50 protein-coding genes are annotated in these 55932 nt (G+C 56.0%); 21 read left to right on the top strand and 29 right to left on the bottom strand.

What is annotated here, in order from left to right; all coding sequences use genetic code 11:
- Window positions 1–1009, top strand: a 1009-nt coding sequence (locus CMO10_RS18560) for a U32 family peptidase (protein WP_297024821.1), incomplete at its 5' end; no start/stop codon positions are given.
- A gap of 81 nt (window positions 1010–1090) precedes the next feature.
- On the opposite strand, the gene CMO10_RS18555 is transcribed toward CMO10_RS18560, so the two are convergent.
- Window positions 1091–1684 carry a DedA family protein gene (locus CMO10_RS18555; protein ID WP_297024820.1) on the bottom strand — a complete coding sequence of 198 codons (594 nt, stop codon included), beginning with the start codon at window positions 1682–1684 and terminating at the stop codon, window positions 1091–1093.
- Between the two features lie 92 nt (window positions 1685–1776).
- Window positions 1777–2190 carry a DUF3830 family protein gene (locus tag CMO10_RS18550; protein WP_044829557.1) on the bottom strand — a complete coding sequence of 138 codons (414 nt, stop codon included), beginning with the start codon at window positions 2188–2190 and terminating at the stop codon, window positions 1777–1779.
- 632 nt (window positions 2191–2822) lie between these two features.
- On the opposite strand from CMO10_RS18550, the gene CMO10_RS18545 reads away from it, so the two are divergent.
- The 5 genes from CMO10_RS18545 to CMO10_RS18525 all read left to right on the top strand — a co-directional run bounded on the left by CMO10_RS18545 (window position 2823) and on the right by CMO10_RS18525 (window position 9016).
- Window positions 2823–3956 (top strand): type III PLP-dependent enzyme, encoded by a 1134-nt coding sequence (locus CMO10_RS18545; RefSeq protein WP_297024819.1) that lies wholly within the window; start codon window positions 2823–2825, stop codon window positions 3954–3956.
- Between the two features lie 23 nt (window positions 3957–3979).
- Window positions 3980–4486: a GNAT family N-acetyltransferase gene (locus tag CMO10_RS18540; protein WP_297024818.1), complete on the top strand. Its 507-nt coding sequence runs from the start codon at window positions 3980–3982 to the stop codon at window positions 4484–4486.
- A 178-nt stretch (window positions 4487–4664) separates the two neighbouring features.
- Window positions 4665–5681, top strand: a complete 1017-nt coding sequence (locus tag CMO10_RS18535) for a hypothetical protein (RefSeq protein WP_297024817.1) — start codon at window positions 4665–4667, stop codon at window positions 5679–5681.
- A 22-nt stretch (window positions 5682–5703) separates the two neighbouring features.
- Window positions 5704–7965, top strand: a complete 2262-nt coding sequence (locus CMO10_RS18530) for a hypothetical protein (RefSeq protein ID WP_297024816.1) — start codon at window positions 5704–5706, stop codon at window positions 7963–7965.
- 43 nt (window positions 7966–8008) lie between these two features.
- Entirely contained in the window at window positions 8009–9016 is a 1008-nt protein-coding gene (locus CMO10_RS18525) for a hypothetical protein (RefSeq protein WP_297024815.1), read from the top strand.
- A gap of 41 nt (window positions 9017–9057) precedes the next feature.
- On the opposite strand, the gene CMO10_RS18520 is transcribed toward CMO10_RS18525, so the two are convergent.
- Window positions 9058–10632 carry a YbaY family lipoprotein gene (locus CMO10_RS18520; protein WP_297024814.1) on the bottom strand — a complete coding sequence of 525 codons (1575 nt, stop codon included), beginning with the start codon at window positions 10630–10632 and terminating at the stop codon, window positions 9058–9060.
- Window positions 10633–10769: 137 nt separating this feature from the next.
- Window positions 10770–11660, bottom strand: coding sequence for an SMP-30/gluconolactonase/LRE family protein (locus CMO10_RS18515; protein WP_297024813.1), 891 nt, complete (start codon window positions 11658–11660; stop codon window positions 10770–10772).
- 305 nt (window positions 11661–11965) lie between these two features.
- Here CMO10_RS18515 and CMO10_RS18510 point away from each other — a divergent pair, with 305 nt between their 5' ends.
- From CMO10_RS18510 to fhuB, 4 genes are read left to right on the top strand one after another with little or no spacing between them, the layout of a single operon-like run.
- Window positions 11966–12742: an ABC transporter ATP-binding protein gene (locus CMO10_RS18510; protein ID WP_297024812.1), complete on the top strand. Its 777-nt coding sequence runs from the start codon at window positions 11966–11968 to the stop codon at window positions 12740–12742.
- 41 nt (window positions 12743–12783) lie between these two features.
- On the top strand, window positions 12784–13749 hold the full coding sequence (locus CMO10_RS18505; protein ID WP_297024811.1) for an iron-siderophore ABC transporter substrate-binding protein: 966 nt from the start codon (window positions 12784–12786) through the stop codon (window positions 13747–13749).
- 12 nt (window positions 13750–13761) lie between these two features.
- Window positions 13762–14697, top strand: coding sequence for an ABC transporter substrate-binding protein (locus CMO10_RS18500; protein ID WP_297024810.1), 936 nt, complete (start codon window positions 13762–13764; stop codon window positions 14695–14697).
- The gene (gene fhuB / locus CMO10_RS18495; RefSeq protein WP_297024809.1) at window positions 14694–16706 is read left to right on the top strand and encodes a Fe(3+)-hydroxamate ABC transporter permease FhuB; all 2013 of its coding nucleotides are present in this window, start codon (window positions 14694–14696) and stop codon (window positions 16704–16706) included. Before CMO10_RS18500 ends, fhuB begins: the two co-directional genes overlap by 4 nt.
- Before the next feature lie 15 nt (window positions 16707–16721).
- Here the strand turns inward: fhuB and CMO10_RS18490 are convergent, their stop codons facing one another.
- The 9 genes from CMO10_RS18490 to kdgD all read right to left on the bottom strand — a co-directional run bounded on the left by CMO10_RS18490 (window position 16722) and on the right by kdgD (window position 26510).
- A complete protein-coding gene (locus CMO10_RS18490; RefSeq protein WP_297024808.1) occupies window positions 16722–17138 on the bottom strand; it encodes a hypothetical protein in 417 nt (138 codons plus the stop codon).
- A 91-nt stretch (window positions 17139–17229) separates the two neighbouring features.
- Window positions 17230–19620 carry a TonB-dependent receptor gene (locus tag CMO10_RS18485; protein WP_297024807.1) on the bottom strand — a complete coding sequence of 797 codons (2391 nt, stop codon included), beginning with the start codon at window positions 19618–19620 and terminating at the stop codon, window positions 17230–17232.
- A 126-nt stretch (window positions 19621–19746) separates the two neighbouring features.
- Window positions 19747–20814 carry a FecR family protein gene (locus tag CMO10_RS18480; RefSeq protein ID WP_297024806.1) on the bottom strand — a complete coding sequence of 356 codons (1068 nt, stop codon included), beginning with the start codon at window positions 20812–20814 and terminating at the stop codon, window positions 19747–19749.
- Between the two features lie 89 nt (window positions 20815–20903).
- Window positions 20904–21428, bottom strand: a complete 525-nt coding sequence (locus tag CMO10_RS18475; protein ID WP_297024805.1) for an RNA polymerase sigma factor — start codon at window positions 21426–21428, stop codon at window positions 20904–20906.
- A gap of 148 nt (window positions 21429–21576) precedes the next feature.
- Window positions 21577–22371: an NAD-dependent epimerase/dehydratase family protein gene (locus CMO10_RS18470; RefSeq protein ID WP_297024804.1), complete on the bottom strand. Its 795-nt coding sequence runs from the start codon at window positions 22369–22371 to the stop codon at window positions 21577–21579.
- Window positions 22372–22408: 37 nt separating this feature from the next.
- A complete protein-coding gene (locus tag CMO10_RS18465; protein WP_297024803.1) occupies window positions 22409–23695 on the bottom strand; it encodes a TRAP transporter large permease in 1287 nt (428 codons plus the stop codon).
- Window positions 23696–24241, bottom strand: coding sequence for a TRAP transporter small permease (locus tag CMO10_RS18460; RefSeq protein ID WP_297024802.1), 546 nt, complete (start codon window positions 24239–24241; stop codon window positions 23696–23698).
- 97 nt (window positions 24242–24338) lie between these two features.
- Window positions 24339–25331 carry a TRAP transporter substrate-binding protein gene (locus CMO10_RS18455; RefSeq protein ID WP_297024801.1) on the bottom strand — a complete coding sequence of 331 codons (993 nt, stop codon included), beginning with the start codon at window positions 25329–25331 and terminating at the stop codon, window positions 24339–24341.
- A gap of 252 nt (window positions 25332–25583) precedes the next feature.
- Window positions 25584–26510 carry a 5-dehydro-4-deoxyglucarate dehydratase gene (kdgD, locus tag CMO10_RS18450; protein WP_297024800.1) on the bottom strand — a complete coding sequence of 309 codons (927 nt, stop codon included), beginning with the start codon at window positions 26508–26510 and terminating at the stop codon, window positions 25584–25586.
- Between the two features lie 276 nt (window positions 26511–26786).
- Between kdgD and CMO10_RS18445 the strand changes: the two genes are divergently transcribed.
- The gene (locus CMO10_RS18445; protein ID WP_297024799.1) at window positions 26787–27551 is read left to right on the top strand and encodes a 2-keto-4-pentenoate hydratase; all 765 of its coding nucleotides are present in this window, start codon (window positions 26787–26789) and stop codon (window positions 27549–27551) included.
- A gap of 87 nt (window positions 27552–27638) precedes the next feature.
- Here the strand turns inward: CMO10_RS18445 and CMO10_RS18440 are convergent, their stop codons facing one another.
- The 4 genes from CMO10_RS18440 to CMO10_RS18425 all read right to left on the bottom strand — a co-directional run bounded on the left by CMO10_RS18440 (window position 27639) and on the right by CMO10_RS18425 (window position 31135).
- Complete coding sequence (locus tag CMO10_RS18440; protein ID WP_297024798.1) at window positions 27639–28532, bottom strand: SMP-30/gluconolactonase/LRE family protein; 894 nt, start codon at window positions 28530–28532, stop codon at window positions 27639–27641.
- 181 nt (window positions 28533–28713) lie between these two features.
- Complete coding sequence (locus CMO10_RS18435; RefSeq protein ID WP_297024797.1) at window positions 28714–29430, bottom strand: FadR/GntR family transcriptional regulator; 717 nt, start codon at window positions 29428–29430, stop codon at window positions 28714–28716.
- 140 nt (window positions 29431–29570) lie between these two features.
- Window positions 29571–29984, bottom strand: a complete 414-nt coding sequence (locus tag CMO10_RS18430; RefSeq protein ID WP_297024796.1) for a RidA family protein — start codon at window positions 29982–29984, stop codon at window positions 29571–29573.
- Window positions 29985–30145: 161 nt separating this feature from the next.
- Window positions 30146–31135, bottom strand: a complete 990-nt coding sequence (locus CMO10_RS18425; RefSeq protein ID WP_297024795.1) for an aldose epimerase family protein — start codon at window positions 31133–31135, stop codon at window positions 30146–30148.
- A gap of 162 nt (window positions 31136–31297) precedes the next feature.
- On the opposite strand from CMO10_RS18425, the gene CMO10_RS18420 reads away from it, so the two are divergent.
- Window positions 31298–32029, top strand: a complete 732-nt coding sequence (locus CMO10_RS18420; protein ID WP_297024794.1) for a FadR/GntR family transcriptional regulator — start codon at window positions 31298–31300, stop codon at window positions 32027–32029.
- Window positions 32030–32041: 12 nt separating this feature from the next.
- On the opposite strand, the gene CMO10_RS18415 is transcribed toward CMO10_RS18420, so the two are convergent.
- On the bottom strand, window positions 32042–32824 hold the full coding sequence (locus CMO10_RS18415) for an HAD family hydrolase (protein WP_297024793.1): 783 nt from the start codon (window positions 32822–32824) through the stop codon (window positions 32042–32044).
- Window positions 32825–33017: 193 nt separating this feature from the next.
- On the opposite strand from CMO10_RS18415, the gene CMO10_RS18410 reads away from it, so the two are divergent.
- The gene (locus CMO10_RS18410; protein WP_297024792.1) at window positions 33018–34607 is read left to right on the top strand and encodes an FGGY-family carbohydrate kinase; all 1590 of its coding nucleotides are present in this window, start codon (window positions 33018–33020) and stop codon (window positions 34605–34607) included.
- A 247-nt stretch (window positions 34608–34854) separates the two neighbouring features.
- Here CMO10_RS18410 and CMO10_RS18405 read toward each other — a convergent pair whose 3' ends face one another.
- Both CMO10_RS18405 and CMO10_RS18400 read right to left on the bottom strand, forming a co-directional pair.
- Complete coding sequence (locus tag CMO10_RS18405) at window positions 34855–38001, bottom strand: efflux RND transporter permease subunit (RefSeq protein WP_297024791.1); 3147 nt, start codon at window positions 37999–38001, stop codon at window positions 34855–34857.
- An 11-nt stretch (window positions 38002–38012) separates the two neighbouring features.
- Entirely contained in the window at window positions 38013–39152 is a 1140-nt protein-coding gene (locus CMO10_RS18400; RefSeq protein WP_297024790.1) for an efflux RND transporter periplasmic adaptor subunit, read from the bottom strand.
- A 165-nt stretch (window positions 39153–39317) separates the two neighbouring features.
- On the opposite strand from CMO10_RS18400, the gene CMO10_RS18395 reads away from it, so the two are divergent.
- The 3 genes from CMO10_RS18395 (at window position 39318) to CMO10_RS18385 (ending at window position 41773) form a co-directional block, all read left to right on the top strand.
- Window positions 39318–39989 carry a TetR/AcrR family transcriptional regulator gene (locus CMO10_RS18395; protein ID WP_297024789.1) on the top strand — a complete coding sequence of 224 codons (672 nt, stop codon included), beginning with the start codon at window positions 39318–39320 and terminating at the stop codon, window positions 39987–39989.
- Window positions 39990–40219: 230 nt separating this feature from the next.
- On the top strand, window positions 40220–41383 hold the full coding sequence (locus tag CMO10_RS18390) for a hypothetical protein (protein WP_297024788.1): 1164 nt from the start codon (window positions 40220–40222) through the stop codon (window positions 41381–41383).
- A gap of 3 nt (window positions 41384–41386) precedes the next feature.
- Entirely contained in the window at window positions 41387–41773 is a 387-nt protein-coding gene (locus CMO10_RS18385; RefSeq protein ID WP_297024787.1) for a VOC family protein, read from the top strand.
- Between the two features lie 81 nt (window positions 41774–41854).
- On the opposite strand, the gene CMO10_RS18380 is transcribed toward CMO10_RS18385, so the two are convergent.
- The 3 genes from CMO10_RS18380 to CMO10_RS18370 form a co-directional block, all read right to left on the bottom strand.
- The gene (locus tag CMO10_RS18380) at window positions 41855–44266 is read right to left on the bottom strand and encodes a TonB-dependent siderophore receptor (RefSeq protein WP_297024786.1); all 2412 of its coding nucleotides are present in this window, start codon (window positions 44264–44266) and stop codon (window positions 41855–41857) included.
- 227 nt (window positions 44267–44493) lie between these two features.
- A complete protein-coding gene (locus CMO10_RS18375) occupies window positions 44494–45582 on the bottom strand; it encodes a FecR family protein (RefSeq protein WP_297024785.1) in 1089 nt (362 codons plus the stop codon).
- A 138-nt stretch (window positions 45583–45720) separates the two neighbouring features.
- Entirely contained in the window at window positions 45721–46248 is a 528-nt protein-coding gene (locus CMO10_RS18370) for a sigma-70 family RNA polymerase sigma factor (RefSeq protein ID WP_363928351.1), read from the bottom strand.
- Between the two features lie 215 nt (window positions 46249–46463).
- On the opposite strand from CMO10_RS18370, the gene CMO10_RS18365 reads away from it, so the two are divergent.
- Both CMO10_RS18365 and CMO10_RS18360 read left to right on the top strand, forming a co-directional pair.
- Window positions 46464–46850, top strand: coding sequence for a c-type cytochrome (locus CMO10_RS18365; protein ID WP_297024784.1), 387 nt, complete (start codon window positions 46464–46466; stop codon window positions 46848–46850).
- Window positions 46851–46935: 85 nt separating this feature from the next.
- Window positions 46936–47697 carry a substrate-binding periplasmic protein gene (locus CMO10_RS18360; RefSeq protein ID WP_297024783.1) on the top strand — a complete coding sequence of 254 codons (762 nt, stop codon included), beginning with the start codon at window positions 46936–46938 and terminating at the stop codon, window positions 47695–47697.
- A 106-nt stretch (window positions 47698–47803) separates the two neighbouring features.
- Here the strand turns inward: CMO10_RS18360 and CMO10_RS18355 are convergent, their stop codons facing one another.
- Window positions 47804–48712, bottom strand: coding sequence for an arylamine N-acetyltransferase family protein (locus CMO10_RS18355; RefSeq protein WP_297024782.1), 909 nt, complete (start codon window positions 48710–48712; stop codon window positions 47804–47806).
- Window positions 48713–49098: 386 nt separating this feature from the next.
- Between CMO10_RS18355 and CMO10_RS18350 the strand changes: the two genes are divergently transcribed.
- On the top strand, window positions 49099–49953 hold the full coding sequence (locus CMO10_RS18350) for a D-amino-acid transaminase (protein WP_297024781.1): 855 nt from the start codon (window positions 49099–49101) through the stop codon (window positions 49951–49953).
- A gap of 133 nt (window positions 49954–50086) precedes the next feature.
- On the opposite strand, the gene CMO10_RS18345 is transcribed toward CMO10_RS18350, so the two are convergent.
- A complete protein-coding gene (locus tag CMO10_RS18345) occupies window positions 50087–50932 on the bottom strand; it encodes an SDR family oxidoreductase (RefSeq protein ID WP_297024780.1) in 846 nt (281 codons plus the stop codon).
- A gap of 96 nt (window positions 50933–51028) precedes the next feature.
- Between CMO10_RS18345 and CMO10_RS18340 the strand changes: the two genes are divergently transcribed.
- Window positions 51029–51973 carry a LysR family transcriptional regulator gene (locus tag CMO10_RS18340; RefSeq protein ID WP_297024779.1) on the top strand — a complete coding sequence of 315 codons (945 nt, stop codon included), beginning with the start codon at window positions 51029–51031 and terminating at the stop codon, window positions 51971–51973.
- Between the two features lie 101 nt (window positions 51974–52074).
- Complete coding sequence (locus tag CMO10_RS18335; RefSeq protein WP_297024778.1) at window positions 52075–52893, top strand: DMT family transporter; 819 nt, start codon at window positions 52075–52077, stop codon at window positions 52891–52893.
- Here CMO10_RS18335 and CMO10_RS18330 read toward each other — a convergent pair.
- The 4 genes from CMO10_RS18330 to CMO10_RS18315 form a co-directional block, all read right to left on the bottom strand.
- Complete coding sequence (locus CMO10_RS18330) at window positions 52890–53348, bottom strand: pyridoxamine 5'-phosphate oxidase family protein (RefSeq protein WP_297024777.1); 459 nt, start codon at window positions 53346–53348, stop codon at window positions 52890–52892. The genes CMO10_RS18335 and CMO10_RS18330 overlap by 4 nt on opposite strands.
- 89 nt (window positions 53349–53437) lie before the next feature.
- Window positions 53438–53731, bottom strand: a complete 294-nt coding sequence (locus CMO10_RS18325; protein ID WP_297024776.1) for a hypothetical protein — start codon at window positions 53729–53731, stop codon at window positions 53438–53440.
- A 42-nt stretch (window positions 53732–53773) separates the two neighbouring features.
- The gene (locus CMO10_RS18320) at window positions 53774–54655 is read right to left on the bottom strand and encodes a TIGR01459 family HAD-type hydrolase (protein ID WP_297024775.1); all 882 of its coding nucleotides are present in this window, start codon (window positions 54653–54655) and stop codon (window positions 53774–53776) included.
- 127 nt (window positions 54656–54782) lie between these two features.
- On the bottom strand, window positions 54783–55913 hold the full coding sequence (locus CMO10_RS18315; RefSeq protein ID WP_297024774.1) for a quinone-dependent dihydroorotate dehydrogenase: 1131 nt from the start codon (window positions 55911–55913) through the stop codon (window positions 54783–54785).
- Between the last annotated feature and the right edge of the window lie 19 nt (window positions 55914–55932).

Raw genomic sequence — 55932 nt, 5'->3', positions numbered from 1 at the left:
CACGGTCAAGGAACTCAAACTGACCGAGGAAAACTTGGAGATGTTTGACTTCTTCCTTGAAGAAGACATGCGTCCGGGCGAGCTGATGGAAATTCAGGAGGACGAGCGCGGATCTTACATCCTGAACTCCCGCGATCTGTGCATCATGCCGAAGCTTGAGGATTACCTGAAAATCGGTGTCGACAGCCTCAAGGTCGAAGGCCGTGGCAAAAGCCCCTATTACGCCGGCCTCGTCGCCCGCGCGTACCGCATGGCGATTGATGACTGGTACAAGGATCCGGAAAACTGGTCTGCCGAAGAATATATGAAGGAACTCTCGACCATTCCGAACCGGGGCTACACGCTGGCCTTCCATGACGGGCGCCTGACCAATTACGCGCATGGCTATGACAGCAATACCAATGTCTCGGACTGGGAATTTGCCGGTCAGATTGTCGAGGTCGAAGACAATGCCTTCATCATGACGGTGAAAAACCGCATGCTGCCGGGCGATGTGATCGAAATCGTGCCGCCGCGTTCGCGCCAGACCATTTTCATCCGCATGTATGAATTCATCGATGCCAAAACCGGCAAGGTCGGTGAAGCCGTGCACGCCAACACCCATCCCCTGATCCGCCTGCCGTTCTCGCTGTTTGAACAGGAAGACCCGGAATTCCTTAAGCGTGAAATCGTCCCGATGACGATCGTGCGTAAGGAAAAGGCGCTTTCGGAAGATGAGTGGCAGCGCCTGAAACTTGATCAGGAAGGCCACAAGATCGAAATGGGCAAGGGCAACGAAGAACGCTATGACGCCAAGCGTGATGCCCTTCAGACCGCCCTTGATGACCGCCAAAAGGAACGATCCTTCCGCACCCCGCGCGTTGGCACCAAGGGCTGCTGTGGCCGGGGCTGCAATGGCTGCCTGATCTTCTGGCACGATGAAAGCTACGCCAAGGCGCGCGAAATCCTCGCCAAACGCAAACAGGGCGAGATGCTTGAAAAAGACGGCAAGACGATTGCCGCTGAATAAGCAACCCACGCGTTACAAAACCAAAAACGGCAGCATTCGATTTCGATGCTGCCGTTTTTTTTATTGGATTCAAATCCCGGGTTACTTGATCGCCTTCTCAGCCTGTTCCTCAAGCCGGTCAATCCGGCGCAGCGCAAACCAGCCCAGCACAAGAAACACAATCAGCAAGGCCGGACTCAGCATCGCAAGGTTCTGCTCCACCAGTTCGGACATCCCTGCCCCCAGGCTATGACCAAGCCCGTAATAAAGCCCGACCCACAGCAGCACCGATGCGATGCTGAGTGGCAGGAAGCGGATGAACGACATCGAACTCATGCCGACAGGGAACACCCCGAACGAACGAACCCCGTGCGGATAACGGCACAGCAGGATATAGGCGACACCATAATGCTCAAACAGACGCAGGGTCTTGCCCATCCATTCGCCCAGTGACGTCGGAAGCTTGCGGACAATCGCATCGCCATAGCGGCGCGCCAGCCCAAAGCGCAACACATCTCCGACAAGCCCGCCGGCAATCATGGATGTCACAGCCGGGACGATCATCAGGCTTTCGGCAGCAACCAGCATCCCGGCAAAGACCGGCAGGATGCTCGATTTACTGACGCAATAGGTAAAGATCAGGATATAGACCAGATCCTGATGATCCTGAATCCACAGATTGATGGTCTCAAACACGGCAAAACCCGCCTGCACTATTGGATGGTGGTTCGCCTTCTAGGCCAAACCGGGCACGCTTGAAAGTGTGCCCGATCACAGTGGCTACCTATTTACGCCAGCTCGAACTTGATCGGCTGTGCGCCTTCCCACAGGGTCATTTTGCCGAGCTTCTCGACATCTTCGAGATTACTGGTGATGGTGATGAAATGGTTGCCGGCAAGCTGGCCGACCTTGGAGGCAAAATGCACCCCGCCATAGGCCAGCAGGATTTCGGTTTCGCTGATACCACCCGGATAAAGGATGATCTGGCCCGGGGCCGGAAAGCTGGTGTGGTTTTCGTAACCGACACCAAACTGATAATCGCCCAGCGGCATCCACACACCCTCGCCGCTCCAGCGGACATGAACCGCCTTGCTTTCAAACGGCATGCGATCAAGGAACGCCTTGCAGGTATGCGGTGCCTTTTCGATTTCGAGCACCCCGTCAAAGGTGAACGGGCCAGCGGTGATTTTGATATTCGACATAAGAATTTCCTGACTGGGCGGCGCAAGGTTGCGGCGCGCCTTACGACGCGGCGAATTTGCACCGGAATAAATGCATGCCCCAAGGGCTACACCGCCCGTCCGGAACCGTCAATCGCCTTCAAAATTGCCGTCAACTTATGCGCAAATTGCAATGCCCCATACCAAAACCTGCCAACTGAACTTATTGCAAATCCTGAACGCGGCCATTTGAGCCATTTTTTGCGTTGCGGCATTACTTCTTCGACGATCCTGCGATTGTTTCAGGACAAAACGCGCGAAAATTTCACTTGCGTGCAGATTGGAACGGGCGTAAATCCGGCCTTGCCCAAAGTCGCACGTGCCTGTGGTGGTCCTGCTTACTGGAACCCGTAGGACTTACTTAAAGCAACGACGGTGTAGGGCTTTTTTGGTCTCAGGTGGCGTCCAAATCCACCGACACTAAAGAGGCACACCATCATTGCCCACGTGCGGAACGGGAACTCCCCATTCCATAGCGAGGCAGACTTAACTTCGCAGTTCCGGTTGGCCCCGGAGCTAAACAGCAGGCAAGTAGTCCGCGTTATCGCGCCTCCACCGCGCGCACGCATCAGGTACATGCACGCTGCCATATCGTGGAATGGGAGAACGCCCCAATGGCAACTCAGCGTATTATTGATTTTCTCGCACAGAACCGTCCGGAAGGCCCGTGCCTTGTCGTTGATCTTGATGTTGTTCAGCGCAACTACGAAACCTTCACCCGTGCGCTTCCGAGCTCGCGCATCTTCTATGCCGTCAAAGCAAACCCGGCACCGGAAGTTCTGAGCCTGCTTGCCGACCTTGGCAGCAACTTTGACACCGCATCCGTCCCGGAAATCGAAATGGCGATGGCTGCTGGTGCAACCCCGGACCGCATCTCCTTTGGCAACACCATCAAAAAGGAACGCGACATTGCGCGCGCTTTTGAACTCGGTGTGCGTCTTTATGCGGTTGATTGCGTCGAAGAAGTTGAAAAAATTGCCCGTGTCGCACCGGGTGCGCAGGTTTTCTGCCGCATCCTGACCGACGGCAAAGGTGCCGAATGGCCGCTGTCGCGCAAATTCGGTTGCGCGCCTTCCATGGCACTCGAAGTTCTTGAGCATGCTCATCACATGGGCCTGGATGCCTATGGCGTGTCCTTCCACGTTGGGTCGCAGCAGTGCAACCTTGACGCATGGGACACCGCCCTTGCCGAGGCATCCTCGATCTTCCGTACCCTTGCGGACAAAGGCATTGTTCTTCGCATGGTCAATATGGGCGGGGGTTTCCCGACCCGTTACCTGCGCGACATTCCGGCGACCGAAGCATATGGTGCGGCGATTGTTGATGCGCTTCACAACCACTTTGGCAACCACATGCCCGAAACCATTATCGAACCGGGCCGTGGCATGGTTGGTGATGCCGGCGTGATCAAAGCCGAAGTCGTTCTGATTTCGCGCAAACATGCCGACGATCCGGTGCGCTGGGTTTACCTTGATATCGGTAAATTCGGTGGCCTTGCCGAAACCATGGACGAAGCGATCCGTTACCCGATCACCACCATCCATGACGGCGGCGATGTTGCACCGTGTGTTCTGGCCGGTCCGACCTGTGACTCTGCCGACGTGCTCTATGAAAAGACCCCGTATGACCTGCCGGTCTCTTTGACCATCGGTGACGAGGTTCTGATCGAAGCAACCGGTGCCTATACCACCACTTATGCATCCGTGGCGTTCAACGGCTTCTCGCCGCTTGCCGCCTATGTCATCTGACCCCATTTGGGAAAGATAGGCCAATGATCACGATTGATCGCGAAGGCGCTTATTCGCACATCGAACGCGAAAAGCTGCTTGATCGCGTAATGGGTCAGGCGCGGTTTCAGAAATCGTCTGAAATCCTGCGCCGCAACCGCCTTCCGGCGGACGGTCTGGCGTTTGTCGCCCACGACGGCAAACAGATGATCGGCACCGTCCGGTTGTGGAATGTCAATGCAGGCAATGCAGGTGATGCGTTGCTGCTCGGCCCGCTTGCCGTCGACAAGATCTATAGCGGGTCCGGCGTGGGTGCCGGTCTGGTTTATGCCGCCCTTAATGCGGCACAGGCAGCCGGTCACCGTTCGGTTCTTCTGGTGGGGGATCCGGATTACTATGCGCGCTTTGGCTTCCATGCTGCGCCTGCAAGCGGGCTTTTGATGCCCGGCCATTTTGATCGTCACCGGTTCCAGGCGATCCAACTTGGCAATGACGATGTGCTGAGTGGTTCAACCGGTATGCTTACCGCAACCGGGGCCATGATCCACTAGGACCTCGACGCTAAAAGACAAAAAAATCCCGGCCCGGGTTACCCCGGCCGGGATTTTTGTTTTTGCGGCCAATACGCTTTGCGCAGCCCGTCTGTCTTTTTCCTATTCACAGCGGCATGCCCCCGGACGTCCTTACTGCAACACCCCCTGCAGCAATCTTTCAGAAGTTCTGGACGTCATGACCCAAAGTACTGAGCTTTCGCAAGCCATTCGCACAACCCTTGCCGCACTGGATCCTGTGACGGACGATCTTCATGCCCGCCCGGACTACGTCAAGGACGAGAAACTTCGCCTTGATGCCGCGTCACTGAGTGGTTTCAAGCAAAGCCTGCTGAACTATCAATCGGTATCCGCCCCCTCGACCGATCAAACGGTCGCGCTCAGCAGCGAGGCTCAGAAAATCCTTAATCCGATTCTGGCAAGCCTGTTTGACAACTACACGGCCTTGTTTCAGATGGGTCAGCTCAACACCAGTCGCACAATCCCCCCCAAACAGGCAAAGGCCTGCAACGTCCGCATCAAGAAACTGCAGGACGCCTTGCAAATCTTGCTTGCCCGGATACACGCAGAGACAAACACAGGGACGAGTGCGGGCACAGGGACGAGTGCGGGGACAAATTCGCCATCTTCTGATGATCAAAAGCCCACAGCAAAGGCCCGCATCATGTCTCTTGAAGTCAGCGAGGCGACACGCGCGCCAAGCGGCCTGTTCTATCAAACCTACAATGAGGCTCTGTCGCTTTCGGTCCGGGCCGTCACCGACCCAGACAGCGCAGATGTCTGGAATCAGGTGACATGGACCGGTGGTGAGCCCGATCAATCAGGCATCGCCAACTGGCGAAGCGTCTCTTTGAAAACCATCACACCCGTCGGCAAGCCAATCACCCTGACCGCCAGTGCCAACGGCACCAGCCAGTCTGTCCAAATCGCCGTCGTGCCGGATCTTTTGCATTTTGATGTATCGGGCGCGATGGCAAATGGCGGGGAAAACTGGTCGTTTCAATCCGATAGCCAGGAACCTGTCATCGTGCGCGCGGTGATCAAGCCCGACAGCCCGGACGCCTATAAATGGCTGAAATGGACCGGCGGCAAAACCGATCCAAAGAACCCCGATGACCGGCGATTGCTGAGCTCTGCAGAGGCAGGAAACGCCGACAAACCGTTGCCCGTCGAAGTCGATATCAACGTGCAGTAACCCCACATAGCGGAGTTATTCCATGCCATTAAGAGCAATCTTCACCTGCATCCCGGTGCTTGACATCGATGTTGCCAATGCACAGCGCAGCAATACGCCACGGATATACACCGCCGATTACGCACTAGTCGCAGGGCCTGCCAATGTCATCACAATCCGTGCTGAAATCAATGGACCGATTGTCTGGACGGTCGTGAATGTCGACAGAACACTTAACGAAACCCCGGCCACGATGGGCTTAGCTCATCAATATTTCACACATGACGTTGACGACTACACATCCGAATGCAAAATAAACCTCAATTGCGCGGACAATGTCCGTGCCTTTGGCGGTTTTGTGAAGGTAACAGCCCAATCACGGGGACTGACAAGACACGTCTATGTTGTTGTCAAACCGCTTGTCGGTGCCAACCTGAACGTTGTCGCCAACCACTATGCCTTTGAAGGTGCCATACAGCGCGGCGGAAATACCATTGCCGGTTGGTATGCCTATAATCTTGGGGCTGTTCCCGATATGGATCCCCCCGCCAGCGAAAGAACATGCAATCTTACGGTAGACGCCCAGCCGAATACAGCGAATGCCTGTTCTCATCTTGAATGGCGTGCACGCACGGTTCCGGGAAATATTCCTGTTGCCCTGACAACGGTTGACCACAGCACGCGGGGAATCCCACTCGATCAAACGCGCGATGTCGAGGTAAGTGTTCGGCGCAAAGCGGTGACACTGGCCGAACAGCCTGTAAATGCTGCCCCCGTGACCATCCGGGTGATTGATCAACCCAATGATGTGTCTCTGAACAACAATCTGGAACTGAGCCATCAAAGCTTCGATTTTGCCGGTACTGGTCACTTTCAGGTCACACAGGAAGATCCAGCCCGCTTCAACAGGCTGTATACGCCAACATGGACCGCCGGAACGCCTTCGGCACCGCAAGGTTATGTTGCTGGCGTAGCCTTGAATCTCAATTTCGCCTTGAACACGGTTACCCTCACCAGCACCCTGAACCCGGACGCGGATACCAATATTGATCTGCGATGTACGGTCTATGTCAAAGATGCGGCAGGGAATCTTGCGCCGATTATCCGGACCATTCTGAATACCGTCATCCAGGATCCCGGGCTGCCGCCACCGCACGATCACAACCTTGGAAATATGGATTTCGGCAATCTGGAAGACCGCATAAGGTGCTATGAGCCGCTGTTAATTTTCTGGGATGTCCGCGATGCCGTCCCCGGCGGGAATGATGCCAACGACCCCGGAAACCCTTGGCTTCCCCTGCAAATGACGAGCCACCGGGTCTATGTCACCGCGCGAACGCGTGTTGCCGCGAGGAACAGTACGACTTTGAATGGCAACATCAATGCAACCGTTCTCGGTAACAACAGCGGCCTAGCCTTTACCTATGATTCCCTTTTGTACATGTCATGCAAAACAGCGGACGGAACGGACACGACAAACGCCAATGCGGTGCGCGACGCTATTTTTGGTGTCTTTCACCCTGCCAATCCCAATCCGAAAGCTGTCCGCTTAAACAGTTCAAGAGAGGCCGCGACACTACTTAGATATTGGGACCAAGCGTTGACAGGGAACCAGCCGGCCCAGTCATTGAACGGTCCTCCCAATCTTGGAGGTGGACAAACGGGTAACTTGTTTACCAACCCCCGCGGCAACATTGCCTGCGGCGTTTGGACGCAACTACTGATCGCCATGTGGGCCCTGCACGGGAACGGCAATGGGCGATGCATCAGAGTTCTCCCCAGAACCGTGGAGTATCATGGCGCAGCAGGCTATCCGAACTTCCCGGCAGACATTCCTGATCCGCCCAATCCGAACAGGGTTTATTTGCAGAACACAGTGTACGGCAGTTTCTTTCTTGTTCGCCACTGGAACTACAATAACAAGCCGGGTCAACTTGACGCCAATAACTATACCCACCAACAGCTTTTTGACCGTGGTGCGGCACCGGCCAATGGCGGCGGCAATCTCGTACGCGCGGAAGAAACCGGCTTAGATGGCCAGAACAATTCGATGCCCGCTCCTGCCTTTGGCGCTCACTATATCGTGCTCGACACTGGCAGCGGTGACTATTTTGATCCGTCCTACGGAGCACGTGCTCCCGATAGGAATCTGTGGGTTAGTAACTCAATTGCAGGCTTAACTGGACCTTTGGCTCCTTGGCGAGCAGGTTTTGTCGCTTCTGCCCCTGCACAACCGAATGGTATCGAACCAAATCTGTTTTCAGTTGCTCTGTATAACGAGGATGCAGAGGTATGGATCCCCTAAACCAACATGGACAGCACACAGTTCAGATAAAAAGGAAGTCATCATGAAGGTGAACAATATCAGCACCGTCACCCTTCCAGGCAACCAGATCACGGGTGCTGTCCGCCTGGCATCACAGGCAACAGCGACGGGGCTCTATATGTCGTCAAGCGGCCCGAACAAGGCGGCAAAGTCGGCGGGCCACCCTTTTGTCACAACCCTTGCGTCAATTGCCCTGGATGTTCAGAAGGCACTGGCACCGCAAAGAGCGCCAATATTCCAGATGCTGCCAAGTACGACCACATGGGATATCAACTTCTCAAACAGCAAGGGTGCGGTGACCTACACGAGCTCCAACGGCGGGTTCAATAACGTTTTTGTCGCAGCTGTAGCGTCCGATGGCACGCTTACGCCGGAATTCAGCTATGAGGTCGAAGATGGTAACTCACCGACCTTTCTGCGCAACACCAGTACAAATCCCGCAAAGCAAATCTATATCTCGGCGATTTTGAGCGGGTATAACCTGGCCATCATCGGCCTGCAGGAACAAGACGGCAAACAGGTCCCCGGCGTTTCCGGCCTTATCGGAACCTCCGAAGCCCCCGTCTCGGTCGGGCGAGTTTGTGGTGATTTTTCCCAAGGTTTGCCACAGACCGTCAGCCTGTTCTACAAAACCGACGAAAGGGTTGGCCCCCTGACACCGGGCATGGCTTTTCGGGGTCGCCTGTCCTTCGCCACCTTTGACACCAAAAACAACAAGCTCGGCACTCCAGTTTCATTGCTGGACGGATCGGAAATCGCCGATTTTGATCTGGCGGCAACTGGTGATTGCTATTGCCTTTTGATCAGCCTGAGCAACGGCATGCCGCTTTTGGCAACCTTTGATGCAACCGGCAAACTTACCGGTGGTCCCGATCAGCTTGCCGGTCCGTGGAACAGTGTTGGGCATTGGATCGGCAGCCCTACACTCATTCCAGACCCGACCGCGAAAAGCCCGGCATTCCGTTTCGCCTTTGTCGAGCATGATACCCAAGGCCCGATCAATATTCACACCGGCCAATGTGGCACGTAAGCCTAGCAAGGCAGCACGAAACATTTATCATTGGTCGCGTTCTAGCAGGTCTTTTCCGACAGCCAGCCGATAAACACGCCCTTCTGCTCAAGGCGTTCATGGGCAAAGCATTCCCCGCCGGGATAGGCACCACTGGCCGGGGTGAAGCGCACGACATCTTCGCCGGGCAGGATGTTGGTGGTGGCCTCAACCATTTCGGTATGGGCGGTGCCCAGACCATCGGACGGCACAAGGCAATCATAACGCCCGCCATTGCCATTGATCGTGCGTACACCGACCATGCCATGGTTCATCGGCCAGGCTTTCAGAACCGAGACCAGATCACCGGGGTTCTTGGCAAGGCAGGCGGTGATGGCCGGCATCATGTCATCGAAATAACGCGTCCAGATACCATCGCCCTCGGCTTTAAGGTCGGCCACCGACACCACCGGGAAATCGCCGGGGGCAAGTGCAAGCCGGGCGGTTTCCGCCGATAGCGGTGATACCGCGCAATGGAAATCACCCGACGGGGTCGTCCAGATCGCATCAGCGCCCTTGCCACGCAGCTCATAGATATCGTTGCCATAACCGTATCCCGACCCGGTCCGCATGATCGGCAGGACCAGCGGTTCACGCCCGGGGAATTCAACAATTGCGCGTTCCCGATCGCGATCAAAGGTGACGGCAAAGCGGCTTTGATCATCGCACACAAACAGTTCCGGGCCGGTGATCGGATCCGGGCTGCTGTTCATCTGGCTTAGCATCGCGTCAATGCGGCTGAGTGCCACCTTGCTTTGCGACAGCGCGCCGCTGATTTCATGCTCGTCAGGCTGGCTTGCGATATCGTTCACCGTTTTGGTGCCCGATGAATAGCGCCCCTGCGCGAAATCAAGTTTCAGCGTGTAATGCAGTGGCGCGTCACTTTCCGCCCCGCCGTAATTGACGCGCTTGGCATCCTCGGCAAAGCGCAGAAGCTGGCCATTGCGGTAATAGAATTTGACGTCGCTTGCTCCGTAATCGCCAAGGTCGCGATGCTCATCCACCAGAACCGGCTCGCCGTCCGGCGTGACATAGGCCTTGTAGGTCACCGTATGATCAGATGCCGAATACTGACCGGGAATAACCCGCAGATCGGTCAACCGGGTCTCAATCGCGGCAATGTCATCGGCGATATCCGAACCATCGCCGTTGCGCGCCCCGTCGCTTTGCATGCGCGGGATCTGGATGACCGTGATATCGACATCACTTGGCGCACCGCGGGTCAGGACCGGGTAGCTTTGATCATTGCGAAACAGAAGGTCGTCATTGCCATTTACGATCTTGGCTTCAAGCACGTAGCTATGGCGCGGATCGATATCATCAAGATCATAGGGCAGGATGAAGACCATCGGCGGATTGGCGACCGGTTGGCGCAGTGCAGCAACCTCAACCGATGGCGCATCTGCCTTCGATACATCCAGCAGGCGGACGACAAGGAAGGTATTGTCTGGCGAAAGCGCGATCCGTTCGCGATAGCTGACCGACCCGGTAACGCTGTTACCAGGCGATTGCAGGGCCGCACAGCCCGAAAGTATCCCGACCATGCCAAGAACAATAAACGCCCTTGCCCACATGATTGCGGCGGAAGCAGGTTTCATTTTAACCCCGGTTTGCTCGTATTTTTTGGTGGCGCATTTGTTGCGCCAGACAATGGTGACGCCAAACATACCGAAAACCAAGGCCAAAAATGGGCAAATCGGGTGCAGTGCCGCATTATTAACAACCAACGGTCGCTTTAGCCCTTAAATCGGTGGCATGGCTGCCCGGCAATATCGGTCTGGATCGACAGCAGCGCCCCTTCAAGCGCATTGCCATTCCCCTCCAGCCCGACCGAGGCCGAGGTAATATAAAGCGTTTTAAGGTCCGGACCGCCAAACACACAACTTGTCGGCTGGGTCACCGGCAGGTCAATCACCCGATCGACACTTCCATCCGGCGCAAAGCGGATCAGACATCCCCCGCCCCAGCGCGCATTCCAGATATAGCCATCCGCATCCATCGCCGATCCATCCATATTGCCGCGTTCCTGCGGGCCAAAGAACGGCTTGGGATTGGATGGCACGCCGGTTTCCATGTCAAAATCATAGACATCAAGCGTGTCCTTGATGGTATCGCCAAAGAACATCTTCGCACCATCCGCCGACCATAACAGCGTATTGGAAATCCCGATATTGCTGCCAAACCGCACGGCTTCACCATCCGCACCCACCCGGTTGAGTGTCCCGGTCGAGATGGTTACAGGCAGATCTTCGCCATTGGGACCGATATTGTTTTGCATGGTGCCGTGCCAGAACCGGCCCATCGGATCGACCCGGCTTTCGTTCGACCGGTTGCCTGCATGGTCGCTATCGGGGGCGACAAACGGTGTGGTATCGCCACTTTCGGGGTCCAGAAACGCCAGCCCGTCGGCAAGGGCGACCAGAAGCCCGTCCTTTTCACGCGGCACAATGGCCGCGACCGGCTGATCAAACTTCCAGCTGCGTGATCCCCCCTGATCGGGGCGCAGCGCATAGGCGGTCTTGCCGACAATATCGACCCAATACAGAACCCCGTCTTCGGCATCCCAATGCGGGCCTTCGCCCAGCGTACATCGCAGGTTCGGCAATACGGTTTTGACGTTGGACATGGTTTCTCCCTGATGACGATGCGGCTGTTTTTCCGCTTTGTATTTGTGTGATCATTATTATCGTGGCACACGGCCAGATACGATCACAATCTCTGATTAATAGTGCTACCCAAAATGGTCGCGCCTGAAAAGTCATTTTATATGATGATTAGATGGGCGGCGCACTTTTTTGGAATTCTGCAATCGCAACTCGGTTGCATTTGCGTCACGTAATTGATAAGCATTCTCAGACTTTACAGCGCGCTTATCTGCCGCCGATTGGCGATAGCGCAAGTGATCCATCCCCGGCGCATGAGTTTCTTTCCATGTTCGATCTGACAGACGTCGCGTTCAAAAGCGATGGCAAAAAGCCAAAGACATTGCTTGAAGGCATCACGGTCAGCTTCCCGACCGGGGCGTTCAGCGCAATTGTCGGCCATAACGGATCGGGCAAAAGCACGCTGATCAAGCTTCTGGCGCGCAAAAACAAACCGGCATCCGGGGCGATCGCACTTGATGGGCAAGACCTTGCCAACCATGGCACGCGCGACTTCGCGCGCAAGGTTGCCTACCTTCCGCAAAACCCGGTTGTGCCGCCGCACTTAAGCGTGCGCGAACTGGTGGCCTTTGGTCGATATCCCTGGCGCGGCGCCTTTGGCCGCTATCGCGACGAGGATCATGCCAAGATTGATCAGGCAATGGAACTGACCCACGTCACCGGATTTTCGGATCGTCTGGTCGCAAGCCTTTCCGGTGGGGAACGCCAGCGCGTCTGGCTTGCCATGTTGCTGGCACAGGATGCCCCTGTGCTGCTGCTGGATGAACCGACCTCGGCCCTTGATGTCGGCCATCAACGCGACATTTTGCAACTGGTCGCCAACCTTAAGGATCAGAACAATCTGACCGTCATAGCCGTTTTGCACGACATCGACATGGTCGGGCGGTTTGCCGATCACATTCTGGCACTGCGGGGTGGCAAGACCTGCTGGCAGGGAACGCCACGCGATTTCATGCATGGCGAAACCCTGCGCGACATTTTCCAGACCGACATCGATGTCATCCATCTTGCCGATCATGACCGCTTTGTCAGCTACGTTGCCTGACGCGCCAATCAGCCACCATTTCAACAGGGATCAGGGAAATCATGATGTTTACGCCTTGGATGGGTCGCACGTTTGCGGGCCTTGCAATCGCCACCGGAACCGCCATCGCGTCCCTTGCCTCCCTGCCTGTCCTGGCCGAGGAAACCTTTACCCATGAAATGGGTGAAGTCACTCTTGAAACCACTCCGACCCGCTTTGCCGTTTCTAACTGGGCCCTGACCGAAAGCCTGATCGCACTTGGCATTGACCCGGTCGCAATCCCCGAAGCCGAAGGGTACCGTGCCTGGGTGGTGGAACCGGCACTGCCCGAAAGTTTCACCGATCTTGGCACCCGTCGCGAACCGAATTTCGAGGCGCTCCGCGAAGCGAAACCGGACGCTATCCTGATCAGTACCGATGTCGCCATGGCCCTTGAAAAGCTGTCCGGCTATGCACCGACACTGGTTTATTCAATCTACAATACCGGAAGCGACGAACCGGCAATTGACCGCGCCGAGGCGCTTCTGCGCAATGTCGCCAAACTGGCGGGCAAAGCCGATACGGCCGAAGACGTCATTGCATCGGTCAATGCCCGGATTGAGGCCGCGGCCAAGCGCATTCGCGATCATGTCGGCGATGATGCCAAATTCGCCGTCGTGCGCATTCTTGATGAATCGCATTTCCGCATTCATGGCAAGACGTCGCTATTTGGCTCTGTCCTTGGTCGCATGGGCTTTGCCAATGCCTGGGATGGCGAAGTCAATGGCTGGGCGTTTCGTAATGGCGATCTGTCGGACCTTGCCAAGATGGGCGATGTGCAGTTTGCCTATATCGAACCGGTCGCCCCGACCACGCGCGAAAGCCTGTTTAACTCTGCGATCTGGAAGGCCATGCCGTTTGCACGCAACGGCAATGTTCATGCCATCCCGGCAAGCTGGACCTTTGGCGGGGTGTTGTCGGCTGCACGCTTTGCCGAATTGCTCGCCGATGCAGTTACCGGCGCTGACACCACCGCAAGCGGTTCGTAAGGGAACCCCGGCATGAATATTCTGCGTGCGCTTGTCTGCCCGGTTTTGCTCTGCGCTGCCATTATCGCAACTTCCATTTCACCGGCTTTGGCCGACCCGATCGAGATCGAACATGAGCGCGGCATTCTGCGTCTTGATGGCCCGGCCAAACGGGTTGCCACCATCAACTGGTCGTTTACCGAAAGTGTGATTGCCCTTGGCCTTGACCCGGTGGCGATTGCCGACCCACAAGATTACGTCGACTGGGTTGCCAAGCCTGATCTGCCCGAAAGCTTCGTTGATCTTGGTCAGCGCGCATCGCCCAATCTTGAAGCCCTTCGCGCATCAAAGCCCGACCTGATTATCAGCGTTCCCGATATCGGCATGGCGTACGAGAAACTGGCCGAAATCGCGCCGGTTCTGGAACTGCGTTTGTTTGACGGCAAGACCCCGGCCTTTGAAACCGCCCGTGAGGTTTTTGGCAAGATCGCCAAGGCCACCGGGCGCGAGGCAGAGGCCCAAGCCTATCTCGCTGATGTCGATCAGAAGATGATCGATTATGGCAAGCGGATCAAAACCGCCATCGGCCCGGATCAGAAGATCAACGTTGTTTTCTTCTTTGATGAAAGCAATGTCGGCATCTTTGCCGATATCTCGCTCCCCGGCTCGGTGATGACGGCGATGAATGTGCCGATTGCCTATGACGGCGAAGTCAACAAATGGGGCTTTGGCCGTGGCGGGCTCGAAATCCTTGCGCCCTATGCCAAGGAAACGCTGGTCTATACCAACCCGGTGCCCGATGTGGTCCTCGATAAGCTTCTGAATTCGCCGATGTGGAAGGTGATGGATTTCACCCGCAACAACCGGGTGTATGAATTGCCCGTTGTCTGGGCCTATGGCGGGGTGCCATCCGCCCTTCGCTTTGCGCGCCTTCTGACCGAGACGATTGAAAGCGGCCCGCAACAATGAGCACCGCGACCGCGCGCAATGCAGACCTTCGGGGGACACTGTCCCTTCCAGCCGTCCTGACCGGCATTCTGGGCGTTTTGGCCCTTGCCGTACTGGTCATTGATTTCTGGCCCTATCTTGCCAGTGGCAACATCTCGCAGGCCCTGTTCAGCCCGGATGAAACCGATTTCGATCAGATCCTGTTTCATTTCAGCACCCTGCCCCGTGTTGCCATGGCGTTTTTGTGTGGGGCTGGGTTGGCGCTTGCCGGGGCTGCGATCCAGACGGTTTTGCGCAACCCGCTGGCATCACCGACCACCCTTGGCGTCGGCGCGGGTGTTGAATTCGCCCTGACCCTGTTTGTCCTGCTGGCACCAGCATCGCTTGCCATATTTCAGGAGGCCTTTGCCCTTGCCGGGGGTCTGATTGCGCTGGGTGCCGTCTATCTGATTGCGGCCAATCGCGGCAATGCGACGCTGTGGCTTATTCTCGCCGGGATGATCGTCAATCTGCTGTTGCAGTCAGGATCGCAGATCATCTTGCTATTTAACGAGCAATATCTGCAATCGATCTTCATGTGGGGGGCCGGTGATCTGGCCCAGAATGGCTGGGACGACACCGAATTTGTCTGGCCGCGTGTCCTGACTGGCATGATTGCCATTCTCGCCCTGTCGCGCCCGCTTGATCTTCTCGCCCTTGGCGATGACACGGCAAGTTCGCTTGGCGCCAAGGTCACGGTCCTGCGCCTTTTGATCCTGGGCTTGGCAGTCTTTATCACCGCCTCGGTGATTTCGGCAGCCGGCATGATCGGCTTTGTCGGCTTGGCCATCCCGGCTGCCCTTCGCATTGCCGGACTGTCGCGGTCGCGCGATTTGATGATCTATTCGGTTTTCACCGGCGGCTTTGCACTTCTGATCGTCGATTTTCTCGTGCGTCAGTTTAATACACTTGGTGGAGATCCCCTGCCAACCGGGGCGGCAACGGCCCTGTTTGGCGCGCCGTTCATCATCTTCATGCTGCTCAAGGCGCGCATCATGCCGGGCAACCAAAACGATGATCAACATAGCGATCAACAGATCGTCTCGAAAACCACCCTTTCGATTGCGCTTGCCGCCAGCCTTGTGATCGGTGTCGTGTTTTCCCTGTTAGTCTCGCTGGATGGCAGCGGCTTTGTCATTCTGCGCTGGCAGGACAGCAGCCTTGATATCCTGATCGGCCGGTCTGAGCGCACCTTCGCCGCGATGATTTGCGGTGCGGCCCTGGCCGTCTCAGGCACACTCATTCAACGCGTCGGGCGCAACCCGCTGGCAAGCCCGGAAATCACCGGGGTCAGCTCGGCCACCGCACTCGCCATGATCCTCGCTCTCGCCGTATTTGGCTTCGGGCAGCGTGCGGAACTGATGGTGATCGGGGCTGCGGGCGGGATTGCATCGCTTTTCGTCTTGCTCGCCCTTTGCCGCAAATTCACCCATGCGCCGCATTACATGTTGCTGAATGGCCTCGCCATGACCGCCATTCTGGGCGCGATGGTACGTATTGTCCTGACCCGAAGCGGCACACAGACATCGATGCTGATGTCCTGGCTGGCTGGTACGACCTATTTCACCAATATGAACGAGGTGATGATTGTCGCCGGTGTCACCGGTATTCTTCTGGTGGTGGCAATTGCCCTTCGTCGTCCACTTGAACTGGCGTCATTGGGTACGGATCAGTCGATCTCGCTCGGGCTTGGTATTTCGGGTTTCCAGTTTGCCATGATGCTGCTCGCTGCCATTCTGGCTGCCAGTGCAACCCTTCTGGTCGGACCGCTTAGTTTCGTCGGTCTGATGGCCCCGCATCTGGCCCGCGTCGCGGGCTATCGCCTTGCCGGCGGGCATCTGCTCGGTGCTGTTCTGATCGGAGTCAATGTCATGATGGTTGCCGAATGGCTGGCGCGCAACATGATCTATCCGGCCCAACTCCCAACCGGCCTGATCGCCGCCCTGATCGGCACGGGTTATTTCCTGATTTTGGCCGCCCGCAAACGCTAGGCCGGGCAAACGCCGTTAGTCTTTTGAAACCGCCGCCCAATTGCGCGCCAGATCAAAGGCGTGATCAAGGTTGTCGGTGCGTTTGACCGCAAAGGGCAGCATGCGGGCAAAGTTGCTGTCCTCGGCATCCTCGTGCGCGTCTTCATGGTCATGATCATCATCGCCGTGATGATGACCTTCATCGACACGGATCAGACCCTTGGCAAAGACATCCAGCCGATCGCGGTTGCGCTTGAACCATGCGGCAGCCTGTTTGCGGATTTCGTGATCCTGATTGATAAAGCCCGCCACCCGAAAGATCAGAATGGCCGGTTCGCTGCGTTCGGCCAGCGCATCAAGGGCGGCGATATAGGCCCTTCCATCCGCGTCACTTTGCTGGTCAATCATTTCAAACAGAACGATGTCGGTTTCTGGTGTTGAGGATCGGAACATCTCGCATTCTCCGTACGCGATTGGCCCGGCGGGAGGTCCACCGGGCCAGTAATCGTCTCAATGTGTCAGGCCGTAATTGGCCAGGTCGCGATCAGAATTCGCGACGATAGCCAATCAATACCGTACGGCCATGACCGGCAACCGAATAACCACGTAGCGCCGTCCCAGCCGGGTTTTCGTAGCTGCTATCAAGAATGTTCTCGATCCCAAAACGCGCCGTACCACCCAGCACCGGGTAGTTGCCCGACAGGTTGAAGACGAGGCTTGGCTTGATCTTTTCATCCTCGATTTTGTTACGTGCTGCAGTATAAGTCCCGTCGAAGCGCATATTCAGATCGCCCCAGACATAGCTGTCGACATAGCCGGTGAAGCGGAACGGCGACGGAATACGGTTATTGGGAAGCCAATCATCCAAATCACCGTCTTCGTCAGTGTCATAACGACCTTCAACATAAGACGCCAAAGCGCCAATATAGGTATCTTCCGAGATGTCATACTCGCCGGTCAGCTCCGCACCGATGATGCGTTCTTTTTCCTGGCTGAGCGTGTTGGTCGAGCTATCGAAGTTGTTGCCGCGTTCGTTGGTGCTCATGTACACCGCACCGGTCGTCCGGAAATCCGTGCCGTCAAAGCGGGCCGCAAGTTCGTAGGTTTTGACCTTGGATGCATCGACATCAATATCAGAAAAGTTAAGCGGAACGCCCCGCACACCAGCACGACGCGTGTACGCCCCGACATCCGGAACAGAGAACCCTTCGCTGTAGCTGAGCGAGGTGTCAAACCGCTCCGTCCAATGCACCACCGCAGAAGCATTGTAAGTCACAGCGTCATAAGTCGTTTCACCACCGGTAAACTGTGCAGCGGGAACAGTTAGAGCTCCCTGCATATAAGTGTAGTTAGGGCGTAGGAAGTCATCGACGGTCAGGTCGTATTTTTCGTAACGAACTCCGCCGGACAGATCGACATACTTCGTCACCGGCGCACTCAATTGCGCAAATACGGCTTTGCCTTCCTGATCCATCGGCGCGCCAAGATCACGCCCGCTGACCGACTCATACTTGACGTCATCAAAGGTCAGATCCCCACCCCAGGTCAGGGTCAGTCCGTCATACACGACATCCAGATCAGTGTCGGTGGACAGCTTGACACCATACTTGACCGTGTCGATCACTGATTGCCCCAAGGGATCAAGCTCTGTTGTACTGCCTGGTAGCAATAGCTCTTGGTTGTTGTGATTTGCATCGTATATCGAGCGGGCAGCCTGCTTGTAGCTGTCATTGTAAAACAGTTTCAAATCACCGGTGCCAATCTTGCCGAAGTCATATTCGTATCCGGCAGTGAAATACTGACTTTCGTCTTCCAACGGCTGACCGGTGTACGGGCTATCGTAATTGACCGACACCGGATCGGTGGAAAGGTCGGAATAATACTCGATATCTTGACGGAACCGCACGACTTCCGAGGACAGGAACACTCGATGGCCCTCAGCCAGTGTCACACCGGCCTTGCCGAAAACATTGAGGTCTTCGGCGTTGTCAAATCCCCCCTGACCGAGCATGGCGTCTGACGGCACCTGATTGCCATAGCCGTCATAGGCATTGCCGGTTTTTGAACCGGTGACACTGGCCGCAAGATCAACCGCGCCAAAGCCACCGCTACCCGAAACTGTCAGCGACGGTGAGAAGCTTTCGCCGATATCATCGGTGTAGCTTTTGGCATGGGCATCCACGACAAAGACGTTTTTACCGACTTCACCGGTCTTGGTGATGATGTTGATCGTCGCCCCCGTCGCGCCATCGCCGTTCATCGCGTTCGAACCCGGAATGACTTCGATGCTTTCGACCTGCTGGATGTCGATCATCGAAAGGATACGGCTGCTGTTACGAAGCGGCGTGTTGCGCGCAACACCATCAACCAGCACCTGCACATCACGGCCACGGAAGGTTTCCGTGCTCGAAATCAGGCTTTGGTCATCAAACATGAAGCCCGGGACATTGTTACGAATGACATTGGTGATGTCGCTGCTTTTGGCCGACTGGGCTTCGATCTGATCGGAGCCAATCACAACGACCGACGGCGACATGGTCGCGATCGAGCGGCGCGAACGGGTCGCGGTCACCACCACTTCGGGCAGGATCACCGTGCCCTCGGCGTCGCTCATGCTTGCCGATACCGGGCGGATGATAACGCTGTCATCAGAGACAAATTCAAAAGCATATCCCGACCCCGACAGAAGGTCTTGCAAAGCTTCGCGGGCGGACATGTCAGCGGAAAGGTTGCCGCTTTCAAGCCCGGAAAGATCGCCCTGCACAACAAGCTGCAAGCCAAACTGATCGGCAACCTGATCAAGGGCGGTGCGCAGATCCCCTGCGGCAACCGCAACCGGCTGCGCAGTATCCGATGCGGTTTGCGCCATGGCGTGCGGGACCGATGCGATCATCAGTGTCGCAACAAGTGCCGTGCTGCCCAAAAGACGGGACATTCCGCGTTTCCCGGTTTCCCCAAATTTCACGATATTCAAGTTCGAACCCCTTCGCATGAAAATAATAATGCAAATCACTATTACCTTCATGACGAACCCCCCCGCGAAATGAGGAGGTGAAATTTTCTATTTTTTTGAAATTATTTTGAACCCGCCCGGAACAGCGCGATCCGTAAGACCATAAGCCGCCAAAATCGCGCCGTAAGCCCCGTCCGGTTTGGTCAGATCGAAACTGCCCGAAACGGTAATCTCGCCCATGCGTGGATCGCGCACAAAGCTGGTATCATCAAGAAGCGGTGACAAACGGGCAAACAGCTCATCAATCGGCATGTCATTGACCACCCACCGGCCAGTGCGCCATGCCGCAACCCGATCAAGTGCCACCGTGCCGTAATGCATATCGCCATCGGCATCCTGCCATGATGCCCGGCCCGCAGTCAGGCGGGCGAGCTTGGCCGTGCGGCTTTCAAGATCAACCGTGCCTTCGGATACCTCAACCCGGACATGCCCACCCCATTTAGACGCACTGAATGCAGTGCCAACGGCTGTTGCCGTCAGTTTGTTAAGGTGGATGCGAAGCGGTCTTGTGCTGTCCTTGGCGACCTCAATAAACACCCCGCCTTCCTGCACGGTCAGATCGCGATACTGATCGCTATAGGCCATGGCAACGCGCGTGCCCGGCTCCATCCAGATCCGTGATCCATCGGAAAGTTCATGCACTTCGCTAACAACACCGGGATTGCTTGCGGCAATCAGATCGGCATCAGGTTGAAACGCCGAATAGCCCCAAAGCCCTACCAGCAACAGAATGGTGAAGATTGCCAACATCGGACGCGCGCGCCGTTTGGCCGACCGCATGCCCGGCAGGCGACCATTGCCGCCCTCAAGCGCGCCAAGCCGTTCCAGATCGCGACGAACGGCTTCGCTATCAAAGCCAAGATGATCCTGCTTTGGCGACGGTGCTCCCTTGGCGGGATTGTCCATATCGGAAAGCTCGGCTGCGGCGATTTCCATGCTGTGCCATGTCTGGCGTGCACGGATGAGGCGCGCAGGATTTTGCGGGTCGGCGGCCTGCCAGCGTTCAAAGGCGATTTCCTCAGCCGCAGTTAACTGCACATCATCAAGGCGGACGGCCCAGTAATCGGCAATGTCGTCATTGCTTTGGCAGTCGTCGGGATAGCGGAATTCAGTCATGGCAGTGTCGTTACCCGGCTTCTGGCTGATGATGCTGTTGTTTATATGACGAACGAGCCGCACAAAAGAGGATGTCGGAAGTCCTGATCCTAGTTTTCATGGCGCGCCAACACCTGTTTGCAATGTCCAAGCGCCTGACGCAAATGCTTTTCGACCATATTGCGACTAATGCCAAGATGCTCTGCCGCCTCCACCGTGCTGAGATGATCCCGTTTGCACAGCAGGAACACCTCGCGACAGCGCGGCGGCAGGTCATCAATCGCACGCCGAATGATATCAAGACGTTGGCGATCTGCACTGATTTGTTCAGGGCTGGCTGACTGGCTGGCCATGCCATCCATCTCGCTGATTTCGGCCGGATCGGTGAATTCAACCGGGTTGCGGTTGTTCCGGCGCAGGGCATCAATCGCCAGATTGGTCGCCATGCGCATCAGAAAGGCTGGCGGATTGGCAATTTCATCCGGGTCGATATTCCGGTGGCGCAGCTGGACATAAAGGTCCTGCAAGACGTCATGACTTTCGTCGCGCGCGGGCAGATATTTCTGCACCTGTCGCAACAACCGATCATGATATTGCTGATAAAGGTTATCCCAGGAACGGTCACAGACCGCCATAGCTGCACATCCAGAATTCGATAATGATAACTGTTATCATTTTCATTAGTGCTTATAAGCCATCCAGCTCCGGCGTCAATTCCAAAAGCAAAAGGGCCCGCTTTCGCAGGCCCTTTTGGCATTCATCTTTTTGGCAGCAAGGCTGAGGTCAGTCCTCGAAATGCCCCTTGGCGGCGAAACCACCGCCCTGATAGATCACAGCCGGATCCTTGCGATCTTCGGGCGGGAAGACTGCCTCGATCTCGGCGCGGAATTGCTCGGAGCTGTCTTGCGGTTTCCAGCCAAGGAAATCGGCGTGATCGTTGCTCCACCATTTCGATTTATTGTCCGAAACGCCATACATCACCAGATGGCCGGTCATCGGCGCAGCAAAGATCGCCTTCATCAGCGAGATGAAATCGCGCGGGCTCATCCAGGTCGAAAGCATCCGGCGATCGCGCGGCTTTTCAAAGCACGACCCGATGCGCAAGGACACAGTTTCAACATCGAACTTGTGGTAATAGTAGCTCGCCACTGCCTCGCCATAGCATTTGGTTACGCCATAAAGGCTGTCGGGGCGCAGTTCGGATTTGTCATCAAGCTTTTCGGTGCGGGGATGGAAGCCGATCGCGTGGTTGGAGCTGGCAAACATGATCCGCCCTACCCCGTTCTGACGCGCGCCTTCATAAAGGTTATAGGTCCCGGCAAGGTTCGCCTGAAGCAGGTCATCAAAGGCCGCCTCAATCGAAATACCGCCCAGATGAATGATGCCATCAACATCCTTGGTCAGTTCGATCACGGCTTCCCGATCCGAAAGATCGCATTGCACGACTTCCTCGTTCGGACCAGCCGGGTCCATCGGCGATATATCGGACAGGCGAATGGCATCGGCATAGCCCTTAAGCCCTTCACGGCAAATCTTGCCAAGATTCCCACCGGCACCGGTAATCAGCAAACGTTTCATAACCATCCTCTTTGATATCGATTTTACCCGCGATCCGTTACTCGCCGAACACAAGGTTCGGAAGCGTCATGGAAATCGCAGGGATATAGGTTGTCAGCAAAAGCGCACTCAGGATCGCCAGATAAAATGGCCAGATCGACTGCACGGCTTTTTCGATTTTAACCCCGCCAATCGCGCACCCGACAAACAGGCACGATCCCACCGGCGGCGTACACAGGCCAAGCCCCAAATTCATCATCAGCACCATGCCGAACTGGATCGGGTCCATGCCAAACTGCATGGCAAGCGGCAGGAAGATCGGCGTACAGATCAGGATGAGGGCTGCCATATCCATGATCATGCCGGCAATCAACAGCATGATATTGATCAGCAACAGCACCATGATCGGATTGTCGGTGATGCCGGTAATCGCCTCGGCCAGGGCATCGGGCACCTGATAAAAGGCCAGCATGTAACCATAGGCCGATGCACACCCGACCAGCAGCATCACAAGTGCGGTCGTCTTGGCCGATTGCTTGACCGCGGCAATAAAGCCAGCCCAGCTGAGCTCGCGATAAACCAGCCCCGTGATAATCAGCGCATAGGCCACACCAATCGCGCCAGACTCTGTCACGGTGAAGACACCGCTCAGAACCCCGCCGACGATAATGACAGCAGTAAAGAAGCCCGGAATGGCGCGCACGGCCGTGCGCCATACTACTGCCCAGCCAGGGAACGGTTCGGCCGGATAGCCATGGCGAATTGCAACCAGCCATGTGGCAAGGCCGAGTAACACGCACATGATAATGCCCGGAACGACACCGGCCATAAACAGCTTGGAGATCGAAATCCCCCCGCCGGCCGCCACCGCATACAGGATCATGTTATGGCTTGGCGGGATCATGATGCCGGCAATCGACGATGTCACCGTCACGTTGACCGCGTAATCCGCGCGGTAGCCTTCCTTTTTCATCACCGGGATCAGGATCGACCCAAGGGCGGATGTATCGGCCACTGCGGAACCGGAAATGCCGCCAAACAGCATCGATGAAAACACGTTCACGATGCCAAGGCCGCCACGGCGACTGCCGACAAGCGCGGTTGCGAATTGCACCAGCCTTGTGGCGATCCCGCCATGAAGCATCAGCTCGCCGGCAAAGATGAAGAACGGAATGGCCAGAAGCGAAAAGGTACTGACCCCCGATCCGATACGCTGAAACGCGATCAGGGTTGGCAGGCCTTCGAAAAAGAATGCGCCAAGGGCAGCAATGCCCAGTGCGATGGCAACGGGCATACCAATCAGAATACCGATGGCAAACACGCCCAGAAGAATGGTCATGCCCATTTATTCAGCGTCCTTGTTAAGCAAGTCGTCGTGATAGATGCCAGCACGCGCAATCGTTTGCCATCCGGCGATGATCTTGAGGATATGCACCACGCTGTAGAACATGATCCCGGCGCCGCAAACCGCCATCGGCACAGACCGCCAACCATCGGAAATATGAATGATCGGCATGGTCTTCGCCCAGTTAAAGGCGACCAGATCCATCCCGCCAATCAGCATCCAGTAGCCGAACCACGCCATGGCAGCATAGCTGATCGCAGCAACGCTCGCGGCAATTTTTGGCGGCAGCGCATCACGGAAAAATGACACAGACAAATGGCTGTTATCGCGCATACCGGCGGCGGCCACCGGGAAGGTAATCAGGACAATCAGAATAAGAGAGACCTGTTCCACCCAGGTTGGTGTTTCATTAAGGACATAACGCCCGAACACCAGCCAGCCGAAGCTCGGGATCAGGGCAACAAGCGCCAGACCGCCAATCAAATTCAGCAGACCGGCGATACCACCGCCGAGGCGGTCGATCAAATTGGTCAAACGAGAAAACATCAATTGTGCTGCCAGATAATGTTTTAACTGGAAATAGAATAGTCACAGGACAAAAAGAAGGGCGACGATTAAATCGCCGCCCTTTCGATATACTGTCTTATTTCTGCGCATCCTGGATGGCTTTGACCAGGTCAGCCAGATCCGGGTTGGACTTCAGGAAGTTGTCGTAAACCGGCTGCATAGCGTCCTGGAAGGCCTGCTTGTCAGCGATTTCGTTAACTTCGATGCCAGCAGCAATGACTTTTTCCTTGGACTGCTCGGCACGGGCGGCCCAGGCAGCACGCTGGACAGTTACCGAAGCTTCAGCAGCTTCGTGCACAGTCTTTTTCTCTTCGTCCGAAAGGCTGTCATAAAGCGCTTTGTTCATGCACAGGCATTCCGGCAGAATCAGGTGCTGGGTGACCGAGTAGTACTTGGCAGCCTCAAAGTGGCCGGAGCTGTCATAGGACGGATAGTTGTTCTCCGCACCGTCAATCACACCGGTTTTAAGCGACTGATAGACCGAGCTATACGCCATCGGGGTCGCGTTACCGCCAAGCGAGTCAACCATCTGAACATACAGGTCGTTGCTCATGACGCGGAATTTCAGGCCCTGCAGATCGGCCGGGGTGTTGATCGGGTGCTTGGAGTTGTAGAAAGAACGCGCACCGGAATCGTACCAGCCAAGCGGCTGCAAGCCAGCTGCGATCAGGCCATCAGCAATCTGCTGACCAGCCGGGCCATCCATAACGTCATGCATGGCATCGACGCTTTTGAAGATGAAGGGCAGCGAAACAACGTTGGCTTCCGGGGCAACTTCACCGAGCGGGCCGAGGTTGAAAACAGCCCAGTCCAGACCACCAAGGCGGACCTGCTGAATCGCGTCCGGCTGATCGCCGAGAACACCACCGTGATAAACCTTGGCTTCAAGATCGCCACCGGACTTTTCATTGATCAGCTTGGCGAATTCTTCCATGCCGGTCGAAACCGGATATTCCGGCGGATGGATATTCCAGCCGCGCCATTCCTTAGCCTGCGCACCGGATGCCAGCGCAACCGAAACGGCTGCGGCCGCGATCGTCAGTGTCGTGGTTTTGATAAACTTGTTCATTTGGGTTCCTCCCGAGACGATTTGTCATTTACGTAAAAGCCTTGATGCCCCTTTGGGGTCATTTTTTCTCATATAATCCTACAATCCGTCACTTGTAAACACAACTGTAAGATTTGTTAACAACTAGTCTAATAGCTGCTTCGTTTTTCTGCGCGCCGATTGTTGTTTTGGCGTCGCAATCAGTTACCCCGGCAAGTCAGGCCTGCCGGGGTAAAAGGCAGGTTCATGCAGGCATAGCGCCCCGATTACTAATCAGGCGGCGCGCAGTGCATCCGCGCCATAGGCCTTGCGGATAACATCGGCCAACATGTCATGTTCCTTGTCAGTCAAATCGGTCAGCGGACTACGGACCGGACCGGTATCGCGCCCGATCACACGCATGCCGGCCTTGACGATGGATACGGCATATCCCTTTCCGCGATTACGGATATCAAGATAGGGATAGAAGAATTCGGTCAGCACACGGCTCATGGCCGCATCATCATCGCGCGTCAGCGCGTCATAGAAATCAAGTGCCTGCTGCGGCAGGAAGTTGAAGATCGCCGATGAATAGGTTGTCACACCGGCTGCCTTGTAAGCCTTGGCAAAAACTTCGGCCGTCGGCATGCCACCGATATAGGATAGGCGATCGCCGATCACGGTGCAGACCTTGGTGACCATTTCGATATTGCCATGGCCATCCTTGAACCCGACCAGGTTCGGGCAAACCTCGCACAGCTTGGCAAGGGTTTCAGCCGTGATGATCGAATTGTCACGGTTATAGACAATCACACCGATATCAACCGCATCACAAACCGCCTTAACGCGGGCAAACAGGCCTTCCTGCTCTGCCCCGATCAGGTATTGCGGCAACAGCAACAGGCCATCAGCCCCGGCCGCCTCGCACGCCTTGGCAAGGTCAACCGCCATCGCGGTGCCATAACCACAGCCGGCAATGATCGGGGTATCGCCTGCGACTTCCTTGGCCGCGCGCACGGTTTCAACCACTTCTGCCGGGGTCAGGGAAAAGAATTCCCCGGTGCCGCCTGCGGCAAACAGGGCGGTTGCCGGATATTGCGACAACCAGGCGACATGCGTGCGGTAGGTCGCAAGATCAAGCGCGCCCTCGGCATCAAAAGGCGTTACCGGAAAAGAAAGCAACCCGGCGCCAATCGCCTTTTTCATCTCTAGATAATGCATCAAGCGTCCTTAATATCTGTATGCGTCAAAACAACTATGACGATTCTATAAATTCATCATATCACTTTGTCAAACATAATACTCAGACTTTTACAAAGCCCTGAGAAAGCCGAAAAAACCGAGTTTTCTGCGACATTTCCGGCTCTTTCGACTTTGGTATAAAACGGTGATTTTCGTCCGATTTTCTCGAATCGGGTTGATTGGTATGATGACTTTGCGATCAAAGCCCGTTAGGCTCTGGCGATCCATTCAACGCCACAGCCAAGAAGACCGGGAATGACTGATATCACTGCTGCCAGCCGCATCCTTGCCGATGCCTTTACCAAACACACCCTGATTGATCCCCTGCCCGCCGACATCGCCCCCAAAACCTTTGACGACGCTTATGCCATTCAGGATGCCACCCTGGCACTTGTCGGCATCGCGCAGGCGGGCTGGAAGCTTGCGGTTGCGACCCGCGCGGCACAGGAAAAGATCGGCGCGGACGGCCCGCTCGTCGGCCCGTTGCTTGATGGTCGTATCCTTGGCGATGACGCGACACTGACCACCGATGACATCCATTTCCCCAATATCGAGGCGGAAATTGCCGTTGTCATGGACAGCACGCCGGCCCCGGATGCGACATCAAGTGACATCCTAGATCACATCAAAAGCATGCATCTGGCGATCGAGATTGCCGATCGCCGCTATCACGAAAAGCAGGACCCGATCCAGACGCTGGCCGATCTTAATTCGACCAGCCACTTCATCCTCGGCCCGGAAATCGAAGGCTGGCGCGACCTTGGCTTTATCGGCGGCAAAGTCACCACCAAAAGTGACGGCGAAGTACTTGCCAGCAACGATGATCCCGATGCCTGGCCGGAAATCTTTGGCGGACTGGAATATCTTGTCGGCTTCCTTGCCAAGCGCGGCAAAAGCCTTAAGGCAGGCGACGTGATCACCACGGGTGCCTGTGCGCTTCCGACCATCAGCCCGCATGGCAAGATCGAAGCGATCTTTGAAGGATTGGGCACGGTGACGGCCGACATCAAAAAGGTCTGATCTGGGCGGCTTACAGTCCGGATCCAACCCAACAAAAAAGCCATGCGACATCCCGTCGCATGGCTTTTGTTTTAGCGCGTCCGGGACTTAGCCGTTTTCGCGGAACTTGTTGACCGGAACACCGGGTACTTCAACGCGCAGCTTGACCAGCTTGCCTGCATGCGGGAATTCAGCACGTTTTTCCGGGCTGTATCCTTCCTGATGGCTGGTGACATAAAGCGTTTTCATATCCGGCCCACCAAAGCACGGCATGGTCGGATTGGGCATCGGCATCGGGATCGATTTCAAAAGCGTGCCATCCGGGGCAAATCGATTGAGATTGCCCGCCGACACACCGGCCGACCAATAGCACCCTTCAAGATCAACCGCCCCGCCATCCGGGCGGCCCAGCGTGTCATCAAGATCAAGATAGCGCGTGCAATTGCCAATGTTGCCCGTGGCGACATCAAAGTCCCACCGGTTGACCCACGGCCCACGTGAATCGGAGTGATACATTTTCGATCCATCCGCCGACCAGGCAATGCCGTTGGAAATCTTGAACCCGGTTGCCTTTTCCTCGACCTTGCCATCAGCCGTGATGCGATAAAGCGAGGCAATCGGCATCTTGTCGGGATTGTCATCCATTGTGCCGACCCAGAACGCGCCGTCCGGGCCAATCTTGCCATCATTGGTGCGGCTGTTAATGCCGTCTTCGATCCGACAAAGCGGCGCACGATCACCGGTTTCAGGATCAAGGAAAATGATATCCTTGCGAAGGGCTACGATGATGCGTCCGTGATCGGTCAGGCCAAAACAGCCAAGTTCGCTATCAAAGGTCCATGTCTTGCGCGCACCCGTTGCCACATCAAGGGAATGCAGCTTGCAATTCAGGATATCGGTCCAGTAAAGCCGGTTGTTGGCAGCATCCCAGTTGGGGCATTCCGCCAAGGTGAAGGTTTCGTCAGAAAGAATTTCCGGCTGATACATCACACCACCCGTCATCATACACACTCCCGAATTCATATGATTATTTATTGTTATGTTCTGGTGTGCCGTTTGCGGCCCCTGCTTGTCAACAGGATTGTCATGACAATCGGCCTTCTGCCCGGCCCGTTTCGCAGCTTAGCCTGCTGAAAAAACAGAAATTATAGAATTCCGGGTGTTGGTAAGAGTTCCGCCGTGATTACCGGTCGCGGGCGTGATCGGTGACACGCTGGCGGGCCTGATGCAGGTGGTAGCGCATCAGAAGTTCGGCACTAGCACCATCGTGGCTCAGGATCGCATCATAGATCTGGCGATGCTCGCTCAAAACCTTTTGCGCACGCTCGGCCGATCCGCCGCGCGTGATATTCAGCGCAACGCGCATGGATTTACCCATCACTTCATGCAGGGAATTCAAAATGGTGACGAAAATCTCGTTCCCGCTGGCCCGCGCGATGGCCATGTGAAAGGCCAGATCAGCCTTATCGGCGATGTCACCGGCAGCCACCCCGTCTTCAAGCATCGTAAGCGCATTTTCAATTTCGCGGTGATGACGGGCACTGGCCCGTTCGGCTGCCATGCGCGCGGTTGTGCCTTCAATCGCAGACCGGGCTTCAAAACAACGCAGGAGGCCTGCGACATCACTCACCCCACCAAATTCGATCAGGCCTTGTGGCGGGCGCTTTTTAACAAACGATCCCACCCCCTGGCGGGCATAGACCAGCCCGTCGGACTGCAGTTTGCGCAATGCTTCGCGCACAACCGGGCGCGACACGCCAAAGGATGCGCAAATCTCGTTTTCCGAAGGCAGCTTGGCACCCTCGGCAAGATTGCCCGAGATGATCTGCTCAAGGATCTGACCATAAAGCTGATCGGCGAGTTTTTCGCGTTTCTGGACTCTCAGCAGCAGCTCGGACATCCGCCCCCCGGACTTGTTATCTTGTAAAACTTACTTGTAATTTTTATCGCCAAACAACAAGACGGTAAAGCCCTCGCATTCTAGTAATGCAGGAGGCAACCCCAATAATAAGACGATCATCATTTCACATAGGAGGCGTATCAGTCGCGCAAAGACGCAACGACCTGGATTTCGACTTTGAGTTCCGGGCGGCTCAAACCGGAAATCCCAATGATAGACCAAGCGGGATACGGACTTTTGATGAAGTGTTTTTTAACTTCAAGAAAATCGGGAAGCGTATTTTCGATATCTACGTGGTAACTCGTGACATCGACGAGGTCACTAAAGTCCAGACCAGCGATCCTGAGCAATTCTTCCACACGCTTGAAGGCCCACGTCGTTTGGTCGGCAATGCTTTCAGGTGCCGTTCCATCCGGACGCGTTCCAACTTGCCCGGATATATAAAGAAATCCCTTGGATTTGACGGCAGGAGAGAACCCGTATTTTTCAAAGGCAGCGCGATAGCCATCAAACATTTCGTTACCAGCGGGAATCTCAAGAACTTCTGAAGTCATGCACTCTTCTTTCTTTAGAATGTTAGGAAGGCGTTTGGGATTTCATTCCAAATTTCGGCGTTGAACCGCTCGACGACAGGAAAGCCGCACGGCCAGTCAATGGCTGGCTGCACTACCGATCATACATCAACAAACTTGCGTGAAATTTGGACGTCACAAGGCTAGTCGACGAGTGAATAATCACGATTTCCCGGAATGCCGACGATCTCGTCATCATCGACCAGACCACTATCGGGCTGATCAAGCAGATGCGGGATCAGCGTCATCGTGCCGGTCAGGGTCTGGTTCTTGCCAAGCACGACAAGATCACCATGCTCCTTGAATTCCGGACGGTTATGCACGTTGGGGACATGCGAGACCGGCTCGACACAAAACGTCTTGCCGTCTTCGGGGATGTAGAACTGAACATTTGGCAAGGTATCGCTGGCAATCATTTTGACACTATAGCCAGCATCCTCCCAGACCATGTCGGCTTCAAGATGCCAACCGGCATAGTGGGCATCAAGCGTGCGGTTATGGCGGATCATTTTGCCATCGGAAAAATCACGTCCAAGATCAATCACCGTGCGTGCTGTGGGCAGCATGTCTTCATCGGTGGCAAAACTGTCCGTTGCGATGAAGGCCACCGATACATCATCCCCACCCGGGAACCACGGATGGAGGCCAATGCCATAGGGCATCGGGGTTCTGCCAAGATGACGCACACCGATTTCAATCGTCACATCGCTCTCGGTCACCTTGAATTCCTGCCAGGCGACATAGACAAAGCCGCTTTGCGGGTCGTCATGTTTGTGATTGAAGCGCAGCGTATCGACCGTCGGGCGTTCGATTTTCCATTCCGCAGACCGCCCAAAACCATGAATGGCATGCGGGCTGGGCGGGCGGTTGGCCGGAACCTTGACGATGCGGCCATCAAATTCGAACTCAGCAAAGGCCAGCCGATTGGCAAACGGCACCATCGGAAAACAGCCCAAGCTTGACGGATTGCCTGATGCAATCGCCTCCGGCGTGACGGGCCGCAAAAGATTGATGATACCCTTGCCGTCCGGGCGGATCCAGTCGATCCGCGATATCGCCCCTCCCTGCGGGACAATCCCGATCTGAAAAGGACCACTGTTCCACCGGTATTCAGGTTCGCCTTTTTTGGCCATGCCTGCGCGCCTCAAATCCAACCAAAATCATATGATGACTTTACAGAACCACTATCGTTCGATTATGTGAAGATGGTAATTGCCATGGCGCCAAACAAACCTTAACGCCACACCGCCATTTTTTATCTGGTTGTTTTACACCGGATTTATCGGATACGCAAAATGAACAAGCCCCGTGTATCGGCAGCACCGCGCAAAGTCTCGCTGACCGAAAAAGTGATCGCCAGCCTGCGCCACGAGATCGAAAGCGGCCAACGCGAACCCGGCAGCAAGCTGCCCACCGAGCCGGTCCTGACCGAACAGTTCGGCGTCAGCCGCACCGTGGTGCGCGAAGCGATTGCGGCGCTTAAGGCCGACGGGTTACTTGAGCCCCGTCAGGGCGCTGGCGTTTTTGTCCTGTCGCCGCAGGCGCGCAGCAACGAGACATCAATCTTTGCCGTCGATTACGCGCAGGTCTCCGACGTTCTGGAAATTCTTGAACTGCGCATGGCGGTCGAGATCGAGGCAGCCGGCCTTGCCTGCACGCGCGGCTCTGTCGCACAACAGACCAAGATTTACGAGGCCATGGCCAAAATGGAACGCGCACTTGAAAAAGGCGAGCCAACCGAACAGGCCGACTTCGAATTCCATAGCGCGATTGCCGCTGCAACCAACAACCGCCGCTTTGCCGAGTTCCTTGAACATCTGGGGGATAAGACCATCCCGCGTGCCCAGCTGCGCCGCCGCCCGCCCGAGGCCACGGACCAGAAAGCCTATATGCAGATGATCATGGGTGAACATCGCAGTATTTACGATGCGATTGCCGCACGCGACGAGGATACAGCCCGCAAGGCCATGCGCGCCCATCTCAGCCAGAGCCAGACCCGCTATCAGAAACTTCTGACCCAGCGTTAAGCCCAAAGTGCACTAGGCCGGGATTGCCTTGGCGAGGTTTGCCATATCATCAATGACGATATCCGCCCCGGCTGCATAAAGCCGCTGGCTGGCCGTTTCGCGGTCATCGGCATAATGCCCGCCACCTACAAAGCCGATGCATTTCATGCCTGCCGCCTGTGCGGCCGTAACACCAGCAACAGAATCCTCGATCACAATGGTATGTTCGGGCGCATGGCCCATACCATCAGCCGCATGCAGGAAAAGATCCGGGGCCGGTTTGCCGTTTTGAACGAAATCGGCACTATAGACCCGGCCTTCAAACCACGGACCAAGGCCCGTGACCTGCATGGTCTTTTCAAGGCGCTCGACCGAACTGCTTGATGATATGCAAAAGGCAATATCGCGTGCCCGAAGGGCGGCCAGCACATCATCGATCTGATCGATCTTGGTCAGATCGCGGTCATAACGCGCAAACAGCATTTCATAGTAGTATGGCTTGAACGCTGCGGTCACGTCCTGCCCGGTCTGGTCCTTGATATATTCGATCGGGGCAGAGCTTGATCGGCCTGTAAAGCGATCTGATACTTCCGCAAGACTAAGCGGTGCGCCAAAATGTTCAAGCACATCAACAAGGGTCGCGAGCGATATCGGCTCGCTATTGACCAGCACGCCGTCACAGTCAAACAGGACAACACGACAGGCGTCAAACAGACCTTCGATGTCTGATGCTGACGTTACGATCTTGGTCCCGACTTCGTTAGTCGGGCCTTGGACATTGTTTCCTCGGGCCATGTTGAACCTGGCTTGTTTCATTTATGTTATCACCACAGCCTAGCTAAGGTGTAAGTTCAGCGTCAACAAAAATGAACATTTGACCAATGAATGAACTTTTGATCAACTCAGGCCAAACTGAGCCCAAAACAGATCAAATACAGACCAGACAAAAGACCACCCGGTACCGTCCAACACCAAGAAAACCGGGGGAATTGCGGAGGAGAACCCCATCATGAGTCCCACTTGTCCTTGCTTCGTCGGCGTGGATGTCGGCACCGGAAGTGCGCGCGCAGGCGTGTTTGATGCCAATGGCAAACTGCTTGGAAGTGCCGCGCACGCGATTGCGATGAACCGCCCGAAACCCGACTTCGTCGAACAGGATTCTGAAAATATCTGGCAATCGGTCTGCCAGTCGGTGCGTGATGCCATGGCCAAATCCGGGGTTCCGGCCGAAAAGGTCGCTGCCATCGGGTTTGATGCCACCTGCTCCCTCGTGATCCGTGATCAGGATAACAAGCCGCTGGGCGTTACACCGAACGGTGCGGATAATTGGGATGTGATCGTCTGGATGGATCACCGTGCCGTGCGCGAGGCCGAAGAATGCACGGCCACGGGTGCGAAGGTTCTGGAATATATCGGCGGCACCATGTCGCCGGAAATGGAAATCCCCAAACTGATGTGGCTGAAACGCCATCATAATGCAGCCTGGCAGAAAATGGGCGCGGCTTACGATCTGGCCGATTTCCTGTCCTTCCGCGCAACCGGCAGCAATGCCCGGTCCTGCTGCACGGTGACCTGCAAATGGACCTATCTTGCCCATCAGGATGAACCGTGGGATCGCGATTTCCTGAAATCTATCGACATGGAAGACCTCAATGACAAGATCAACATGCATGACAGCGCGCTTGCGGTTGGCGATCTGATCGGGAAACTTTCCGAACAGGGCGCGGCTGACCTTGGCCTGACGACCGATTGTGTTGTCGGGGCAGGCCTGATCGATGCCCATGCCGGTGCGCTCGGCACACTTGGTGAATATCTTGATGGCAACCTTGATCAGCATTTTGCCATGATCGCAGGCACCTCGACCTGCCATATGGCGCTGTCAAGCGAACCACGCTTTATCAAGGGTGTCTGGGGCCCCTATTTCGGTGCGATTGCCCCGAACCTTTGGCTGAATGAAGGCGGGCAATCGGCGACCGGTGCGTTGCTTGATCATATCGTTGCCATGCATCCGTTTTCCCATGACATGGGGCGTGCGGCACACAAGCTTGCCGGTGAAAAGCTGATGCCGATGATGGCCGATAAAACCGATCTCGCCCCGCGTCTGCATGTCCTGCCCGATTTTCATGGCAACCGGTCCCCGCTGGCCGATCCCGAGGCCCTTGGCGTGATTTCCGGCCTGACACTCGATCAAAGCGAGGAAAGCTTCCTTAAGCTTTACTGGGCGACGGCCTGCGCGATTGCCTATGGCACACGCCACATCATCGATGCGATGAACGATACCGGTTACGACATCACCCACATCCATCTGAGTGGCGGCCACACCGCAAGTCAGGTTCTGGTCAAGCTTTATGCCGATGTCACCGGCTGTACGGTGGTGATGTCTGATTGCGAGGAGCCGGTTCTTCTGGGATCTGCCATGCTGGCGGCCGGTGCGCTGGATGCCGATGGCGGTCTTGCCAAGGCGGCCCGCAAAATGGCGGGCAAGGAAACCAACCATGCGCCGGATCCTGCCGCCAAGGCCGACCATGACCGTCGCTACGCCATTTTCCATCAGATGCACGCCCATCGTCAGACCCTTGATGGCATGAGCAAAAACTGATTTTACCGTCCCCGGAATGCCATATCCACAGGCCTTTGGCCTGTTTTGCGGGACTTGACCTAACCAAAAGGCGCTTGACGTCACTTTTGGTTAAGGTCAAAACAAAAGGGCCGATGCAAAAGCATCGGCCCTTTCTTTCGCACGCGCAACGGCGGGGTCGGGGGATCATGCAGATTGAAATATATCTGCACCGTCACGGCGCGATGCTTTTTAAGGCCAGCCTTTTTCAAAAGGCTGGCCTTAAATTTTATTCAGCCGGATGTTCGTGGGCTGCCTGGACTTCACCGCGCTTGGTGCGGTTTTTCGCAAAGGTCCCGACAATCAGAACAAAGAACAGCGGCACGAAGAAGATCGCAAGCACGGTTGCTGCAATCATCCCGCCCATCACACCGGTACCAACGGCCACACGGGCCCCGGCACCAGCACCGGTCGAGATCGCCAGCGGCACGACACCAAGGGTGAAGGCCATCGACGTCATGATGATCGGACGCAGACGCTGACGAGCTGCTTCGACGGTTGCTTCAAGAAGGCTCATGCCGTCGTCATAAAGTTCGCGGGCGAACTCGACAATCAGGATGGCGTTCTTGGCGGACAAACCGATCGTGGTCAGGATGGCCACCTGGAAGTAGACGTCATCAGGCAAGCCACGCAGCATCGCTGCGATCACCGCACCAAGGACACCCAGCGGCACAACCATCATCACCGAAATCGGGATCGACCAGCTTTCATACAGAGCCGCAAGGCACAGGAAGACAACGATCATGGACAGGGCATAAAGTGCCGGTCCCTGTTCGCCTGCTTCGCGTTCCTCATAGGACAGCCCCTGCCATTCCAGACCGATATCGCCCGGCAACTGTGCGACAAGTTCTTCCATCGCGGCCATGGCATCACCGGACGCAACACCCGGTGCCGCAGCACCCTGAATGTTAAGCGACGACAGACCATTGAAGCGTTCCAGACGCGGAGAACCATAAGTCCACTCACTGGTCGAGACTGCCGAAATCGGCACCATCTCGCCCGACTGGTTGCGGACATACCAGTAATCCATGTCTTCGGGCATCATGCGGTATTTGGCATCCGCCTGCATGTAGACCCGTTTGACGCGACCGTTTTCGATGAAGTCGTTGACGTAGCTTGAACCCCAGGCCGCTGCCAGCGTCTGGTTGATATCGGCAAGGTCAACACCAAGGGCGCTGGCCTTTTCCTGATCAATGTTGATGTTGAACTGCGGCGTGTCATTCAAGCCGTTCGGACGTACACCAACAAGACGCGGGTCCTGTGATGCCATGCCCAAAAGCTGGTTACGCGCTGCAATCAATGCATCATGGCCAACGCTACCACGGTCAACAAGCTGCAGGTCAAAGCCGTTTGCCGTACCAAGTTCGACAATCGCCGGCGGCGCAAAGGCAAAGACCATGGCTTCGCGGATACCCGCGAACGCACCATAGGCACGACCAATCACCGCATCGACCGACTGATCCGGACGGGTACGTTCCGACCAGTCTTTGAGGTTCACGAACGCAATACCCGCATTCTGGCCACTACCGGCAAAGGAGAAGCCGGCAACGGTGAACAGGCCATCGATATTCTCTGCCTCGTTCTCCATGAAGTGTTTTTCAAGCTTCTTGAGAACCTCGACCGTACGTTCCTGCGACGCACCGGCTGGCAGCTGCACCATGGTGAACATGATGCCCTGGTCTTCTTCCGGAAGGAAGGAGCCCGGCAGACGGCCAAACAAAGCAACCAGTGCCGCAACAAGAATGCCGTAGACAAACAGGTAACGCCATTTGCGGTTCACGACATGACCAACACTGCCCTGATAGAAGTTGTTGGTCTTATCGAACCCACGGTTAAACCAGCCAAACGGACCTTTCTTCTTGCTCGGATCCGTGTGACCGGGCTTGAGCATGGTCGCACAAAGCGCTGGTGTCAGAACGATTGCCACAACAACCGACAGTACCATCGCCGACACGATCGTGATCGAGAACTGACGATAAATCGCCCCGGTCGAGCCGGCAAAGAACGCCATCGGCACAAACACCGCCGACAGGACAAGCGCAATACCGATAAGTGCACCGGTGATCTGGCCCATAGATTTACGGGTGGCTTCGCGCGGCGGCAGACCGTCTTCGTGCATCACACGTTCGACGTTTTCCACCACAACAATCGCGTCATCCACCAGAAGACCGATGGCCAGAACCATGGCAAACATGGTCAGCGTGTTGATCGAATAGCCGAATGCCGCAAGGATCCCGAAGGTGCCCAGCAAAACAACCGGCACCGCAATCGTCGGAATAAGCGTCGCCCGCCAGTTCTGCAGGAACAGGAACATCACCAGGAAGACGAGAACAATCGCCTCAAACAGGGTGTGCACCACTTCCTCGATCGAGACTTCAACGAACGGGGTCGTGTCATACGGATAGACGATCTCGATCCCTTGCGGAAAGAACGGCTGCAACTCGGCCAAACGTGACTTGATCGCCTCGGCGGTATCAAGTGCATTGGCACCGGTTGCAAGGTTGATACCAATACCGGTTGCCGCCTGTGCGTTATAGCGCCCGACAATGTCATAGCTTTCGCCGCCGATTTCGATGCGGGCAACGTCGCCAAGACGCACCTGCGCACCATCGGTTTCAACTTTCAACAGAATGTTGGCGAACTCATCGACCGTCTGAAGCTTGCTTTGGGCGGTAATGGTTGCGTTGATCTGCTGACCGGCAATTGCTGGCGCACCACCAATCTGACCAGCCGTGACTTCGGTGTTCTGCGCCTCGATGGCGGCATTCACATCCATCACGGTCAGGTTATAGGACAGCATCTTGTTCGGATCGAGCCAGATGCGCATGGCATGCTGGGCACCGAACACCTGCACCGAACCAACACCGTTCACACGTGCAATCGGGTCTTCAACCGACGAAACAACAAAGTCCGAAAGGTCTTCGGCATTCATCGAACCGTCGCCCGACACAAAGCCGACAACCATCAGGAACGAACCGCTGGACTTGCTGACATTCACCCCCTGTTCCTGCACTTCGGCCGGAAGGGATGACATGGCAGCCTGCAGTTTGTTCTGCACCTGAACCTGGGCAATGTCCGGATCGGCTTCGGGTTCGAACGTCAGCGTAATCGACGCCTGACCATTCCCAGACGAAGTCGAGGACATGTAGCGCAGATAATCAAGACCGTTCATCTGCTGTTCGATCACCTGGGTGACCGTGTTTTCAACAGTTTGGGCCGAAGCACCAGGATAGGTTGCGGAAATTTCGACAGAAGGCGGCGCGATCGATGGATACTGTTCCACCGGCAACTGCCAAAGCGAAAGTCCCCCCGCCAGCATGATCACCAGGGCGACAACCCAGGCGAAGACGGGGCGATCAATAAAGAATTTTGCCATTGAATAAGTCCTTATTCGGCGGCTTTGGCGGTTTCAACAGGCTGCGGCGCGACCGGGGCGCCCGGGCCGATGCGCTGAACGCCATCGACAATCACCTGAACACCGTCTTCGAGACCATCCGTAACCAGCCAGTCCTGCCCCTGCGACTTTTCAATCGTCAGATCGCGCGACGCAACCTTGCCGTCTTCAACGACATAGGCATAGGCCGAACCATCCGGGCGACGCATGACCGCTTTCTGCGGCACGAGGAAGGCGTCCTCAAGATGACCCTGACGGACCTGACCACGCACAAACATGCCCGGCAGAAGCGTACCTTCCGGGTTCGGGAAGACAGCACGCAAACGGACCGTACCGGTGGTTTCATTCACCGTCACATCCGAGAACTGCAGCGTTCCGACATGCGGGTATTCCTCACCGGTCGCATCAATGATCAGGTTGACTTCAATCTGACCTTCGGCAACGCCCTTGATCCGGCCGTTCTGAACCGCCTGCTTGATTTTCAGCAAGCGGCCACCGGCCTGGGTGACGTCAACATAGATCGGATCAAGCTGGGTAATGGTGGTCAGCTTTGCCGACTGGTTGGTCGTAACCAGCGCACCTTCGGAATAATCCGAAGAGCCGATCTGACCGGAAATCGGTGCCGTAACCGTGGTATAGGCCAGATCGATGCGGGCCTGTTCCAGTTCCGCACGGGCAGCGGCAACAGATGCCTTTGCCTGCGCTTCGGCCGCAACCGCATCATCATAGGTCTGCTGGCTAACGGCCTGCGACTTGATCAGCGGGTCATAGCGCGAACGGGTCTTGGTCGTCTGATCAAGGGTCGCACGCTGACGGGCAAGTTCGGCCTGTGCGGCATCAACACGTGCGAGGTAAACTTCCTGATCAATCATATAAAGCTGCTGACCGGCTTCAACAAACGCACCCTCGGTGAAGTTGCGTTCCTTGATAATGCCATCGACCTGCGGACGGATGTCTGCCTGACGGAAGGCCACAGTACGGCCCGGCATTTCTTCAACCAGGCCAACGGTCTGCGCTTCAAGCGTTACGGTGCCGACCGGCGTTGCCTGGGGCTGCTGCTGGCCATTGGCCTGCTGCCCGCCGCCGTTATTTTCCTCGCTGCAAGCAGCAACAAGAACGACAAGCGCTGCCATACCAGCGAATTTCAAACAAGATCGCATGGACAAAATGCTTATTCCTTCTAAGTCCGTGCAAAGCAGTGTGGTGGGCGCTTTGCCATTGCTTTTATAAATACTGTACGGTACAGTACACTTTGTGCGCTGCACGATCAAGACCCAAAAACAGCAGAGCCAAGAAAGATGAATGAGACGCCCGAAAAGCTTGAAAAACAACATTCTCGCGGATCCGCACGCCGTCGGGCGATGATGGATGCTGCATGGGCGTTACTGCTTGAACGTGGCTTTGCCGGCGTGACACTTAATGATGTTATTTCGCAATCGGGCGGGTCACGTACAACCCTTTACGAAGCATTCGGCGGAAAGGACGGCCTGCTTGCAGCGGTTATGACCGAGCAATGCAAGGAATTCTCCGCAGAGTTACATATCTCACTGGAAACCGATCTCCCTCCCCGCGATGCCCTGACGGACTTCGGCACGAAACTGGCACACAAGATAGTAACCGAGGAAGTCGCCCGCTTCACCCAGATTCTGTATTCCGAAGGCCAGCATTTCCCGCCTCTGATCGAGAAATTCTTTGAAGTCGGCCCCGACAGCACGCGCAAGCACCTTGCCGATTACCTGTCGCGCCAGCAAAAGCTTGGCAACATGACCATCGATGACCCGGATCATTCGGCCGAAATATTTGAATCGATGGTCATCGGTGACTGGCTGTCGCGGATCATGAAGCACAATCCCCGTCCGCCGATGACCGATCAGCAGATCGAAGAACGCGTTTCGCGCGCCGTTCACACCTTCCTGTGTGGCGTCGCAACACCGCAAACGCGCGACAAGCTCGCCTGCGACGACAATTAACCTCCCCCTTGCCGCTTAACCTGATAACGAGCTTTTACCCGCCCCCTCCTGACAGCATCCTGTCAGTTACCATCACCTACCATCACTGCGTGCATGGGTTTTCCCGCGGGTGATCTGCATCACATCTTGTTTACCTTGCCCTAACATTACCAAATTTGGGATAAACTCTGGGCTGCGTTACCCACAGAGGGAGCTTTGACCTCCTTCCCGGCAAGCAAAAGGATCCCGTCATGCAGTTGCGAAAGGCACTTACCGGCTTTGGCGTTCTTGCAATTTCGATTGCAGGGCTGAGCGCACGCGCCGATGCCATTTCCATCGAAGACGCCCGCACCTCCGTTGATGCGATCCTGATGCAATCGGGCATTTCCGCGACCGAGGTCGATGCCCGCACGGTCGAAGGCAACGCAGTCGAGCTGGTCTATGACGGCATTTCGCTTGATCTCACCGGCTATTCCAGCCCACGCCAACTGGTGATGGATGATGTTCTGGTGTCGGTCCGCGATACCGATACCGCCGATCATGTCGACCTTGATGTCAAATTGCCTGAAACGGCAAAAATGCAGGCCGAGGCCACCAGCGATCAGCGCGATCTGACGCTACGCAATGCCGGTGGCTATCTGCGCTGGGATACCGCGCGCAATGTGCCGGTGACCTTTGATGGCTTTGCCGACTTTCTGGTTGGCGATGAACCGGTATCGCGCAAGCACTGGATGATGAACGGCCTGATCATTCAATGGCTGCCGGAAATGGCACGCATTGCCTGGCAGGCCGCCGAATGGACTGGCCCGAACCGCGAAAAACGCGGCTCGATCAAATCGGCCAACTTTACGCTCTATCCCGGCGAAGACGGCAACACCCATCTTGATTACGCCCATGACGGTTTGTGGCTGCCAAGCCTTCTGCAGCCGCGCACGGTGCGTGTCAAAACCAGCAGCGCCGGCCTGCCTTGGTCCGAAGCCCAGCCGATCATTGAAAAGGGTTTTCATGATATCCTGACCGGTACCGCCCCGCGGTTTGCCCGCCGCCAGATTGGCGATGCACTTTGGAAAAAGGCCGCGCAAAACGGCGCCCCGGTCAAGGTTGATGAATTCTATGTCGAATCCCGCGGGCTTGAGGCCCTTGGTTCCGGCGAATTCATGGCCCAGGCCGCCGCACGTTATGGCTTCACCGGTGATTTTGATTTCCGTCTCCTGGGTCAGGACAAACTTGTCGATCTGCTCGGCACCCCCGACAGCCCGACCCTTCTTGGCGCGCTTGTCCCCTTCGCCGTCAACGGCCTTGCCGCCGGTCGCCCCGGCCCGCAAGGCACGACCGAATATGACGGCCAACTCCTCCCCGACGGCCGGATTGTAGTGAATGGCCTGACGGTGTTTCGCACGGCTGATGGCAGCTAGGGAATGACGCCCGCCTCTCGCTCCCCCAACCCAACAGGTCCGTGCAGCCGACTTGTGATTTATTGCCACGACATCGATACCATGGTGGCGTTTTACAGCACCCATTTCGGCTATCAGGCCTTTGACCGGGACGGTGATCGCATCATCGAGCTGCGCCGTACCGATGGCGGCCTGATCCTGATGCTGCATCCGGCGGGCAAAGGCCAGAAAGCAGGCCAGTCTTTGATCAAACTGGTCTTTGACGTCGAGGATGTCGAAAGCACCCGAAACGCCCTGATCAAAGCCGGGATCGATGTCGGACCGATCCATCAGGCCGACAACTACCAGTTCGCGAACCTCAAGGACCCGGCAAAGAACTCGGTATCGATCTCCAGCCGGGCGTTTTCCTGATCAACGTCCGGCAAACAGTCATAAAAAAACGGCCGCCTTGCGCAATCGCAGGCGGCCGCTCCCATTGGTGCATTCAAGCAATTACCAAGTGTATTTTAGCGTTCCGAGCACCGTCCGCCCATCACCATAAAACGCTGAGTATGCGTCACTTGAGGCCACATATTCACGGTCAAACAGGTTGGTTGCATTCAGAGCGAAGCTGACCTGGTCGGTGATCTGATAACTCAGCATCGCATCGGTCAGCGCATATGAACTGACTGAATAGGCATTGCCTGCATCAGAATAGGTCTGACCAACATACCGTACACCCGCTCCAAAGGTCAGATCGCCGAACCGGTTGTGACCAGGAATAGTGTAATCAAGCCACAACGAGGCGTTATGCCTTGGGGTGTGGTCCGGACGGTTCCCCTCGTTCGCAGATCCACCATCCTTGGTAATTTCCGCATCCAGCCAAGTATAGGCAACCGTCATATTCAATTGATCTGTCAGGCTCATTTTGCCTTCAAGCTCAATACCCTGCGTATTGATCTCGCCGATTTGCATCTGCTCGGTATAGGACGCGTTCCACTTGGAAACGTTCGTCTGTGTCAGATCAAAAAAGGCCAGAGTAAACAGCGCGTCATAGTCAAGCGGCTGGAATTTGAGCCCCACTTCATACTGCGTGCCTTCCTGCGGCTCCGGGTCGCCCTCGAATGTCGACAGATTGGTATAGACCGGTTGGAATGACTCGGAATAATTTCCATAGAGTGAAAGACCGTCCGTCACCTTGTAGGTCAACCCGAGCCGGGACGTGAAAGCGTGCATGTCGCTCTCTTCACTGTTCCCGTTCGTCGGATAATCAACATCAGTCTGCACATAGTCGTAACGACCGCCGAGTGTCAGTATCCAATCTTGATTGAGCGTCAGTTGTTCTTGCCCATAAAGACCATAGGAGTTCTGTTTGATGTCCCAATCCGTGTGGGTCGAGGTCAGGCTGACGCAAGACCGCCCACAATAAACCGGGTTGTAAAAGTCAACAGCCGGTGCCGTACCTTGCAACACAGTTTCACGGTTATCGTCATAGGAATAATCAAAGCCAACCAGGGTCTTGCTTTGAACATTCTCGCTCAGAGATGCGTCATACTCAGCGTTATTATCCACACTGATCCGGCTGACTGTTCCATCGACCGTCCACGCTGCACGGGTATTGCCCGGGTTTGGTGAATTTACATACACCTGTTCCTGATCCAGGGTGACATGGGTGTATTTGGCATCCTGACGAAGCTTGAGCTGATCGGTGAGCTGATGGGAAAAGCTGTAGCCAAGATCAAACTGTTCTGTTTCGAACTTATCGAAGTCCGGTTCGCCGAGAAAAGTGTCGGGATCAACGTCAACGCCCGGCGGGAAAGCGTGACCAACATTGCTGTCACGATTGCTATAGCCGGTGAGGATCGTAAGTTCCGTACCGGTTTTTGGTTTATAGGTAAAGGCTGGCGCAACATAAATCCGGTCATCGCGCGAATAATCACGCCCACGCTCGGCATCCTGCCACAACCCGGTCAGACGATAGGACCACTTGCTGTCTTCGGACATCGGTCCGGTAACATCCCCGCCAAATGTCAGGTGCTGATCGCCGAAGGTCGTAAAAACCTCGCCGCTCGGGTCATCTTCCGGGCGCTTGGTGATGGCATTTACCAAACCACCGGGCGCATTCATACCAAACAGGCTGGAAGTTGATCCCTTGACGATATCGACCTGCTGCAAGCCATAAGGCTCTGTACGCGATGCTGTCCAGCCGAAATTCCGCTGACGCAGACCATCGCGATAGGTCCCGTATCCCGACGGATAGAAACCGCGCAACCGGACATAGTCATAACGCACATCGGTACCATACTCGCCCACTGACACGCCTGAGGTGTAAGACAAGACCTGCTGCATATCCTGTGCGTTACGGGTTTCAAGTTCCTTTTCTGTCACCACTGAAACAGCGGATGCGTCATCTAGAATTGGGGTATTGGTCTTTGACGCCGTAGTCGTACGCACGGCAACAAAACTGTCAGTGATGGCTTTGCTCGGATCGGCTGCCTCTGCCGCATTGGCTTCAACGCGCAGCGTATCAAGCACTTCCTCGCCGGCACTGCTGGTCACGGCTTCGATCACGACCGTGCCGTCGCTGGTGACATCGTAATCAAGACCCGAACCGCGCAGAAGAGCCTCAAGGGCCGTGCTTGCGCGCATGCTGCCATTGATGGCTGGCGCATCAAGGTTGCGCGCCAGCGCCCCATCCACGGTCACCTGCAAACCGGCCTGCACACCAAACTGCGCCAAGGCACTGGTTAGCGACTGTGCCGGGATGTCAAACGCGTGCTCTGCATCAATCCCGCTGGCACTGGTCTGCGCACTTGCAGTCGGTACAAACACGACCGGTGCCAAGGCACTTGTCATCATCAAGGCACTGGCTATTACCACAACACGACCACGATTTTGCAGTCGGGCTGCACCCCCATTCATCATTTTATTCTGTCTCCGTTTCATGTCCTATGCCTGAACAAGATTGAGAATGCAAACGCTTCTCAATGGCGCATAAAAGACAAAACGGCTGCCGATTTTGTTTTTTCAAAAATTTTTATGGAAATTCATCACATTGGCGCAAAACCCGCAAAATTCTGCGGGTTTCCGATGTATGTTTTTTTTTCACAGAGTGAGAAAAGTGGGTCGCCGGAAAAAGCCATCCGAGGCCATCAGGACGGCGACACCACCAGAATCCACGGGGTGATTTCACGCACGGTTGCCTTTTGCGCGCGTGCCATACCGCGCAGCGCCGAAACCGGATCATTAAGGCGATAGACCCCCGTCACCGTCTGACTTGCCAGCACCTCATCAGTGATCACGATCGTGCCGTTAAAGTAACGACGCAACTGATCAACGACTTCCGAAAGCGGCTGGTCCTGCGCGATCAGCTGGTTCTTGCGCCATGCACCAATCTGGCTGGTCGGTGTTTGACTGCGCAGTACCGATCCGTCCCGGCCAACACGCACCTGCTGACCGGCTTCAAGCTTTTCAAACACGGCTGGAACATCGGCGGCATTTTCAACCTGCACCAGACCATGCTCGACCCCGACGCTTGAGGCATTTGCACCCTCGGACACATCAAATCCCGTACCCAGCACGGTGACGGTCAGGTTATCTGCCCCGACGCGAAACGGCTTTTGCGGATCGGGCGTCACGTCAAAGAACGCCTCGCCATCCAGCAACTCGACAAAGCGTGTCGTGCCGTCGAAATGAACGGTGATCGCGCTTTCCGGGGCAAGGGTGACGGTGCTGTTATCCGCAAGGGTGATCGTGCTGATCTCGCCGGTTGCTGACACATGATCGGCCTGCATCCGGGTGGCGATATCCGGTCCGATGACGGCTGCCATCAGGGATGCCGCCACCGCAATACCGCCCAACCCGATCCCGCGCCAAGACATGTTGCCGCGCTTCTGGAAACGGGTTTGCGCCGAGATGACCTTGCTTTCGGCAACCGCCTTTTCGTAGTCAATATTCAGCAGGGCGTCGACCGCATCATTCGGCGCGCGGCCAGCAGTATTATTGCGCTTGGCATCAAGGAACTGTTGCCAGTCGGCTTTGCCGGCCGGCTTGGCCTTTGCCATCAAATGGGCTGTGCGTTTGGTGGCATTCCAGGCATCCAGATGGGCCGGGTTTTGCGCGCACCAATCGGCAAACCGTGATTGCAGATCAGGGTTATTCGGCTCTTCCTGCAGGCGGATCAACCATTCGGTCGCATCCTGCTCTGCCTGCTTTTGAACTGGATCGGTTGTCCCTGCCATCACCCTATTGCGTCCCCGTTGCACCATTTGGTGCCTTTCGGGCCGTATAGCCCAATTCGGTGAAGACGTCACTACCTCTGCGGGTTTTGCCGCCAAATTCTTCGCGATGGCAATGTGCTGCCCAACGATCAACGCCCCTCATGGCCAGCCGCCCAGCCGTTCGCGGCAATGATCGATCCCGTCAGTGACAAGCTTGTGGGCAAGCGGTACGGAAATTTCGAGATAGTCGGCAATCTCGCGCAGCTTGGCTCCGCCAACCCGGTGCATCTCACACGCAATGCGCGTGCGTTCGGGCAATTCCGCCAACGCCTGCATCAGGATTTCATATTCGTCCTTATAGACCGCAACGGTTTCCGGGTCCGGGTTGTCGGATGCCTGCGTCTGCACAACAACATCATAGTCGGACGCGCCAGTCAGGCTGCTTTCACGCGCATCACGGCGTTTGCTATCAAGGGCCAGGTTGCGCACGATCCGGTAAAGGTAGCCCGTCGTGTCCTCAAGAAACCGTCCCCGGGTTGCATCGTCAAAACGCAGCCATGCTTCCTGCACCAGATCTTCGGCCTGCACACGGTTGCCGATGATGCTGCTGGCATAGTTCACCAGCGCCGATCTTTGACGCATGAACAGGCTAAGCGATGTCGCGTTTGAGGGTACGCTTCGGGGCAATCAGAAGGTCCTTTGCAGAATGCGGACAGGCGCAATAAAGCTCGCAGTCCGCGCGTGCCGCCACGATTAACGCAAATGATACTGATTATCAACACCTATCACGCACCCTATCCATCAGACGAAGCTGCGCACAGGCTTTAGGAAATTCGTTACCTTGCCTTGCTATACAGGTCGATCATCTGACAACCGACCAACATGCCTTTGGGGAGCGCACCATGCAGAAAACCAGCCTTGTCATTCTTGTGACCGGGATTGTTGCCTTGGGCATGTGGGGCATTGGCGACTATATGGCGCATCAGGGCGAGGAATATGGTGATGTCACCAGCGGCCAATCAATTGCCGAACAGACCTGCCTGCGCTGCCACACCAAATTCGAAGGCGATCCCCTGCCTGATCCGAACGTGACAACCGCCCCGGCCCTTGCCAGCTTCGGGCAACGCTGGCCGCTTGAAAACCTTGAAGAGGCTTTGGCCGAGGGCATCACGGTGTCGCATGACAACATGACCATGCCCGAATTTTCCTTTACCCCGGAAACCATCGCCGATCTGTTGAGCTATATGGAACAGCTTACAACTGAGGCGAACCAGCAAACCAACCAATAAACTTAAACGCGCACATCCCCTTAACAATCTCAATCCGCTTGCCATATGAAACAGATACCCTGATTTCCCGGCATCGGAGACGGCCTTGTTTTATCGGCTTGCAGTTGCTGTTTTAAGTTTTCTGATCCTGCCCCTGACCGCGCGGTCGGAAGAAACGCTTGTGATTGCGACCAACATCTATCCGCCCTACGTCTATGAAGATGTCGAGAACAGCTTCCTGCCCGAACTGTTTGCCGAGATTGGCAAGGAAATGGGGATCAGTTTCCGCTTTGAAATCCTGCCCTGGCTTCGATGCGAGCAGGAAGTGGAAACCCACGCGGCCTGGGGTGCCATTCCCTATCGCAAGACCGATACCCGCGAACAGACATATGCCTTTTCCGACCCGCTATATCTGCAAGATTCCCACTTCTTTGCCTATGACGCCGATGGCGTCAAACCGCGCTATGGCTATCACGAACTGGCCGATCTGCGTGGCTTCCGGATTGGGGGCATTCAGGGTTATTATTACGAAAGCTGGTTTAAGAAAGCCCGTCTCGATGTCGACTACGCCCATTCCGAGGAACAGAACTTGCGGCGCCTAAAGGTCGGTCGGATTGATCTTTTCCCCACCGCGACCACGATTGGCTGGTATCAGATCCGCCATCTGTTCCCGCCCGAAGAAGCCGCAAATTTCTATACGCTCGACAAACCCTTGATCGACGGCGCGGGCTTGCATCTGATGACCTCGAAAACCTATCCCGAAAACGACACGTTGCTCGAGCGCTTCAATACCGCCATGGCAGAGGTCAAATCGTCCGGCACCTATGCCCAGCTTGTCGAAAAGCACGGCTTGATGCTGCGCTATTAAAGAATTCAGGCCATGGCAGGGGTGCAGCCCCACCATGGCCTGTAACACCGCGACTTTACGAACACCGCACAATCGTCCGCAAGCCCCGGCGCTATGGTGTATGGCGTTATGCCAATTTGGCGAAAACCTTTTGCCATTCCGGCTTGGGCGTGATGCCAAAGATATCCTCAAGGGTCTGGGCGATATCGCCGACCGAAAGCGTGTGACGCTCTTCCTCGCCACTAACAAGGCGAATGGTCAGGCGGTTATTCCGCAGCGTAAAGCGCGCAAACGCCGCCGACCTAGCGGCGATCAGGGCAGTGTTGAAACCGCCTTCGGGATGGTGGGCGGCATACCAGTTCATCACCTCGTAATCGATATCAGCAACAGGCGCGAAATCGATCTCGTGTACTGGCCTCCAGACGCCACCGCGCTCAAGCTCGACCCGGCAGCCATGCTCAAGGGGGATCACGCGATAGGTGTCATGAAAGGTAACCTGCGGCGCGCTGGTTTCCAGCAAAAGCGGTGCGGTCGGCACACAGCCGCCCAGCCCGACATCGGCAAGCCAGGCCTCGCCATCAATCATCACCCGATTGACCATATGACAGCGCGGACGCGGCATTTCATGCGCGCCATAGCCCCACAAAACCCGACCGGCCAGCCCTTCGACCTCAAAGCCCAGACTGCGCAGCACACGGCGAAACAGGGAATTATGCTCAAAGCAATAGCCACCGCGCCCCGAATGGATCAGTTTGCGGTCAATATCGGCAGGCGCCAGGCTGACCGGTTTGCCCATCAGGACATCAATCGCCTCGAACGGGATATTGGCCGGATGCAGGGCATGCAGCGCCTGAAGCACATCAAGGCTTGCGGTGCGCGGCCCCACATAGCCGATGCGATCGAAATAGGCGTCCAGATCGACTTCCGGTTCCGGTGTGCGGATCGGCTTGGCCCAGCTGGCATTGATGCGGCCCTGAAGACCATGACGGTCATTGGCGACCAGCACTTCATCGGCGATTGGTTGCGGGCTGTTCATCACGGGGCTCCATCCGTTTCAAAGACGTTTTTGTTCCTCTGAAGCCAGACGATAGAACCTCAACCTATGTTAAGGTCAAAAAGAAAATCACCCAAATCCGGAAATCGAATAATCTGCGAACAATTACGTCCAATATGAACCACATCATCAACACATCACCCCATCCATGGCCCATACAAGCAACAATTCACCTTTTGCACGCACGATATAAAGCTTTTGCACGACAGGTTGCTTGCCCTTGTGATATTTGAGAGTCTTGAAACGTTAAAACAGACGGTCGCCATGGATCGAAACCCGATCGCATCAAAAGGCCGACCGATGGAAACGTCGCTTTATCCACCCAAGCCGGATCGCAGCAGGTCCGCTTGTCAGACAGGAAAGTTACGATGCGCACTGTTTATGTGAACGGCGAGTTTTTGCCGGAAACCGAAGCAAAGATTTCGATTTTTGACCGATCCTTCCTGTTCGCCGACGGCGTGTATGAAGTGACCTCGGTGCTTGATGGCAAGCTGATTGACTTCATGGGTCATATGAAGCGCCTCGAACGTTCTCTTGCGGAGCTGAAATTCAAATTCGAGCCCGATATCGATCAACTTCTTGAAGCGCACCGCGAACTGGTGAAGCTCAATGACATCACCGAAGGCCTGATTTATCTGCAGGTTTCGCGTGGCTCGGCCGGTGATCGTGATTTCGCAATCGACCCGGAAACCCCGCCGACCATAGTGATGTTCACGCAAAGCAAGTCGCTGATCAAATCGGCCCTTGCCGAACGCGGTCAGAAGATCGTGACCTTCCCCGATATCCGCTGGCGCCGGTCGGACATCAAAACCACCCAGCTTCTGTATGCATCGCTTCTCAAAACCGATGCGGCCGCCAAGGGCAAGGATGATGCCTGGATGGTGCTCGATGGTTACGTCACCGAAGGATCTTCCAACAACGCCTATATCGTCACCAAGGACGGCACGATCGTCACCCGTGAACTCTCGACCGACATTCTGCACGGCATCACCCGTGCGGCGGTTCTGAAATGTGCCGAGGAACTGCAGCTCAAGGTCGAAGAACGCCACTTCACCATCGAAGAAGCGCAGAATGCGGCTGAAGCCTTCTCGACCTCGGCGTCTGCCTTTGTCTGCCCGGTTGTCGAAATTGACGACAAACAGATCGGCGACGGCGTACCGGGCCCGGTCGCCAAGCGCCTGCGCGAGATCTATATCGAAGCCAACCGCAAGATGGCAGTCTGATCTGCGTCTCAAAGCATCCGTATGATCGTCTCCTCAAAGCCGATCAAAACGCAAAACGCCGCCCCTTATCGGGCGGCGTTTTTTTGTTGGGCAGCTTCGCCTGCGCGGCCTAAATCAAGGCCTAAATCATGGCCTACATCGCGGCAAGCTCTTCCTCGGTAAAGTCGGCAGCAAGGGTGACATCCTTACCTGCCTCAAGCACCGCCAGCCGGTCGCTCAGTGCCGCATGCACCCCGGCATAGGCATCCGTGCCAAGCAACAAACGGAACGGCATTTTGGCTGCATCGGCAGCATGGATCATCGCCTTGACCATCCGGTCCGGATCGCCCTTGACGACCCAGCCACCACCTAGGGCGTCCTTGACATCATGGGCTGGTGTCCCGTCATAGGCACCGATCGGATCGGGAAACACGATGGAGCCGATAAACGCTGTGCGGGTCGGGCCCGGCTGGACAATCATGAAGTCGATATCAAACGGCGCGACTTCCTTTGCAAGCGATTCAACAAAACCCTCAATGCCCCATTTGGTCGCGTGATACAGGCTAAAGCCCGGATAGGCGATCTGACCGCCTTCGGACGATACCTGAATGATCCGGCCCGATCCTTGCGCACGCAGATGTGGCAAGGCCGCCTTGATCAGCACGATTGATCCCAAAAGGTTGGTATCAATAATCTGGCGCATCTGATCAATGCCGGTTTCCTCGGCCGCACCGAGAATGCCATAGGCGGCGTTACTCACGATGAAATCAATCCGCCCGACATCGGCAAAGGCCTGATCGACGGTCGCCTGTACCGCATCGGCATCGCTGACATCAAGATAGGCGACACGAAGGCGGTCACCATATTGCGCCACCAACTCATCAAGCGATCCTTTGCGCCGCACAGTCGCAATTACCCGGTCGCCTCGTGCCAGCAGCTTTTCCGTAAGCCCGCGACCAAACCCGGACGATGCACCGGTAATCAACCATGTCTTGTCCATGTCAGTTCCTTTCTGTCTTGCTCTGAACATGGGCGGACTATAGAAACCAATAATTGATGTGATAACTGCGCTTAATTCGGATGGGTTAGTGAAAATATGCCAGCAATTAATCAGCCGACCTTGAATGACATGCGGTTCTTCATCGCGGTCGCCGAACATCGCAGCTTCCGAAAGGCCGCCGATGCGCTGGGTGTTGCCCCCTCAACGCTCAGCCACGCGCTGCGCAACATGGAAGGCAACCTTGATATCCGCCTGTTTCATCGCACCACGCGCAGCGTTTCACTGACCGAGGCCGGTGAACAGCTTCTTGATCGGTTGCGCCCGGCACTGCTTAACCTTGAAGAAGCCATGGGCACCGTCGAAAGCTTTCGAACTGGCGGTCCATCCGGAACGGTACGCATCAATACATCCGATGGGGCTGCCCGCCTCCTGACCCGCCATGTCGTGCCGGAAATGCGCAAACGATACCCGGACGTGGCGATTGATCTTGTCACCGAAGGGCGGCTTGTCGATATCGTCGCCGGCGGCTTTGATGCCGGGGCACGACTGGGCGAAACCGTGCCGCTTGATATGGTCGCGGTGCGCTTTGGCCCGCCGTTTCGTTTTTTGACTGTGGCATCACCGGATTACTTCGAAAACCGCCCGCGCCCGGTCACACCCGATGACCTGCACAGCCATGACTGCATCCGCCACCGTTTTCCCAGCGGCAAAATCTATCACTGGGATTTCGAAAAGCAGGGACAGGAAATCTCGATTGATGTTTCCGGCCCGCTGACCCTTGATCGTCATGATCTGATGGTCGATGCCGCCCGTCAGGGGCTTGGCATTGCCTACGTCTCGGAGATTTATGCCGCACGCGCCATCGCCAGTGGCGATCTTGTTACGGTGCTCGATGACTGGTTGCCGGAAATTCCCGGGTTGTTCCTGTATTACCCCGATCACCGGCGGGTTCCCCCACCCTTACGCGCCTTTATCGATGTGATGAAATCGCTCGACCCTGCGTTGCGAACCGGATATCTGGAAAGGGATATCTCTTTTTAAAACAGATAAAAACCGGATCACACCGCGGGGAAACGGACCATGACGTCCAGCAACACATCACGCCAGAACAACCTTGCCGGCATCATGACGATGTGTGGCGGGTGGCGGCCCTTTGCATCAATGATGCGCTGGCCAAAAGCCTGATGGATCATTATTCCCCGTTCCAGATCATCTTCCTGCGCAACATGATCGCCCTTCCCTTTGCCTTCCTGCTCGCCCTTAAGATGGGCGGTTATCGCGGATTGCGCTCGACCCGGGTGGGTGTGCATTTCATGCGTGGCGTGATCTGGATTGCCGCCACCGTGATGTTCTTTACCAGCATCCATCACCTTGGCCTGGCCGAGGCCACCGCATTGGCCTTTGTCGCCCCGCTTTTCATCACCGCCCTTTCGGCAATCTTCATTGCCCGGGTTGGCTGGCGGCGCTGGCTTGCGGTCAGTGTCGGTTTTCTCGGTGTTCTGGTGATTGTCCGGCCGGGGGCGGCAACGTTTGAAGTCATGTCGCTTCTGCCCATCGCCACCGCACTGGCCTATGCGCTGTTGATGCTAAGCGCGCGCTTTGTCGATACGCGCGAAACCATGTGGACCTTGCTGCTGTATCTCAGCCTGACCAGCGCGATCCTGACCAGTATTCCGGCGATGTTTGTCTGGACCGCTGTCCGGGCTGAAGACATCTGGCTATTCGTCGCGATCGCGGCATTTGGCTCTGTCGGCATCACCATGATCACACAGGCCTTCCGCTTTGCCGAGGCCCCCACGGTGGCCCCGTTCGACTACACGGCACTCATCTGGGCCACCGCCCTTGGCTGGCTGTTCTGGGGCGAAACGCCCGATATGCTGACCTTTGTCGGCGCAGCCATCATTACCGCCAGCGGCCTCTTCGTTATCTTCCGTGAAAGCAAGGTAGCGGCAGAGACCTAATCGCGCGACTTCACGCCATAGGTCCGCATGGCCCCTTCGCGCATATCGGCTTCACGCACGTCCTTTTTGAAGCGGTAACTGGGGGCAAGGATTTCATTGGCCTTGGCCACCGTGACATCAAACAGGGTCGCCACCCGAAAAGCGTCGCCTGCCATTTCCTGCAGGATGGCTTGCCGTTCTTCAAAACCGGCATCACCGCTACGCATCAGGACGGCGTTGCCATAAAGCTGCCAGCCGCGCTGAGAAAACACATCGACGAAACTGACGCAAACGCGCGGATCGCGGGCGATATTCTGAACCGATTGCGGAGAGGCGATATTGGCAATGATAATGCGATCACCCCCAAAGCAGGCGAAGATTTCCTTGGGACTGACCGACGGCCCGTCATCGGAAGCCGTCGCCAGCCAGCAAAGGACCGAACGATTGGCATAGTCGCGGATCTCATCGGTCAGCATGAAGAAAATACTCGCGCTTTTTTCAGTGTTGCAATGCCCCATCAAACTGACACTTGGGCCGGACGATGAGAGGAATTTGGCTGATTATACTAGTCATTTCGCGACATTTCATACTTCAGCATACGCGAGTAGTCCCCATCTAAACGATAGCCTCTCTCGTCGCAAACACCCGGCACGTTGCAACCGTTTATTTTCCACCTGATCTGCGTTTGCTTGATCTTCTCTTGAAGCCGTTCATTTGTTTTTGCATTTTCGATTGCTATTCTATGCTCACGATATTCGTCATCAGCAAGGTACCTGACACCTTTGACGATATGCGCCACTGCAACAGCCCCAAAAAACAATAAAGCGACCAAACCCCAAATCTTATCTGACTTAGACATTCTCTGTCGCATGGAAGCTCTCCACCTTCTGTTGATAAAGATTTACCAGCAGAAATCCCCCATCGCATAGGTGATGTGACGACCCGTGGCGGCCAGAAGGGCATCAAGCTTTCCCCGTTCCGGCAGGGTGCCGCGCGGGGCGCCGAGTTCATCGGCGTGGATACCCCCGGTGACAAGGACGACGTCGAGACCTGCATTGTTGGAGCCGGCAATATCGGTCGAGATGCTGTCGCCAACGACCAGTAATTTGGCATCCGGGCCCTTGTCAAACGCCTGCAGGCAGAAGTCATAGGCACTTGCCAGCGGCTTGCCTTCCCAGCGGACATTACCGCCAAGCTCTTCATAGCGCCCGGCAATCGCACCGGCACAGATGATGCGGTTGCCGCCCCGGATCACTTCACGGTCGGGGTTCGGGCATAGCACCGGCAGGTCACGGGCCTTAAGCGCATGCAGCAAATCTTCGTATTTCGACACCGGATCGTGATCCTCGTTCGGACCCGTGATCAGGACCCAGTCGGCATCATCGACTTCGGTGACGATTTCGACATCCTGATTTTCAAACATCGACATGTCGCGCACCGGCCCGACCATAAGAACCTTGCGGCCAAGCTTTGCGTACCAGGGATCAGAGCGCGCAACGAGCTGGGCATAGGCAACCTCGCCCGAGGCGACTGCGGGACCATACAGATCGCGCGAAATGCCCATATCTTCCATCCGGTTGACCACGACCGACGAACGACGCGGTGCGTTCGACAGCAGGGCCACCGGAATGCCGGCCTCCTTGAGGGCCGTCATCGCGGCAATCGAGCTTGGATAAGGGGTGACCCCGTCATGCACCACGCCCCAAAGATCAAGGATCACGGCATCATATTTGCCAATCACCTCGGACAGGCCATTGATCATTTCATAGGAGGCGGTTTGCATTAAGGAAATCCGTTTTAATTATTGCGAGTTGCGGCACCGGGTCCCCGCCTGCGCGGGGATGACGGTGCCAAACCGTTTGCCTGAGATCCCGTCATTCCCGCGCAGGCGGGAACCTCGAACCTCAGACTCAATCCTTCTTGGCGGCCTCGGCCTCACGCGCGGCGCGGGCCTCATCGACCGGAATATTCTTGCCCGAAATTTCCGGGAAGGCGGCCCCGACCGCATCCGACACATTGGCAAAGCCATCCTTGCGCAGACGCCGTGACAGGTCTTCCTTGATCTCGGCCACAAGCTCAACCCCGTGATAGACCAGCGAGGAATAAAGCTGCACCAGCGATGCGCCATTCAGGATCTTTTCATAGGCATCCTTGCCCGACGCAATCCCGCCAACCCCGATCAGCGGTACCTTGCCCTCGGTCAGGCGATAGAAATCGGCCAGAACCTTGGTCGAGGGTGCCATCAGTGGCGGGCCGGACAGGCCACCCTTTTCATCCTGATCATAGGAATTAAGCCCGACGGGTCGGTCAATCGTGGTGTTCGAAACGATCATGCCATCAAGCTTGACCTTGGTCACCACGGCGGCAATGTCGGATTTGTCTTCTTCGGTCAGGTCCGGCGCGACCTTGAGCAACACCGGAACACCCTTGGCAAAGCTGTTGCGTGCCTTGATCACGGCCTTAAGCAACTTCTCAAGCGGCGCGCGCCCCTGAAGCGCGCGCAGGCCCGGCGTATTGGGCGAAGAAACATTGACCACCAGATAATCGGCATAGGGGCCAAGCGCCTCGACCCCCTTGGCGTAATCATCGGCCGCATCTTCGGAATATTTGTTTTTGCCAAGATTGGCACCAAGGATGCCGCGCCGCGCGCGTTTGCGCAGGCGATTGGCAACGGCCTCGACGCCCTCATTATTGAACCCCATGCGGTTGATCACCGCGCGGTCGGAATAAAGCCGGAAAAGACGGGGTTTCGGGTTGCCCGGTTGCGGAAGTGGTGTGACCGACCCGATCTCAACAAAGCCAAACCCGTGCGAAAGCATCTGGTTGGGGACTTCGCCGTTTTTATCAAAGCCCGCAGCAAGTCCGACCGGGTTGGCAAATTTGCACCCAAACACCTCGGTCTCGAGGATCGGGGTTGCGTCCGTCGCGTCATCATCGCGCGGCACCAGATTGTTTTTCAACGCCCAGATCGCCAGACCATGGGCGGTCTCGGCATCGATCCAGCGGACAATCGGCAAAACCAGTGACTTATACCACCCCACGCGTCACACTCCGTGCTTG

It is taken from the genome of Thalassospira sp. (assembly GCF_002709775.1).
In the GTDB taxonomy this organism is placed as follows: domain Bacteria; phylum Pseudomonadota; class Alphaproteobacteria; order Rhodospirillales; family Thalassospiraceae; genus Thalassospira.
The sequence above is the reverse complement of the archived record's forward strand: the minus strand, read 5'-3'. Positions and strand labels throughout refer to the sequence as shown.

Excerpts from the sequence above, each read along its gene's own strand:
- kdgD (WP_297024800.1), bottom strand. The coding sequence starts at position 26,510 with ATGCATTATCTAGAGATGAAAAAGGCGATTGGCGCCGGGTTGCTTTCT.
- CMO10_RS18460 (WP_297024802.1), bottom strand. The coding sequence starts at position 24,241 with ATGTTTTCTCGTTTGACCAATTTGATCGACCGCCTCGGCGGTGGTATC.
- CMO10_RS18420 (WP_297024794.1), top strand. The coding sequence starts at position 31,298 with ATGAACAAGCCCCGTGTATCGGCAGCACCGCGCAAAGTCTCGCTGACC.
- CMO10_RS18535 (WP_297024817.1), top strand. The coding sequence starts at position 4,665 with ATGACCCAAAGTACTGAGCTTTCGCAAGCCATTCGCACAACCCTTGCC.
- CMO10_RS18345 (WP_297024780.1), bottom strand. The coding sequence starts at position 50,932 with ATGGACAAGACATGGTTGATTACCGGTGCATCGTCCGGGTTTGGTCGC.
- CMO10_RS18320 (WP_297024775.1), bottom strand. The coding sequence starts at position 54,655 with ATGCAAACCGCCTCCTATGAAATGATCAATGGCCTGTCCGAGGTGATT.
- CMO10_RS18355 (WP_297024782.1), bottom strand. The coding sequence starts at position 48,712 with ATGAACAGCCCGCAACCAATCGCCGATGAAGTGCTGGTCGCCAATGAC.
- CMO10_RS18330 (WP_297024777.1), bottom strand. The coding sequence starts at position 53,348 with ATGCTGACCGATGAGATCCGCGACTATGCCAATCGTTCGGTCCTTTGC.
- CMO10_RS18480 (WP_297024806.1), bottom strand. The coding sequence starts at position 20,814 with ATGACTGAATTCCGCTATCCCGACGACTGCCAAAGCAATGACGACATT.
- CMO10_RS18540 (WP_297024818.1), top strand. The coding sequence starts at position 3,980 with ATGATCACGATTGATCGCGAAGGCGCTTATTCGCACATCGAACGCGAA.
- CMO10_RS18445 (WP_297024799.1), top strand. The coding sequence starts at position 26,787 with ATGACTGATATCACTGCTGCCAGCCGCATCCTTGCCGATGCCTTTACC.
- CMO10_RS18390 (WP_297024788.1), top strand. The coding sequence starts at position 40,220 with ATGCAGTTGCGAAAGGCACTTACCGGCTTTGGCGTTCTTGCAATTTCG.
- CMO10_RS18515 (WP_297024813.1), bottom strand. The coding sequence starts at position 11,660 with ATGTCCAACGTCAAAACCGTATTGCCGAACCTGCGATGTACGCTGGGC.
- CMO10_RS18470 (WP_297024804.1), bottom strand. The coding sequence starts at position 22,371 with ATGAAACGTTTGCTGATTACCGGTGCCGGTGGGAATCTTGGCAAGATT.
- CMO10_RS18365 (WP_297024784.1), top strand. The coding sequence starts at position 46,464 with ATGCAGAAAACCAGCCTTGTCATTCTTGTGACCGGGATTGTTGCCTTG.
- CMO10_RS18375 (WP_297024785.1), bottom strand. The coding sequence starts at position 45,582 with ATGGCAGGGACAACCGATCCAGTTCAAAAGCAGGCAGAGCAGGATGCG.
- CMO10_RS18425 (WP_297024795.1), bottom strand. The coding sequence starts at position 31,135 with ATGGCCAAAAAAGGCGAACCTGAATACCGGTGGAACAGTGGTCCTTTT.
- CMO10_RS18455 (WP_297024801.1), bottom strand. The coding sequence starts at position 25,331 with ATGAACAAGTTTATCAAAACCACGACACTGACGATCGCGGCCGCAGCC.
- CMO10_RS18380 (WP_297024786.1), bottom strand. The coding sequence starts at position 44,266 with ATGATGAATGGGGGTGCAGCCCGACTGCAAAATCGTGGTCGTGTTGTG.
- CMO10_RS18485 (WP_297024807.1), bottom strand. The coding sequence starts at position 19,620 with ATGTCCCGTCTTTTGGGCAGCACGGCACTTGTTGCGACACTGATGATC.
- CMO10_RS18440 (WP_297024798.1), bottom strand. The coding sequence starts at position 28,532 with ATGACGGGTGGTGTGATGTATCAGCCGGAAATTCTTTCTGACGAAACC.
- fhuB (WP_297024809.1), top strand. The coding sequence starts at position 14,694 with ATGAGCACCGCGACCGCGCGCAATGCAGACCTTCGGGGGACACTGTCC.
- CMO10_RS18325 (WP_297024776.1), bottom strand. The coding sequence starts at position 53,731 with ATGTCTAAGTCAGATAAGATTTGGGGTTTGGTCGCTTTATTGTTTTTT.
- CMO10_RS18500 (WP_297024810.1), top strand. The coding sequence starts at position 13,762 with ATGAATATTCTGCGTGCGCTTGTCTGCCCGGTTTTGCTCTGCGCTGCC.
- CMO10_RS18545 (WP_297024819.1), top strand. The coding sequence starts at position 2,823 with ATGGCAACTCAGCGTATTATTGATTTTCTCGCACAGAACCGTCCGGAA.
- CMO10_RS18465 (WP_297024803.1), bottom strand. The coding sequence starts at position 23,695 with ATGGGCATGACCATTCTTCTGGGCGTGTTTGCCATCGGTATTCTGATT.
- CMO10_RS18415 (WP_297024793.1), bottom strand. The coding sequence starts at position 32,824 with ATGAAACAAGCCAGGTTCAACATGGCCCGAGGAAACAATGTCCAAGGC.
- CMO10_RS18435 (WP_297024797.1), bottom strand. The coding sequence starts at position 29,430 with ATGTCCGAGCTGCTGCTGAGAGTCCAGAAACGCGAAAAACTCGCCGAT.
- CMO10_RS18350 (WP_297024781.1), top strand. The coding sequence starts at position 49,099 with ATGCGCACTGTTTATGTGAACGGCGAGTTTTTGCCGGAAACCGAAGCA.
- CMO10_RS18550 (WP_044829557.1), bottom strand. The coding sequence starts at position 2,190 with ATGTCGAATATCAAAATCACCGCTGGCCCGTTCACCTTTGACGGGGTG.
- CMO10_RS18395 (WP_297024789.1), top strand. The coding sequence starts at position 39,318 with ATGAATGAGACGCCCGAAAAGCTTGAAAAACAACATTCTCGCGGATCC.
- CMO10_RS18510 (WP_297024812.1), top strand. The coding sequence starts at position 11,966 with ATGTTCGATCTGACAGACGTCGCGTTCAAAAGCGATGGCAAAAAGCCA.
- CMO10_RS18430 (WP_297024796.1), bottom strand. The coding sequence starts at position 29,984 with ATGACTTCAGAAGTTCTTGAGATTCCCGCTGGTAACGAAATGTTTGAT.
- CMO10_RS18340 (WP_297024779.1), top strand. The coding sequence starts at position 51,029 with ATGCCAGCAATTAATCAGCCGACCTTGAATGACATGCGGTTCTTCATC.
- CMO10_RS18505 (WP_297024811.1), top strand. The coding sequence starts at position 12,784 with ATGATGTTTACGCCTTGGATGGGTCGCACGTTTGCGGGCCTTGCAATC.
- CMO10_RS18410 (WP_297024792.1), top strand. The coding sequence starts at position 33,018 with ATGAGTCCCACTTGTCCTTGCTTCGTCGGCGTGGATGTCGGCACCGGA.
- CMO10_RS18530 (WP_297024816.1), top strand. The coding sequence starts at position 5,704 with ATGCCATTAAGAGCAATCTTCACCTGCATCCCGGTGCTTGACATCGAT.
- CMO10_RS18490 (WP_297024808.1), bottom strand. The coding sequence starts at position 17,138 with ATGTTCCGATCCTCAACACCAGAAACCGACATCGTTCTGTTTGAAATG.
- CMO10_RS18400 (WP_297024790.1), bottom strand. The coding sequence starts at position 39,152 with ATGGCAGCGCTTGTCGTTCTTGTTGCTGCTTGCAGCGAGGAAAATAAC.
- CMO10_RS18520 (WP_297024814.1), bottom strand. The coding sequence starts at position 10,632 with ATGAAACCTGCTTCCGCCGCAATCATGTGGGCAAGGGCGTTTATTGTT.
- CMO10_RS18475 (WP_297024805.1), bottom strand. The coding sequence starts at position 21,428 with ATGGCGGTCTGTGACCGTTCCTGGGATAACCTTTATCAGCAATATCAT.
- CMO10_RS18405 (WP_297024791.1), bottom strand. The coding sequence starts at position 38,001 with ATGGCAAAATTCTTTATTGATCGCCCCGTCTTCGCCTGGGTTGTCGCC.
- CMO10_RS18385 (WP_297024787.1), top strand. The coding sequence starts at position 41,387 with ATGACGCCCGCCTCTCGCTCCCCCAACCCAACAGGTCCGTGCAGCCGA.
- CMO10_RS18525 (WP_297024815.1), top strand. The coding sequence starts at position 8,009 with ATGAAGGTGAACAATATCAGCACCGTCACCCTTCCAGGCAACCAGATC.